Source organism: Streptomyces sp. NPDC002306, assembly GCF_053593435.1.
In genome coordinates this window covers 56,864-112,277 of record NZ_JBSFCK010000019.1, presented here as the reverse complement: position 1 = coordinate 112,277, position 55,414 = coordinate 56,864, and the positions used below count along the sequence as shown (strand labels likewise).

Sequence of the window (55,414 nt, the reverse complement as noted above, 5' to 3'; positions counted from 1 at the left end):
CATGGCGAACGCCTACACCACGCTCATCGCCGAGCGCCCCGAGCAACTGCTGATGCAGATGCAGATGTACGTCACGGTGGCCGCCGCCGAGCAGGCCGGCGATCACGAACTCGGTGAGTCCGTGCGGGCCGGCTGGATGCGCCTGTGGGACACGGTGCACCTGCCGCTCGGTGCGGAGGTCAACGAGACGACGACCTTCATGGCGTACGGCATGCTCGTCAACTGCCTGGTGGCCATGGGCTTTCCAGCCGGGCATCGCGTGTGGGACGGGCTCTATCCGTCGGCGCGCGTCAGTGGCCGGCTGGAGAAGTAGCGGCTGTGTGGAAGGGCCGGACCGCGGCCCTTTTTCTGAGCGCAAAACTTAGTCAGTAATAACTAACCTCGAATATCAGGCACGCCAGACGCTCTGGGGGAGCGATGTCACAGCAGAACGCGCACAGCGCACGTCGCGGGGGAACCGTGTGGGCCCTCGTCATCACCAGCGTCGCCGGATTCATGGCGGCCCTCGACAACCTCGTCGTCACCACGGCGCTGCCGTCGATCCGCGAGGATCTCGGCGGTGCGCTGGACGACCTGGAATGGACCGTGAGCGCCTACACGCTCACCTTCGCCGTGCTGCTGATGTTCGGTGCGGCGCTCGGTGACCGCTTCGGGCGGCGCCGGATGTTCCTGGCCGGCCTGACCGTCTTCACCGCCGCGTCCGCCGCCGCGGCCCTCTCACCCGGCATCGGCTCCCTCATCGCCGCCCGCGCGGTACAGGGCGTTGGCGCGGCGATCATGATGCCGCTGACGCTGACCCTGCTGACGGCGGCCGTGCCCGCCGCCAAGCGCGGGATGGCGTACGGGATCTGGGGTGCCGTCAACGGCCTCGCCGTCGCCTCCGGGCCCCTCATCGGCGGCAGCCTCACCGAACACATCTCCTGGCACTGGATCTTCTGGCTGAACGTCCCGCTGGGCGTGGTCCTGCTGCCGCTCGCCCGGCTGCGCCTCGCCGAGTCCCACGGCACCGGCGCGCCGCTCGACCTCCCCGGCACCCTGCTCGCCAGCGGCGGCCTCTTCGGCATCGTCTACGGTCTGGTCCGCGGCACCGCCGACGGCTGGACCAGCCCCCTCGTCCTGACCGGTCTGATCGCGGGCGGGGTGCTGCTGGCCGCGTTCGTCCTGCACGGCAGCCGCGCGGCGAACCCCATGCTCCCGATGCGGCTGTTCCGCTCCCGCGCCTTCGCCGGGATCAACGCGGCGAGCATGCTGATGTTCCTCGGGATGTTCGGTTCGATCTTCCTGCTCAGCCAGTACATGCAGGGCGTGCTCGGCTACTCGCCCACCGAGGCGGGCCTGCGGATGCTGCCGTGGACCGGTATGCCGATGATCGTCGCACCGATCGCGGGCATCCTCTCCGACCGCATCGGGGGCCGCCCGGTCGTCGCCACCGGCCTCTTCTTCCAGGCCGTCGGCCTCGGCTACATGGCCTCCGTGGTCACGACCGACGCCTCCTACGCGATCCAGCTGCCCGGCCTGATCGTCAGCGGCATCGGAATGGCCCTCTACTTCGCCCCGGCCGCCAACCTGGTGATGTCCAGCGTGCTCCCCAAGGAGCAGGGCATCGCCTCCGGCGCCAACAACGCCCTGCGCGAGGTGGGTGGCGCGCTCGGTATCGCCGTCATGGCGTCGATCTTCGCGGCCCAGGGTGGCTACGAGTCCGCCCAGTCCTTCGTCGACGGCCTGCGTCCCGCCCTGGTCACCGGCTCCGGGGTGGTGGCCCTCGCCGGTGTCGCGGCGCTGGTGATCCCGGCCGGACGGCGCGCGGTCCGGGCCACGGTGACGGACGCCGACCCGGGTGCGGGCGACGGCACGGTGGAGCGTCCCGTCGAGGTACTGGAGCCCGCGACCCGCTGAGACGCACGACAGCCCCGCCACAGCCCCGTCCACCGCGACGGGGCTGTACGCGTGCGTGCGTCCCCGGGCGCCGGGAGCGGCGGTACGCGCGGGTGCCGGGGCCCACCGTCCACAGGTGGGCCGGGGTGTCGGTGCCGTCTCGTAGTCTTGAGCGCGTGCAGGAACTCCACGACGCTCCCCTCGCCCCGCTGACCACCTTCCGGCTGGGCGGTCCCGCGACCCGGCTGGTCACCGCGACGACCGACGCCGAGGTGATCGCGGCCGTCCGCGAGGCCGACGCGAGCGGGACCCCGCTGCTGGTCGTCGGCGGCGGATCCAACCTGGTCATCGGCGACAAGGGCTTCGCCGGGACCGCCCTGCGCATCGCGACCACCGGGTTCGAGCTCGCCGGCACCAGCCTGGAGGTGGCCGCGGGCGAGGTGTGGACCGACGCCGTCGCCCGCACCGTCGAGGCCGGGCTGGCCGGCGTCGAATGCCTGGCCGGCATCCCCGGATCGGCGGGCGCGACCCCGATCCAGAACGTGGGGGCGTACGGCCAGGAGGTGTCCTCGACGATCACCGAGGTGATCGCCTACGACCGCCGGACCGGCGAGACGGTCACCCTCACGAACGCCGAGTGCGCGTTCTCCTACCGGCACAGCCGCTTCAAGGCCGACCCGGAGCGCTATGTCGTGCTGCGCGTCCGCTTCGAGCTGACGGACGCGGACGGGCTGTCGGCGCCCCTCAAGTACGCGGAGACGGCACGGGCGTTGGGGGTGGAGCCCGGCGACCGGGTGCCGCTGGCCCGGGCCCGCGAGACCGTGCTGAAGCTGCGCGCGGGCAAGGGCATGGTCCTGGATCCCGAGGACCACGACACCTGGTCCGCCGGATCGTTCTTCACCAACCCGATCCTCACCGACGCCGACTTCGCCGTCTTCCACGCGCGGGTGACGGAGCGTCTGGGCGACGGCGCGCAGCCGCCCGCCTATCCGGCGGGGCAGGGTCACACCAAGACCTCGGCCGCCTGGCTGATCGACAAGGCCGGCTTCACCAAGGGCTACGGCACCGGCCCCGCCCGGATCTCCACCAAGCACACGCTCGCCCTCACCAACCGCGGCGCGGCCACCACGGAGGACCTGCTCGCACTGGCCCGCGAGGTCGTCGGGGGCGTCCGGGAGGCGTTCGGGATCACGCTGGTCAACGAGCCGGTGATGGTGGGGACCGGCCTGTAGCCGGCCGCCGCGCCCCCACCCGCACAGGGCGGGCAGGCCGGACAGGTCGCAGTAGGCTCTCAGTAGGCCAGTCCCACGCCCTGTTTCACGGTTCCCGGGTCCCCGGTCATCGCCAGCATCGCGTGGGCCACGTCCGCGCGGGCGATGAAGCGGCCCCGGGGCGGGAAGCCGCCGATCACCGTCCGGTAGGTCCCGGTGAGCGGCCTGTCCTGGAGCCGAGGCGGCCGTACGACCGTCCAGTCCGTGGTGCTGCGGGCCAGCTCGGCCTCCATGGCGCGCAGGTCGGCGTACACGTCCTTGAGGGCGACCGAGACCAGAGCGCGCATACCGCGGTCGAGCAGGCCGTCGTCCGGCTCGGGTCCCACCGGCCCGGCGCTCACCACGAGCAGCCGCCGGACCCCCTCCGCCTCCATCGCGCCCAGCACCGTACGGGTCAGCCGGGCCGCCACCCCGGCGTCCTTGCGCCGACGGGCGCCGAGCCCGGACAGCACCGCGTCCCGGCCGGCCACCGCGGGCCGCAGCGCGGCCGGCTCGGCGAGGTCGGCGCGGAACACCTCCAGGCCCGCGCCGGTGACGGTCAGCCGGGCGGGATCCCGCACGACCGCCGTGACCTGGTGTCCCGCCGCCAGCGCCTGACGGACGACTTCCTGACCGATGCCTCCGGTGGCACCGAGAACGGTGAGGTTCATGACCTTCTCCCGTGCAGTCTCAGATGGGGTGGGTGAGTATTCACTCACCCATGTCTCCCCTAGGGTGAGTAAGCACTCACCCACCCGTCAAGCCCCGGTCGCGTCCGAGAGGGACACACCATGGAATCCTTGGGCCCCATGCAGCAGAGACAGGCCGCACCGGCCCGGGTCCGCATCCTCGACGCCGCGCACGAGCTGATGCTCACCGTCGGGCTGGCCCGCGCCACGACGAAGGAGATCGCCAGGGCGGCCGGCTGTTCCGAGGCGGCCCTGTACAAGTACTTCCCGAGCAAGGAGGAGCTGTTCATACGCGTACTCGCGGAACGGCTCCCGCGGCTGACCCCGCTGCTGAGCGGCCTCGCCGCCGATCCCGGCCCGCACAGCCTGGAGGAGAACCTCACCGAGATCGCCCGCCAGGCGGCCCTCTTCTACGAGCAGAGCTTCCCGATCGCGGCCTCCCTGTACGCCGAGACCGCGCTCAAGCGACGGCACGACGACGCGATGCGCGAGATGGGCACCGGCCCGCACCGGCCGATCGAGGGCCTCGGCGCCTATCTGCGCGCCGAGCAGGCCGCCGGACGCGTCGCACCCGACGCCGACACCTTCGCCGCCGCGTCCCTGCTCCTCGGCGCGTGCGCGCAGCGCGCCTTCGCCTACGACGCGACGCGGGACGGCACCCGTCCACCGGTCGACGACTTCGCCCGGCGCCTGGCCCGCACCCTCCTGCCCGGCATCACCGCGCGCGACTAGTTACGCCGTCAGCCAGTCGTCCACCCCGGACAGCAGTTTCGCCTTCACGCTCTCCGGTGCCGCCGAGCCGCGTACGGACTGGCGGGCGAGCTCCGCCAGCTCGGCGTCCGAGAAGCCGTGGTGCCGGCGGGCGATGTCGTACTGCGCCGCCAGCCGGGAGCCGAACAGCAGCGGATCGTCGGCGCCCAGGGCCAGCGGGACGCCCGCCTCGAACAGGGTCCGCAGCGGCACGTCCTCGGGCTTCTCGTAGACGCCGAGCGCCACGTTCGAGGCCGGGCACACCTCGCAGGTCACGCCACGGTCCGCGAGCCGCTTCAGCAGCCGCGGGTCCTCGGCCGCGCGCACTCCGTGGCCGATCCGCGCGGCGCCCAGGTCGTCCAGGCAGTCGCGCACCGAGGCCGGACCGGTCAGCTCGCCGCCGTGCGGCGCGGCGAGCAGGCCGCCCTCGCGCGCGATCGCGAACGCGCGGTCGAAGTCCCGGGCCATGCCCCGGCGTTCGTCGTTCGACAGCCCGAAACCGACGATCCCCCGGTCCGCGTACCGCACCGCCAGGCGGGCCAGCGTCCGGGCGTCCAGCGGGTGCTTCATCCGGTTCGCGGCCACCAGGAGCCGCATACCGAGCCCGGTCTCCCGCGAGGCCGCCTCCACCGCGTCCAGGATGATCTCCAGCGCCGGGATCAGCCCGCCCAGGCGAGGCGCGTACGACGTCGGGTCGACCTGGATCTCCAGCCAGCCCGAGCCGTCCCGTACGTCCTCCTCCGCGGCCTCCCGCACCAGCCGCTGGATGTCCTCCGGCTCTCTGAGGCACGAGCGCGCCGCGTCGTACAGCCGCTGGAAGCGGAACCAGCCCCGTTCGTCCGTGGCCCGCAGTTTCGGCGGTTCCCCGCTCGTCAGCGCCTCGGTCAGCGCGTCGGGCAGCCGCACCCCGTACTTGTCGGCCAGTTCCAGCACGGTGCCGGGCCGCATCGACCCGGTGAAGTGCAGATGCAGATGGGCTTTCGGCAGCTCAGAGACATCACGTACACGCTCCATTCAAGGATCCTGCCGTACGCCGCCGCCGTCCCGGTACCTCTTTCCCCGATCGTGGTCTTGCTCGCACAGACGAACGGGGCACCCGGGAACGACGTCCCGGGTGCCCCGTATCGCGAAGGAGCTCAGTCCCGCGCCTCCGCCAGCAGCTTCTGGATCCGGCTCACGCCCTCGACGAGATCCTCGTCACCGAGCGCGTACGACAGCCGCAGATAACCGGGTGTGCCGAAGGCCTCGCCCGGTACCACCGCGACCTCGGCCTCCTCCAGGATCAGGGCGGCCAGCTCGACCGAGTCCTTCGGGCGCTTGCCGCGGATCTCCTTGCCGAGCAGGCCCTTCACCGACGGGTACGCGTAGAACGCGCCCTCGGGCTCCGGGCAGAGCACGCCGTCGATCTCGTTCAGCATCCGCACGATGGTCCCGCGGCGCCGGTCGAAGGCCTCGCGCATCCGCGCGACGGCCGACAGGTCACCGGAGACCGCGGCCAGGGCGGCCACCTGGGCCACGTTGGAGACGTTGGACGTGGCGTGCGACTGGAGGTTCGTCGCCGCCTTGACGACGTCCTTCGGGCCGATGACCCAGCCCACGCGCCAGCCGGTCATGGCGTACGTCTTGGCGACGCCGTTGACCACGATGCACTTGTCGGCCAGCTCGGGCACGACCACCGGCAGGGAGTGGAACTCCGCGTCGCCGTAGACGAGGTGCTCGTAGATCTCGTCGGTGAGGACCCACAGGCCGTGGTCCGCGGCCCAGCGGCCGATCGCCTCGATCTCCGCGCGGGAGTAGACCGCGCCGGTCGGGTTGGAGGGGGAGACGAAGAGCAGCACCTTGGTGTTCTCGGTGCGGGCCGCCTCCAACTGCTCCACCGAGACCCGGTAGCCGGTCGTCTCGTCGGCGACGACGTCGACCGGGACGCCGCCGGCCAGCCGGATCGACTCCGGGTAGGTCGTCCAGTACGGCGCGGGGACGATGACCTCGTCGCCCGGGTCGAGGATCGAGGCGAACGCCTCGTAGATGGCCTGCTTGCCACCGTTGGTCACCAGGATCTGGGACGCCTCGACCTCGTAGCCGGAGTCGCGCAGCGTCTTCGCGGCGATGGCGGCCTTCAGCTCGGGCAGACCACCCGCCGGCGTGTAGCGGTGGTACTTCGGGTTCTTGCAGGCCTCGACGGCCGCCTCGACGATGTAGTCCGGGGTCGGGAAGTCGGGTTCGCCCGCGCCGAAGCCGATCACCGGACGCCCGGCGGCCTTGAGGGCCTTGGCCTTGGCGTCCACGGCGAGGGTGGCGGACTCGGAGATCGAGCCGATGCGGGCCGAGACCCGGCGCTCGGTGGGAGGGGTTGCAGCGCTCATGCGGCCCATCGTTCCAGACCGGAAACCCCCCCGGCACACGGGTTTCACAGACTGAACAGGTCCGGGCGCGGTCGTGAACAGAAGTCCGGATTCCGGCGATGGCCTGGGTGATCTTCCGCCACCCCCACGGGGAACCTCCGCCCCGAGTACCCCCACGGGCACTTTCTGTTCGACGACCGGCCGCGAAGCACGTACACTCTCACCTCGTTGGCCTTCAGCGGACCGCTCGCACCAGGTGCACACACCGAGCACCCGGTCGGATGCGGTAAGTTGGGGACAGACAAAGGGTCGTAGCTCAATTGGTAGAGCACTGGTCTCCAAAACCAGCGGTTGGGGGTTCAAGTCCCTCCGGCCCTGCAACACACACATTCGCCAATGATGTGTGCACATGCACGTAAAGAAATGTATCGCCGTGCGGCTCAGACCGGGCGCGGCACGGCCACGACCCGGAATCAGGTGAGGACGAATGGCGGACGCCGTGGGCTCCATCGACATGCCTGATGCCCAGGACGAGGCGCCAGAGTCCAGCAAGAAGTCCCGCAAGGGCGGCAAGCGCGCCAAGAAGGGCCCGCTGAAGCGACTCGCGCTCTTCTACCGTCAGGTCGTCGCGGAACTGCGCAAGGTCGTCTGGCCCACGCGTAACCAGCTGACGACGTACACGACGGTGGTCATCGTCTTCGTTGTCATCATGATCGGCCTGGTGACCGTGATTGACTATGGACTCAATCACGCCGCCAAGTACGTTTTCGGCTGAGCCGACCAGCGAAGGGCGCCGTGGTTACCGGCGCCCCTTTCGCGCGTTCCACCCCCATGTATCCAGGAAGAAGCAGCCACGTGTCTGACGCCAACCTGAACGACGACGCCATCGAGCCGGACGAGTCCGTGGAGTCCGTGGATTCCGTGGATGACGAGCTCGACATCGTCGAGGGCGCGGACGAGCAGGACGAGTTCGAGGTTGCTGAGGCCGAGGCGGGCGATCCGGCCGAGGAGGCCGCGGTCCACGCCGTGGACGAGGACGAGGCCACCGACGACGAGTCCGAAGAGGACCTGTCCGAGGAGTCCGACGAGGACGAGGCCGCCGAAGCCGACGAGGACGCTGCCGACGAGGACGAGGAAGAGGCCGCCGAAGAGCCGGCCGAGCCCGTCGACCCGGTCGAGGCCCTCCGTCAGGAGCTGCGCGCCCTGCCCGGCGAGTGGTACGTGATCCACACCTACGCCGGCTACGAGAACCGCGTGAAGACCAACCTCGAGCAGCGTGCCGTCTCGCTGAACGTCGAGGACTTCATCTTCCAGGCCGAGGTGCCGCAGGAAGAAGTCGCGCAGATCAAGAACGGCGAGCGCAAGACGATCAAGCAGAACAAGCTCCCGGGCTACGTCCTCGTCCGCATGGACCTGACGAACGAGTCCTGGGGCGTCGTCCGCAACACCCCCGGCGTCACCGGCTTCGTGGGCAACGCCTACGACCCGTACCCGCTGACCCTGGACGAGATCGTCAAGATGCTCGCCCCGGAGGCCGAGGAGAAGGCCGCCCGCGAGGCCGCCGAGGCCGAGGGCAAGCCGGCTCCGCAGCGCAAGGTCGAGGTCCAGGTGCTGGACTTCGAGGTCGGCGACTCGGTCACCGTCACCGACGGCCCGTTCGCCACGCTCCAGGCGACCATCAACGAGATCAACCCCGACTCGAAGAAGGTCAAGGGCCTCGTGGAGATCTTCGGCCGTGAGACGCCGGTCGAGCTCTCCTTCGACCAGATCCAGAAGAACTGATCCAGTCCTTCCGGACCACATGCCTCCGAACAGGTCAGACAGGCTCTCGCAGCCGGTCTGACCTGCTCGGTTTTTGGCCGCACGGGGATACCCGTTATCGTAGTGCGGTATGCCTCCATCCGGATTAACCGGGCGGAAGCTGAAAACTCTCACTAGGACCCGGAGAGAGCAATGCCTCCCAAGAAGAAGAAGGTCACGGGGCTTATCAAGCTCCAGATCAACGCCGGTGCGGCGAACCCGGCCCCGCCGGTCGGCCCCGCGCTCGGTCAGCACGGCGTCAACATCATGGAGTTCTGCAAGGCCTACAACGCCGCGACCGAGTCGCAGCGTGGCTGGGTGATCCCGGTGGAGATCACGGTCTACGAAGACCGTTCCTTCACCTTCGTCACCAAGACGCCGCCGGCCGCGAAGATGATCCTCAAGGCCGCGGGTGTCGAGAAGGGCTCCGGCGAGCCGCACAAGACCAAGGTCGCCAAGATCACCGAGGCGCAGGTCCGCGAGATCGCCACGACCAAGATGCCCGACCTCAACGCCAACGACCTGGACGCCGCGTCCAAGATCATCGCCGGCACCGCCCGTTCCATGGGCATCACGGTCGAGGGCTGAACCCCAGCCCCGTAGCACCTTCGTAGAACCGTGGCAGGGCCTGCTCGGCCCCAACCACGACTCCTCAGAACACACAGGAGCAGTAGTGAGCAAGCGCAGCAAGTCTCTCCGCGCTGCGGACGCCAAGGTCGACCGGGACAAGCTCTACGCCCCGCTCGAGGCCGTCCGTCTCGCCAAGGAGACCTCCACGACCAAGTTCGACGGCACCGTCGAGGTCGCCTTCCGCCTGGGTGTCGACCCGCGCAAGGCCGACCAGATGGTCCGTGGCACCGTGAACCTGCCGCACGGCACCGGCAAGACCGCCCGGGTCCTGGTCTTCGCGACCGGTGACCGTGCTGCGGCCGCGGAGGCCGCGGGCGCCGACATCGTCGGCTCCGACGAACTGATCGACGAGGTCGCGAAGGGCCGTCTGGACTTCGACGCCGTCGTCGCCACCCCTGACCTCATGGGCAAGGTCGGCCGCCTCGGCCGCGTGCTCGGTCCCCGTGGTCTCATGCCGAACCCCAAGACCGGCACCGTCACCCCGGACGTCGTCAAGGCTGTCAACGACATCAAGGGCGGCAAGATCGAGTTCCGCGTCGACAAGCACTCGAACCTGCACTTCATCATCGGCAAGGTGTCCTTCGACGACGAGAAGCTGGTGGAGAACTACGGCGCCGCGCTGGAGGAGATCCTCCGCCTGAAGCCCTCCGCCGCCAAGGGTCGCTACATCAAGAAGGCCGCCGTCAGCACCACGATCGGCCCGAGCATCCCGCTCGACTCGAACCGCACCCGCAACCTCCTCGTCGAGGAGGACCCGGCCGCGGTCTGAGCAGCCTGACGCTCACCTCAGTCGGTCACGGGCCCCGCACCTTTCCAGGTGCGGGGCCCGTACCCGTTTTCGCGCGCACCCGTGCCCTTTGCGCCGCGCCGGGTTAGCGTGAAGATCACGGGGACACGAGGGGGGTACGGATGAGGGACGGACTCGTCGGGCGCGGCATCCTCCCGTTCCTGCTGGCGGCCGCGCTGACGGCGGCCACGGGGTGCACCACGGCGTCGCGCGACGGGAGCCCGGGGCCCGCGATATCCGACGGCGCCCCGCACCGCCTCGACCCGCGCACCGCGGCCGCGCTGCGCGCCGTGCGGACGGCCACCGGCACGGCGGGCTCCGCTCGGATCAGCTCCGTCACGGTCATGGGCGCCATGCTCTCCACGAAGACCGAGGGCACCCTCGACTGGGCCGGCGACTCCACCGGCACCCTGCGCATCACGTACACCGGCGGCGAACTGGCCGAGACCATGCGCAGACTCGGCACCACCACGATGGAGGCCCGGCTGCTGCCCGACGCCTACTACGCCGAGGTCGGCGCCCGGTTCGCGCGGCAGATGGGCGGCAGGCACTGGATCAGGTACGACTACGACGACCTCGACGCGCTGCCCGGCGACTCCGGCACGTATCTGAAGGACCAGCTCCGCAACACCGCCCCCATCCCTCCGGTCAGGCTCCTGCTGGCCTCGGGTGACGTCCGCGCGGCGGGGGAGGAGACGGTGGACGGCGTGCGTACCCGGCACTACTCGGGCACGGTGGACGTCTCCGCCCTCACCGACGCGGCGCTGCGCGGGCAGCTCAGCGGGGCCGGGGTCACCGCGGAGACCGTGGACATCTGGGTCGACGACCGGGACCTGCTGGTCAAGAAGGTGGAGAAGGCGCGGATGTCGACAGGTCTGATGACCCAGACCGCCTACTACCGCGACTACGGCGTACGGTTCTCGGTCCAGCGCCCGCCGGCCGCCGACACCCAGGACTTCGAGGACCTGATGCGGCGGCAGGACGGGCACTGAGCCCCCGTACGGACGGATTTGCTTGCCGGCGTCCCGCTCACGTACTCTCTCCCAGAAGCCAAAGACCGCTGGTCGTTGCCGTGTGCTCGTACGAGGACGCGGTGGCCGAAGGATCCGCTGACTGCGGACGACCCGCGCAGGTGACCGTGGAATTGCTCCCGGAGTTCGTGGTTCACGCCATGAGCACCCGGTCGAGCTACGCCCCGTGCGCCTGCGCCGGGGCGTTTCGTTTTGCCCAGCCCCTTCTGAGCGGTCCTCATCACCCGGAAGGAGGCCGACGCTCTATGGCAAGGCCCGACAAGGCTGCCGCGGTAGCCGAGCTCGCGGACCAGTTCCGCAGCTCGAACGCCGCCGTGCTGACCGAGTACCGGGGTCTCACCGTGGCGCAGCTCAAGACGCTGCGTCGTTCGCTCGGTGACGACGCCCAGTACGCCGTGGTGAAGAACACGCTGACCAAGATTGCGGCCAACGAGGCCGGGATCGACACGCTTGACGACCTGTTCAACGGTCCGACGGCGGTCGCCTTCATCACCGGTGACCCGGTGACGTCGGCGAAGGGTCTTCGTGACTTCGCCAAGGACAACCCGAACCTCGTCATCAAGGGCGGTGTCCTTGACGGCAAGGCGTTGTCCGCCGACGAGATCAAGAAGCTCGCGGACCTCGAGTCCCGCGAGGTTCTGCTCGCCAAGCTGGCGGGTGCCTTCAAGGGCAAGCAGACCCAGACTGCGCAGCTCTTCCAGGCGCTTCCCTCGAAGCTCGTCCGCACCGTGGACGCGCTCCGTGCCAAGCAGGCCGAGCAGGGCGGTGCCGAGTAATTCGGCTCGCGCATTGACCGCCGCCTGAGGCGACGGTCGTAGCGGGCCGAACGTACGCCCGCCTCACCAGTACATACCGGCACCAGCCGAATTAGTGGAAGGATCGCCCATCATGGCGAAGCTCAGCCAGGACGACCTGCTCGCGCAGTTCGAGGAGATGACCCTCATCGAGCTCTCCGAGTTCGTGAAGGCCTTCGAGGAGAAGTTCGACGTCACCGCCGCCGCGGCCGTCGCCGCTGCCCCGGCCGGCCCCGCCGCCGCCGTCGAGGCCGCTGAGGAGCAGGACGAGTTCGACGTCATCCTCACGGGTGCCGGCGAGAAGAAGATCCAGGTCATCAAGGTCGTGCGTGAGCTGACCTCCCTGGGTCTGAAGGAGGCCAAGGACCTCGTGGACGGCGCCCCGAAGGCCGTTCTCGAGAAGGTCGCCAAGGACGCCGCCGAGAAGGCCGCCGAGTCCCTCAAGGGCGCCGGCGCCTCCGTCGAGGTCAAGTAACACCTCCGAGGTCCCGCGGACCTCGCCGCGCGGCGAAGACGGCCTCCTGAGGCTGTAACGCGAGCGCACCGAAGAGCGATCATCCATCCGGGTGGTCGCTCTTCGGCGTTCCGAGGGTCGGCGGCGGCTGCCTTGCACGGGGGACCCCGGAGAGTATGGTGATCTTCATCGTGCCTCCGGACCCCCCTGGTGACAGGCCGCACGTGACGAGCGCGGTACCCGGTTCGGGCAAGGGGGCCTTGACGAACCGCACGCAGCGCGCAATTCTCAGGACGCGTCGTCACAACGATCCGGATCCGAGGCATGGATCGACGACGAAGAGGGCAGTATCAACGTGCATTGAGGACGTGGGCTTGCGCAGGTGTCGAGAACAACGAGGGTCTCGAAAAACCCGCACTGGACATCAGTGTGCCAAGTGGCTACACTGACCCTTTGCGCTGCCTGTTAGCTGCCTCCTGCCCGTCACCAGGGGCATGCCCTCACTTGAGCATCGATGATCGGACCACTCCTGACCTGGCCTTTTAGCCAAATCGGGACAAGCCTGTCGTGATGCGTGAGAGAGGGACCGGTACGCGCGTAGTGAGTCCGAGCCCTCGGAAGGACCCCCTCTTGGCCGCCTCGCGCACTGCCTCGACCGCGAATACGAACAACGCTGCCAGCACCGCCCCGCTGCGCATCTCCTTTGCAAAGATCAAGGAGCCCCTCGAGGTTCCGAACCTTCTTGCGCTGCAAACCGAGAGCTTCGACTGGCTGCTCGGCAACGACGCGTGGAAGGCTCGTGTCGAGGCCGCTCTGGAGTCCGGTCAGGACGTCCCCACCAAGTCCGGTCTGGAGGAGATCTTCGAGGAGATCTCTCCGATCGAGGACTTCTCCGGGTCGATGTCGCTGACCTTCCGCGACCACCGTTTCGAGCCGCCGAAGAACAGCATCGACGAGTGCAAGGACCGCGACTTCACGTACGCGGCCCCGCTCTTCGTCACGGCTGAGTTCACCAACAACGAGACCGGCGAGATCAAGTCCCAGACGGTCTTCATGGGCGACTTCCCGCTCATGACGAACAAGGGCACCTTCGTCATCAACGGCACCGAGCGTGTCGTGGTGTCGCAGCTGGTCCGTTCGCCGGGTGTCTACTTCGACTCCTCCATCGACAAGACGTCCGACAAGGACATCTTCTCCGCCAAGATCATCCCGTCCCGGGGTGCCTGGCTGGAGATGGAGATCGACAAGCGCGACATGGTCGGTGTGCGCATCGACCGCAAGCGCAAGCAGTCCGTCACCGTCCTCCTGAAGGCTCTCGGCTGGACCACCGAGCAGATCCTCGAGGAGTTCGGCGAGTACGAGTCGATGCGGGCCACCCTGGAGAAGGACCACACCCAGGGCCAGGACGACGCGCTGCTCGACATCTACCGCAAGCTGCGTCCGGGCGAGCCGCCGACCCGTGAGGCCGCGCAGACGCTGCTCGAGAACCTCTACTTCAACCCGAAGCGTTACGACCTGGCCAAGGTCGGCCGCTACAAGGTCAACAAGAAGCTGGGTGCGGAGGCTCCGCTCGACGCGGGCGTCCTGACCGTCGAGGACGTCATCTCGACGATCAAGTACCTGGTCAAGCTGCACGCGGGCGAGACCGAGACGGTCGCCGACAGCGGCCAGTCGATCGTCGTCGAGACCGACGACATCGACCACTTCGGCAACCGTCGTCTGCGCAGCGTCGGCGAGCTCATCCAGAACCAGGTCCGCACGGGTCTGGCGCGTATGGAGCGCGTCGTGCGTGAGCGCATGACGACCCAGGACGTCGAGGCGATCACGCCGCAGACCCTGATCAACATCCGGCCGGTCGTCGCCTCCATCAAGGAGTTCTTCGGCACCAGCCAGCTGTCGCAGTTCATGGACCAGAACAACCCGCTGTCGGGTCTCACCCACAAGCGCCGTCTGTCGGCGCTCGGCCCGGGTGGTCTGTCCCGTGAGCGGGCCGGCTTCGAGGTCCGTGACGTGCACCCCTCGCACTACGGCCGCATGTGCCCGATCGAGACCCCTGAAGGCCCGAACATCGGTCTGATCGGTTCGCTCGCGTCCTACGGCCGGGTCAACGCGTTCGGTTTCGTCGAGACGCCGTACCGCAAGGTCGTCGACGGCCAGGTCACCGACGAGGTGGACTACCTGACGGCCGACGAAGAGGACCGATTCGTCATCGCCCAGGCCAACGCCGGCCTGAACGACGACATGCGTTTCTCCGAGAACCGCGTCCTGGTCCGCCGCCGTGGCGGCGAGGTCGACTACGTCGCCGGTGACGACGTGGACTACATGGACGTCTCGCCGCGCCAGATGGTGTCGGTCGCGACCGCCATGATCCCGTTCCTCGAGCACGACGACGCCAACCGTGCCCTCATGGGCGCGAACATGATGCGCCAGGCCGTGCCGCTCATCAAGTCCGAGTCCCCGCTCGTCGGCACCGGCATGGAGTACCGCTCCGCCGTCGACGCCGGCGACGTGGTCAAGGCCGAGAAGGCGGGTGTGGTCCAGGAGGTCTCCGCGGACTACATCACCACCACCAACGACGACGGCACGTACATCACGTACCGCCTGGCCAAGTTCGCCCGCTCCAACCAGGGCACCTCGGTCAACCAGAAGGTCATCGTCAACGAGGGCGACCGGATCATCGAGGGCCAGGTCCTGGCCGACGGTCCGGCCACCGAGAACGGCGAGATGGCGCTGGGCAAGAACCTGCTCGTGGCGTTCATGCCGTGGGAGGGTCACAACTACGAGGACGCGATCATCCTGTCGCAGCGCCTCGTGCAGGACGACGTCCTCTCCTCGATCCACATCGAGGAGCACGAGGTCGACGCCCGTGACACCAAGCTCGGCCCCGAGGAGATCACCCGGGACATCCCGAACGTCTCCGAGGAGGTCCTCGCCGACCTCGACGAGCGCGGCATCATCCGTATCGGTGCCGAGGTCGTCGCCGGCGACATCCTCGTCGGCAAGGTCACGCCCAAGGGTGAGACCGAGCTGACGCCGGAGGAGCGCCTGCTGCGCGCGATCTTCGGTGAGAAGGCCCGCGAGGTCCGTGACACCTCCCTGAAGGTCCCGCACGGCGAGATCGGCAAGGTCATCGGCGTCCGCGTCTTCGACCGCGAGGAGGGCGACGAGCTTCCCCCCGGTGTGAACCAGCTGGTGCGCGTGTACGTGGCGCAGAAGCGCAAGATCACCGACGGTGACAAGCTCGCCGGCCGTCACGGCAACAAGGGCGTCATCTCGAAGATCCTGCCGATCGAGGACATGCCGTTCCTGGAGGACGGCACCCCGGTCGACATCATCCTCAACCCGCTCGGTGTCCCGTCCCGAATGAACCCGGGACAGGTCCTGGAGATCCACCTCGGCTGGCTCGCCAGCCGCGGCTGGGACGTCTCCGGCCTCGCCGACGAGTGGGCGCAGCGTCTTCAGGTCATCGGTGCCGACCAGGTCGCCCCGGGCACCAACGTCGCCACCCCCGTCTTCGACGGTGCGCGTGAGGACGAGCTCGCCGGTCTGCTCGAGCACACGATCCCGAACCGCGACGGCGAGCGCATGGTGCTTCCGACCGGTAAGGCGCCGCTGTTCGACGGCCGCTCCGGTGAGCCGTTCCCCGAGCCGATCTCGGTCGGCTACATGTACATCCTGAAGCTCCACCACCTGGTCGACGACAAGCTGCACGCTCGGTCGACCGGTCCGTACTCGATGATCACCCAGCAGCCGCTGGGTGGTAAGGCCCAGTTCGGTGGCCAGCGCTTCGGAGAGATGGAGGTGTGGGCGCTGGAGGCTTATGGCGCCGCGTACGCCCTCCAGGAGCTGCTGACCATCAAGTCCGACGACGTCACCGGCCGCGTGAAGGTCTACGAGGCCATCGTCAAGGGCGAGAACATCCCCGAGCCCGGCATCCCCGAGTCCTTCAAGGTGCTCATCAAGGAGATGCAGTCCCTGTGCCTCAACGTGGAGGTGCTGTCCTCGGACGGCATGTCCATCGAGATGCGCGACACCGACGAGGACGTCTTCCGCGCAGCGGAGGAGCTTGGCATCGACCTGTCCCGGCGTGAGCCGAGCAGCGTCGAAGAGGTCTGACGGGAGTCCGGCCGGGCTCAGCATGAGCCCGGCCGGCCCCAGGACCCCCGTATCAGACCCCATGACTTACAACCCTGAGAGGGATTGACGCATAGTGCTCGACGTCAACTTCTTCGACGAGCTCCGGATCGGTCTGGCCACCGCTGACGACATCCGTCAGTGGAGCCACGGCGAGGTCAAGAAGCCCGAGACGATCAACTACCGCACGCTCAAGCCCGAGAAGGACGGACTCTTCTGCGAGAAGATCTTCGGTCCGACCCGGGACTGGGAGTGCTACTGCGGCAAGTACAAGCGCGTCCGCTTCAAGGGCATCATCTGTGAGCGCTGCGGCGTCGAGGTCACTCGCGCCAAGGTGCGTCGTGAGCGGATGGGCCACATCGAGCTGGCCGCGCCCGTCACGCACATCTGGTACTTCAAGGGTGTTCCGTCGCGCCTGGGCTACCTGCTCGACCTGGCGCCGAAGGACCTCGAGAAGGTCATCTACTTCGCCGCGTACATGATCACGTTCGTGGACGAGGAGCGTCGTACCCGCGACCTGCCCTCGCTGGAGGCGCATGTCTCCGTCGAGCGTCAGCAGGTCGAGAACCGTCGCGACGCGGACCTCGAGGCCCGCGCCAAGAAGCTCGAGACCGACCTGGCCGAGCTCGAGGCCGAGGGTGCCAAGGCCGACGTGCGCCGCAAGGTGCGCGAGGGTGCCGAGCGTGAGATGAAGCAGCTGCGCGACCGTTCGCAGCGCGAGATCGACCGTCTCGACGAGGTGTGGACCCGGTTCAAGAACCTCAAGGTCCAGGACCTCGAGGGCGACGAGCTGCTCTACCGCGAGCTGCGCGACCGCTTCGGCACGTACTTCGACGGTTCGATGGGTGCCGCGGCGCTGCAGAAGCGCCTGGAGTCCTTCGACCTCGACGAGGAGGCCGAGAAGCTCCGCGAGATCATCCGCACCGGCAAGGGCCAGAAGAAGACCCGTGCGCTGAAGCGGCTGAAGGTCGTGTCTGCCTTCCTGCAGACCTCCAACAGCCCCAAGGGCATGGTCCTCGACTGCGTCCCGGTCATCCCGCCGGACCTCCGCCCGATGGTGCAGCTGGACGGTGGCCGCTTCGCGACCTCCGACCTGAACGACCTGTACCGCCGCGTGATCAACCGCAACAACCGTCTGAAGCGGCTTCTCGACCTCGGCGCGCCCGAGATCATCGTGAACAACGAGAAGCGCATGCTCCAGGAGGCCGTCGACGCCCTGTTCGACAACGGTCGTCGTGGTCGCCCGGTCACCGGTCCCGGTAACCGCCCGCTGAAGTCCCTCAGCGACATGCTGAAGGGCAAGCAGGGTCGTTTCCGTCAGAACCTGCTCGGCAAGCGTGTGGACTACTCCGCGCGTTCCGTGATCGTCGTCGGTCCGCAGCTGAAGCTGCACCAGTGCGGTCTGCCGAAGGCGATGGCGCTGGAGCTCTTCAAGCCGTTCGTGATGAAGCGCCTGGTCGACCTGAACCACGCGCAGAACATCAAGAGCGCCAAGCGCATGGTGGAGCGCGGCCGCACGGTCGTGTACGACGTCCTCGAAGAGGTCATCGCCGAGCACCCGGTTCTGCTGAACCGTGCGCCCACCCTGCACCGTCTGGGCATCCAGGCCTTCGAGCCGCAGCTGGTCGAGGGCAAGGCCATCCAGATCCACCCGCTCGTCTGCACCGCGTTCAACGCGGACTTCGACGGTGACCAGATGGCCGTGCACCTGCCGCTGTCCGCGGAGGCGCAGGCCGAGGCCCGCATCCTGATGCTGTCCTCGAACAACATCCTCAAGCCCGCCGACGGCCGTCCGGTGACGATGCCGACCCAGGACATGGTCCTCGGTCTGTTCTTCCTGACGACCGACGGCGAGCTGCGCGACACCAAGGGCGAGGGCCGGTCCTTCGGCTCCACGGCCGAGGCGATCATGGCGTTCGACGCCGGTGAGCTCGCGCTCCAGTCGCCGGTCGACATCCGCTTCCCGGTGGGCACCATCCCGCCGCGGGGCTGGACGCCGCCGGTCGTCGAGGAGGGCGAGCCGGAGTACCAGACCGGTGACACCTTCCGGCTGCGCACCACCCTGGGCCGCGCGCTCTTCAACGAGCTGCTGCCCGAGGACTACCCGTTCGTCGACTACTCGGTGGGCAAGAAGCAGCTCTCCGAGATCGTCAACGACCTGGCCGAGCGCTACCCCAAGGTCATCGTGGCGGCGACGCTCGACAACCTGAAGGCGGCCGGCTTCTTCTGGGCGACCCGTTCCGGCGTCACCGTGGCCATCTCCGACGTCGTCGTTCCCGAGGCGAAGAAGGAGATCGTCAAGGGCTACGAGGCGCAGGACGAGAAGGTCCAGAAGCAGTACGAGCGCGGTCTGATCACCAAGGAAGAGCGCACGCAGGAGCTCATCGCGATCTGGACCAAGGCGACCAACGAGGTCGCCGAGGCGATGAACGCGAACTTCCCCAAGACGAACCCCATCTTCATGATGGTTGACTCGGGTGCCCGAGGAAACATGATGCAGATGCGGCAGATCGCCGGTATGCGTGGTCTGGTGTCGAACGCGAAGAACGAGACCATCCCGCGTCCGATCAAGGCGTCCTTCCGTGAGGGCCTGTCCGTGCTGGAGTACTTCATCTCCACGCACGGTGCCCGTAAGGGTCTGGCGGACACCGCCCTGCGTACCGCCGACTCGGGTTACCTGACCCGTCGTCTGGTGGACGTCTCGCAGGACGTGATCATCCGCGAGGAGGACTGCGGCACCGAGCGCGGCCTCAAGCTGGCCATCGCCGAGCGCGGCGCCGACGGCGTCCTGCGCAAGGCGGACAACGCCGAGACCAGCGTGTACGCGCGCTGCCTCGCCGAGGACATCGTCGTCGACGGCAAGGTGCTCGCCCCGGCGGGCGTCGACCTCGGTGACGTCCTCATCGACCAGCTGGTCGCCGCGGGCGTCGAGGAGGTCAAGACCCGCTCGGTCCTGACCTGCGAGTCCGCCGTCGGTACCTGCGCGATGTGCTACGGCCGTTCGCTGGCCACCGGCAAGCTGGTCGACATCGGTGAGGCGGTCGGCATCATCGCCGCCCAGTCCATCGGTGAGCCCGGTACCCAGCTGACGATGCGTACCTTCCACACCGGTGGTGTGGCCGGTGACGACATCACCCAGGGTCTGCCGCGTGTCGTCGAGCTCTTCGAGGCCCGTACCCCGAAGGGTGTCGCCCCGATCTCCGAGGCCTCCGGCCGCGTGCGGATCGAGGAGACCGAGAAGACCAAGAAGATCGTCATCACGCCGGACGACGGCAGCGACGAGACGGCGTTCCCGATCTCGAAGCGCGCCCGACTCCTGGTCAGCGAGGGCGAGCACGTCGAGGTGGGCCAGAAGCTCACCGTGGGTGCCACCAACCCGCACGACGTGCTGCGCATCCTGGGCCAGCGTGCCGTCCAGGTCCACCTGGTCGGCGAGGTCCAGAAGGTCTACAACTCGCAGGGTGTGTCGATCCACGACAAGCACATCGAGATCATCATCCGGCAGATGCTGCGCCGTGTGACGATCATCGAGTCGGGCGACGCCGAGCTGCTGCCCGGCGAGCTGGTCGAGCGCTCGAAGTTCGAGACCGAGAACCGTCGTGTGGTCCAGGAGGGCGGTCACCCGGCCTCCGGTCGTCCGCAGCTGATGGGTATCACCAAGGCCTCGCTGGCGACGGAATCCTGGCTGTCGGCCGCCTCCTTCCAGGAGACGACCCGAGTGCTGACGGACGCGGCGATCAACGCCAAGTCCGACAGCCTCATCGGCCTCAAGGAGAACGTCATCATCGGTAAGCTCATCCCGGCCGGTACGGGTCTGTCCCGCTACCGCAACATCCGGGTCGAGCCGACCGAGGAGGCCAAGGCCGCGATGTACTCGGCCGTCGGCTACGACGACATCGACTACTCGCCGTTCGGCACGGGCTCCGGCCAGGCCGTTCCGCTGGAGGACTACGACTACGGTCCGTACAACCAGTAAGGCGCGGTAGTGCCGATGCACCGCTGAAGCACTGAAGGGCGGTCACCCCGTGGGGTGGCCGCCCTTCGGCGTTCCCGCGGCTGCCGGTACGCGGCTGTCGAAGCGGGGAGTTCTCAGTACGGCCGCTGCGGCTGGAGGTAGGCCTGGAGGTGGTGCAGCCGGGTGTGGTAGTCGGGGTGGGAGGAGAGCAGCTTGCTCAGCGCGCTCTCCTGGACGGGCACACCGCCGTTCCGCGCGGTGAGCGCGGCCTGCGCCTGCTGCTCCTCGTGGTGCAGCTTGCCGAGCACGGCGGCCAGCATCGGGGCGAAGCCGAGGGCGGCGGCGTGCTCGTCGGCGCGCAGCTCGGCGCGGCGGCCGACGGCGGCGAGGGCGTACGGCACGCCCAGGATCAGCAGGGGCAGCCCGTAGAGCGTGCTGATGGTGGCCATGGCGATCCCGCCGATGAACAGGACGACGAAGACGACACCGAAGCAGCCGAAGGCGCGCGACACATGGAAGGCGACGGTGGAGAGCACCCTGAGGATCCGCCAGGCGACGCGTCCGGGCAGCGCGTACCAGTAGCCGAGCAGGCCGGACCAGGCGTGGCCGCCGACGTGGTGGCCGAGCTCGTGGGCCATGACGGCGGCGAGCTCGCCGTTGGGGAGCTGGTTCATGGCGAAGCGGGTGACACCGACGATGTGGCCGGCCGCGGCGACCGCGTTGAGGCCGTCGCTGTCCTCCACCCAGAGCTCGTAGGTGCGGCCCTCGACGCCGGCGCGGGCCGTGACCTCCCGCCAGACCGGTTCGATTTTGGCTCGTTCTTGCGGAGTGGGGTAGCGCAGGTGGAGCAAACGGCGCGCCAGGGCGCTTTCGGTGGGGCGGTGGAACACGAGTGCGCCGCTGGCGAGCCAGAGCAGGATCACCACGAACGCGAGATCGCCGAAGAAGGCGGAGACCAGGCCGACGACGCAGAGACTGCAGAGGAAGTTCGGCAGGTAGAGGAGCAGGTTGCCGATCGCGGTGGCGTCCGTACGGCGCTGGTGGTCGGAGATGTGGACGCGGCGGGCGTCGGTGTTGATGTGATGGGGATGGGCGGGGTCGGCCGAGGGCGGCGCGGCGGCGGCCGGTGACACGGGCTGCGCGGGGTGAGCCGGGGGAGCCCCCGGCGGGGCGTAGGGGTACTGCGGCGGGACCGGCGCCGAGGCCTGCGGATACGTGGGCGCGGCCTGCGGGTACGCGATCGGCTGCTGCGGATACGCGGGCTGTTGCTGGTACTGCTGCGGGTACTGCGGGGGCACGTGCGGCGGAGTCGCCTGCGTCGGGTACTGCGGGGGTACGTGCGGTGGGGCCGCCTGAGTCGGGTGCTGCGGGTACCGCGGAGGTACGTGCGGCTGGGCCGCCTGCGTGGGGTACTCCGGGTACTCCGGTGGTGGCTGGGTCATCGTGCTTCCTTCAGATGAGGCTCAGAGGCTCGGGCGGTGGGGACGGCTGGGGCCGGGCGGTCAGCCGAGCAGCAGCGAGGCGGGCAGCAGGACCGTGCCGGCGCAGAAGGCGATGAGCCCGGTACGGATCCACTGGTGCTTGCGGGCGGCGATCCGGCTCAGGTCGGCGAGGGCGCTGGTCAGACCGGCCGTGGGGTCACGCCGGGTGTCGCCGAGCGCGGTCTCCAACTGGCCCAGCCGGACGGCCTGGTGGATATCGGCGAAGTAGGCCAGGGGCCGGCCGGGCACCCAGGTGCCGGCGCCGTAGCGGGGCAGTACGGCCAGCAGGAGGGACAGCAGGGAGAGCCCCAGGGCTCCGGTCCCGGTCCACCACAGCGTCGTGCCCGTGGCGGACAGCGCGGCGGGGGTCCAGTCCCGCCCGGCGAGCAGACCGCTCGACACGCCCGCGGTCATGCCGAGCGCGGCGACCAGGACGGACGCCTTGCTGTCGGCGCGGGCGACCTCGCCGCGCAGCTCGGCGAGCAGCCGCTCACAGAGGGGGACGAGGTCGACCGCCGGGCCGCTGCCGCTGTCGCCGCCGTTGTCCGGGCCGGGTGCCGGTGCGGGCGCGGGCAGGGGCGCGGGGTCGAGTGTGGTCATGTGCCGCTGTCCTTCGTCCGGTCGGTCGCGCTCCTGTCCGTGGGGCCGTCCTGGGCGTCCGGGGAAGCGGGCGCGTCCGGCACGGCGTGGGCCGGCAGGGTCGGGGTCCTGCCGTAGCCGGGCGGGGGCTGCCAGCCGTCGGGCGCGGCCGTGGGCGGTCCGGCCGGCGCCGAGGCGTACGGACCCGGGGTGCCTGCCGGGGGCGGCGGCGCGTACGCCGGGGGCGGTGGAGCGTAGGGCGCGGGCGCCGGTGCTCCGGGGAAGCCGGCGGCCGGGGTGCCGGTGGGCGGGGGCGGGGGGAACGGCGTGACGCCTGGCGGGGCCGTCGGCATCGTCGGCGCGGGGGCCGCACCGGGGGAACCGGGCGGAACGGGTGCGCCGGGACCGCCGTACGGGCCGGGCGCGGCCGCCACCGGGCCCGCGTACGGCCCGGTCGCTCCCGGCTGCCCAGGCCCGTAGGGCGGTCCGGGTACGTACGGTCCCGGCGGTGGCGGGTAGGCACCCGGGGGCTGTGGGGCCGGGGCCGGGGCGCCGGCGCCGCTGCCGCCCGAGGGCCCCGGCTGCCCCGCCGCGTACGGGTGTCCGGACACCTGAGGCTGCCCGGCCGCGTACGGTCCGGCCGGTGTCGTGTATCCGGCCGGGGGCCGCGCGGGACCGCCGAGGCCGTCGTCGTCCGTGTCGCCGGGCCACCCCACCGGGCCCTGGTCCGGCGCGCCGCCGCCCTGCGTGATCGCGGCCCCCGGGTACGCGGGCCCGCCGCCTTGCGGCAGCTGCGGCGGGTTCTGCGGGACGCCCGGCAGGCGCTGGGTGAGGATGTCGTTGACCGTGCGCAGGGCCAGCTGCTTGGGGCCCTCCAACTCCCAGTTCTCGGCGCCGTCGCCGCTCAGGAGCTGCTTCACCAGTTCCATCTGGGACTGGATCATGCGGAGTTGGTCCTCGCGCATGCTGGTCATCACCAGCGCCGAGTCCTCCGGGTGCTGGGCCAGGTGCAGGGCCCAGGAGTGCACACCGCCCTGCTGGAGGTGGTACTGGTAGAAATCGATCTTCTGCGCCTCCAACTGCTGGAGTTCCAGCTGCTGGTGACCGGCCAGCAGTGCCTGCGCGTGCTGCCAGCGCTGCTGTTGCAGGAGCAGTTCCTGCTGCTGGTCGCCGTACTGGAGGGCCCGTTCGATCTGCAACGCGTCGCCCTGCCGGCCCCTGCGGTCGACCTCGACATCGATCTCCATGCCCCGCCGCGCCGCGCGGACCTGTTCGGCGGCGGAGTGGTCGATGGCCTGTTTGCGCAGCTCGTGCTCGATGTTGGCCTGGTCGCGCCGCAGCCGGAGGGTCCAGGTGACCTGGAGTCCGGCCGGCGCCCCGAGCGGCCCCAGCAGGTTCATCCGCTCCAGCAGCTCCACCTCGGTGGCGGCGCTGTCGGCGATGCCGAACCGGCGCGTGATCGGGCGGGCCGCCTGCTGGAGCTCGTTCAGGAGCAGGCCGGGCACGTCCCGGTGGCCGCTCGCGACGAACCGGACCGGGTCGAGGACCTGCCAGGAGAGGTCCACCACGGCCGTGAACTCGAACGCGTCGTTGTCGCTGGGCAGGGTGAGATCGGAGGTGTACGGGTGGACGCCCATGTCCACCTCGTACACGGCCGTGTAGTGGTTCGCCGCGATGTCGCCGCGGGTCGGCCGCCGCGGCGGGAGGTACGCCTCGTAGCCGCCCTTGGCGGTGGCGAAGACCAGGGCGTGGTCGATGCGGACGTACGACTTCAGGCTGAACTCGAAGCGCGACAGCTGCCGTACGGTGAGGACCGGATCGACGATCTGGGTGTGCCGGTCGGCCTGCTGCTGCCACTCGGGCTGGCGGAAGGTGGGCATGGGGCGTGTCTCCTCGGACGTACCACCCGGCGTGCGCGGGGCGTTGTGACGTGGGTCAGCGGTTCGGAAGCGTGGTCAGCAGGCGGGCCGCCACCTGGGGCGGGGGGTTTCCGTCCTCGCCGGACATGGTGCGCAGCAGGTGGCTCAGCCGCTGATGCTCGGCGGGCGTGGTGACCAGGGCCGGGAGCAGGGCGGCCAGCGCCCACTCGGTGACCGTGGAGCGTTGGGCGACGAGGACCCACTCGCGCAGCACCTCCAGCGCGGGGCGGGTGGCGCGCGGGTCGGCCAGCGCGGCCCGCCAGAGGGAGGGGATGCCCTGGGCCGCGGCACCGCCCTCGGCCACCGCCCGCGCGTACCAGGCGAGGACCAGCGGGGTGCCGTAGCGCTCGTCGCCCTCCCTGCGCAGCGCGGCGCTGACGAAACCGGCGAGCGTGAGGTCGTGCACGGCGCGGTCGTCGTCGAGGTGCCGGCGCAGCTCGGCGAGCACCTGTTCGCTGGCGGGGGAGAGCAGCAGCAGCTCCACGGCCTCGGCGAGTTCGCCGGCCACCCCGTCCAGGTCGTCCCGGTCGTCGAGGTCGTCGTAAAGCCGCCGTACGGCCTTGCGTAACGCGGCGAGGGCCTGCTCGGGGCGTTCCGGGCCGATCAGGCCGTACGACCGCACGGCCACCCAGCGCAGTCGCGCGTCGTCGCCCTCGCACCAGGCGTCGAGGATGCGCGGGATGTTGGGGGTGTCGATGACGTGGGCGAGGGTCAGCGCGTTGACGGCGACCAGCCGCTGCCGGAACCGCTTGGAGATCGCCCACGGCTCGATGACCAGCGCCATCGCCGAGGGCAGGTCGGTGCGCGCCAGGACCGCGACCGTGGACGCGGCGCGGGTGCGGACCAGGGGGCGGCCGTCGTCGGCGAGGTGGCGCAGCCAGCTGATGAGGGCGGGCCGGGCCGACGGATGGCCCGTCCACAGCTCGCGCAACAGCACCAGCGAGGCCCGCTCGTCGCGGAACGCGGCCTTGTGCTGGGTCACCGGGCCCCACTCGGTGTGCTCGTCCTCCTCGTACCTCCGTGCGCGGGCGAGCTGGAGGCGCTTGCCGACGTGGGTGCCGAAGACGGGGACCTCGGCGACGCGCGCCGGGTTCTCGGTCTGCTGGAGGAAGCGGTAGAGCAGGTCGCTGAGTTCGGCGGTGAGGGCGTACGGGCCGCCGTCGAAGGCGGCCAGGGCGACGAGGAACGCCTTGTCGCGCAGGTGGATCGCGCTCTCGTCCTCCTCGAACCACTCCCGCACCTGGTCCTCCAGGGAGACCAGCGAGAACTGGGCGACGGCGTCCTCGGTGACCTGGCCCGCCGCGTACGCGCCCAGCAGCCGGGCGAACCTGGCGACCTCGCGCAGCTGGTGGCCGCGGTCCAGGAACTCCGTCACGTCCGGCAGGCCGAGCAGCTTGGCGGCGGTCTCCTCGTCGGCGAGGGTGCGCAGGTGCGCGGCGAGGACGTCGGCCGTGACGGGCGCCCGCCACTCCACGACCGGCACGTCCTCCAGTACGGCGGTGGGGCCGACGGTGACGACCAGGTAGGCGTTCCGCTCGGCCAGCCGGTCCTTCGCCGCGAGCAGGTGCGGTTCGCGCAGGGGGCGGTCGCGGCGGGTGGCGAGGTCGCACAGGACATAGCCGCGGGCCTGGTCCTCGGCGGCGAACTGGTCGGCGAGGGACCCCGGGCTGGTGTCGCGCACCAGGGTGCGGACGGGGGCGGCGTCCAGGCGGCGCAGCAGCATCAGGGCGGCCGTCCGGCGGCCGGTGAACCGGGCGCCGGACAGGACCAGGACCCGGTCGCGGCGCAGCCGGTCGAGCAGGCCGGCCATCACCTCCTCGTCCGCGACGAAGGTGCCGGCCAGCCGGTCCAGGGTGATCCGCGGTACCTCGCCGGAGGCGGAGGCGGGCGCGGAGATCCCGGGTATCGCGTAGTGGATCTCCGTCTTGCTGCCCATGATGACGTCGCCGGTGACCCGGCCGCCGCTGACGCCGTGCTGGTCGGCGCCGACCAGGCTGCCGCCGAAGCGGGAGCGGTCGCCGACCCTCATGGTGCGGGGGCTGTGGTCGATCAGGTCGCGCCGGGCCGACCAGGCGGTCTGCGGCTGTTCGCGTTCCTCGCCGGCTTCGCCGGTCCGCCGGGCGTCGTCGTCGGCGGCCGGCTCGGCCTGTTTGGCATCCGACGGTCCGCCGTCGGCACCGCTGCCGCTGCCGCCGGTGGCCGCCGGTCCGGGCCGCTCCGGCTCGGCCGGGGCGCTCATGCGGCGTCTCCCCGTCCGCCGCCGCCGAGGTGCACGTCCCCGGTGACCTGGCCGCCGCTGACGCCGTGCTGGTCACCGGCGACCAGACCGCCGCCGAAGGACGGCGAGCCGCCGTTGAAGTTGAAGACGGCGCCCGGCGCCGGGGCTCCCCGTGTTCCGTCCGGCGCCGGGCGGTCCTCGCGGGTGCCCTGCGAGGGCACCCGCTGCTCCTGCGGGGTGCCTTGGGAGGGCACCCGCTCCTCCGCGGCTCCCTGGGACGGGACCCGTTCCTCGGTGTCGGTGGCGCCTTGGGACGGAATCCGCTCCTCCGTGGTGCTCGGGGAGGGGACCCGCTCCCGCGGGGGGTCCTGGGAGGGGAGGCGCGGCGCCGGGCGGTCCCCCGATCCGCCCGGCGCCTCCCCCGCCCCCGTGCCACCGTGGTCCTGGCTGGCCGCCCCCTCGGGCACCGGTCCGTGCAGCCACGCCTTCAGCGGGCCGTTCTTGCTCGCCACCGTCACCGGGTGGAAGTCGGCGGCCGGGATGCCGGGATGGTCGTGGCGTACGACCCCGGCGTGCAGCGCGTCCGAGACGCACAGGGCGAAGTCGGCGGGGCGCTCGCGCAGGGCGGCCCGCAGTACGTCCGCGTCCAGCAGCCGGCAGGCGTGGTTGAGGTCGGAGCCGACCCAGCCGTCGTGCCGGTCCACGGCGACGAAACCGGTGGCCAGGACACCGCGCAGCCGGATCTGCGCGGACCTCGACGCCATCCGGTTCACGGTCCGCAGCTGGGCCGGGACCTCGGTGAGCAGGGCTCGCAGCAGTGCCGTCACCGGGGCGCCCGCGTCGATCAGCTCCATCACCGAGTCCCCGCGGTCGGCCCGCAGCCGCCGGGTCTCGTCGACGCCCGCGCGCTCCAGCGCGCGGTCGGCGATGTCGTAGAGCATGCGCCGCAGGTAGGCCTGCTCCACGTCGTCCCGGTCGCTGAACCTCTCGATGTCCAGCAACAGGATCGTGCGGCTCACGGGGTCGGTCATGGTCGCCTCTCCAGGGGGTGTGCGCGTGCAGAGCAGCAGCGTGGTGGCGAGGCGGCCTCGGCGGTGAGGGCGGATGACGCACTCGGAGTGTGACCGTGTGCACAGAAGGGTTCTTGGGACGCGCGAGGAAGGAGGTCGACTCGTTCGGTCGTCCGGACGCTGCGCTCGGTCGTCCGGTCGCTCTGTTCAGTCGTCCCGTCGGCCCGCTCGGTCGTCCGGTCGCTCCGCTCAGTCGTCCGCCGGCCCGGGCGGGGACGGGATCCCCGTCGCGGGACCGGTGGCGGCGATGCGGCGCAGGATGTCCGGCCGCATGATCAGCATCGTGCGGCGGCCCGTGGCGACGGCCTCCTTGTCGCGCAGCTCCCGCAGCAGGCGCTGCACCATCTCCCGGGACGCCCCGACCGAACCCGCCAGCTCCTGCTTGCTGAGCGGTACGGCCAGTTCGATGCCGCGCGGGGTGCGGCGGCCGTGGGTGCGGGCCAGGTCCAGGAGCAGGATGGCGAAGCGCTCCCGCACGCTCATCGACGCGAACTCCAGGCGGCGCCGGTCGGCCGCACGGGTGCGGTCCGCGGTCAGACCGAGCAGGGCGAAGGAGACGGCGGGGGAGCGGCCGAGGAAGTCCTTGAAACGGTCGCGCTCCACCGCCACCGCCCGGACCGGCTCCAGCGCGGTCACCGTCGCCGACCGCAGGCGTCCGGTCAGCGCGGCCGACTCGCCGACGATGTCGCCGGGGCCGCGCAGCGCCAGCAGGGCCTCGTAGCCGTTGGCGGCCGAGGCGGTGACCTTGGTCCAGCCGTGGGCGAGGAAGAGCACGTGCGAGGAGGGTTCGTGCTGGCGGACCAGGACCATGCGGGGCGTGAAGTCCAGCGAGCGGCCCAGGGCCAGCAGCGCCGAGCGGTCCTCGCCCTCCAGCCGGGCCAGGAACGGGACCCGGTCGTCCAGGCCGCCGTCGTCCGGCGAGTACCCGGTCGTCCTGATTGTCATGCCCGTCCCCCGATTCCCCGCAGCGGATCGATCAACGTACTGAAAGCGCAAGATCGCGGAGCGTGAAAGGGCGCAAACCGGCCAATGATGGAGGAGATCTCTGGAAAGGTTCGGTCCGCCGGCGTTCCGGGGTCCTGAAACGCCCGGTTCGCGGCGCCCCGCCCGGTCGCCCCGCGGTGTCCGCGCCGACGATCGACGGGCGGCGGCCGGCCGCGTCGGCGTCGCCTCGGTCGGCCGGAATTCGACGTTTGGCCATCCGGGCTTCGCCGCCTGGTGTGCCGGGGTCACCATCGGGGTCACCAAAGGGCGATATGCGGGCGTTCGGGTCACGGCGCGGGCGGGAACCGCGGATTCGAAGATCGCGGAGGGCGCGCGGCTTCGTCTTGTCCGGTGCGGGTCGACCGGCCCTACCCATTTGTTTTGACCGCAGCGAATGAGGTAGGTACCCTCGGACCTTGTGCCTGGGGTGTGCCCTGGCCCTCGTGCGTGCCTTGAACCGCACGCGGGGTTCTGGACCGGCCACCGCAATCTGCGCCCTCTCCGCCTCGCGGCGAAGGTCTGCTGGATTCGACACACCCGACCGCGTGGGTCGGCGAATGTTCCAGGTTAGCTTCACCATTCGGCACACAGAAACCGGAGAAGTAGTGCCTACGATCCAGCAGCTGGTCCGGAAGGGCCGGCAGGACAAGGTCGAGAAGAACAAGACGCCCGCGCTTGAGGGTTCGCCCCAGCGTCGTGGCGTCTGCACGCGTGTGTTCACGACCACCCCGAAGAAGCCGAACTCGGCCCTGCGTAAGGTCGCGCGTGTGCGTCTGACCAGCGGGATCGAGGTCACCGCTTACATTCCGGGTGAGGGACACAACCTGCAGGAGCACTCCATCGTGCTCGTGCGCGGCGGCCGTGTGAAGGACCTGCCGGGTGTTCGCTACAAGATCATCCGTGGTTCCCTGGACACCCAGGGCGTCAAGAACCGCAAGCAGGCCCGCAGCCGCTACGGCGCCAAGAAGGAGAAGTAAGAATGCCTCGTAAGGGCCCCGCCCCGAAGCGCCCGGTCATCATCGACCCGGTCTACGGTTCTCCTCTTGTCACGTCGCTGATCAACAAGGTGCTGCTGAACGGCAAGCGCTCCACCGCCGAGCGCATCGTGTACGGCGCCATGGAGGGCCTGCGCGAGAAGACCAGCAACGACCCGGTCATCACGCTGAAGCGCGCGCTGGAGAACATCAAGCCCACCCTTGAGGTCAAGTCCCGCCGTGTCGGTGGCGCGACCTACCAGGTTCCGATCGAGGTCAAGCCCGGTCGCGCCAACACCCTCGCGCTGCGCTGGCTCGTCGGTTACTCGCGCGCCCGTCGCGAGAAGACCATGACCGAGCGCCTCCTCAACGAACTTCTCGACGCGTCCAACGGCCTCGGTGCCGCTGTGAAGAAGCGCGAGGACACCCACAAGATGGCCGAGTCCAACAAGGCCTTCGCGCACTACCGCTGGTAGTCGCAGACCCCATCGAGACCGAGAGAAGACCGAAGCCTTATGGCTACCACTTCACTTGACCTGGCCAAGGTCCGCAACATCGGGATCATGGCCCACATCGACGCGGGCAAGACGACCACCACTGAGCGGATCCTCTTCTACACCGGCGTCAGCTACAAGATCGGTGAGGTCCACGACGGCGCCGCCACCATGGACTGGATGGAGCAGGAGCAGGAGCGTGGCATCACGATCACCTCTGCTGCCACCACCTGTCACTGGCCGCTCGAGGACAACGACTACACGATCAACATCATCGACACCCCGGGACACGTCGACTTCACCGTCGAGGTGGAGCGTTCGCTTCGCGTCCTCGACGGTGCCGTCACGGTGTTCGACGGTGTCGCCGGTGTCGAGCCGCAGTCCGAGACGGTGTGGCGTCAGGCCGACCGTTACGGTGTGCCGCGCATCTGCTTCGTGAACAAGCTGGACCGCACCGGTGCCGAGTTCCACCGCTGTGTGGACATGATCAAGGACCGGCTCGGTGCCGTTCCGCTCATCATGCAGCTGCCGATCGGCGCCGAGATGGACTTCAAGGGCGTTGTGGACCTGGTCCGCATGAAGGCGCTCGTGTGGTCCGCCGAGGCGGCGAAGGGCGAGATGTACGACGTCGTCGACATCCCGGCCACGCACACCGAGGCTGCCGAGGAGTACCGCGGCAAGCTGGTCGAGGCCGTCGCGGAGAACGACGACGAGATCATGGAGCTGTTCCTGGAGGGCCAGGAGCCCACCGAGGAGCAGCTGTACGCCGCGATCCGTCGTATCACCATCGCGTCCGGCAAGTCCGACGGCGTCACGGTCACCCCCGTGTTCTGTGGCACCGCGTTCAAGAACAAGGGCGTCCAGCCCCTGCTCGACGCGGTCGTGCGCTACCTGCCGACCCCGCTCGACGTGGAGGCCATCGAGGGCCACGACGTCAAGGACGCCGAGGTCGTCGTCAAGCGCAAGCCGTCCGAGGACGAGCCGCTGTCGGCGCTGGCGTTCAAGATCATGAGCGACCCGCACCTCGGCAAGCTCACCTTCGTCCGGGTTTACTCGGGCCGCCTGGAGACCGGCACTGCCGTGCTGAACTCCGTCAAGGGCAAGAAGGAGCGCATCGGCAAGATCTACCGCATGCACGCGAACAAGCGTGAGGAGATCGACGCGGTGGGCGCCGGCGACATCGTCGCCGTGATGGGTCTGAAGCAGACCACGACCGGTGAGACGCTCTGCGATGACAAGAACCCGGTGATCCTGGAGTCCATGGACTTCCCGGCGCCGGTCATCCAGGTCGCCATCGAGCCCAAGTCCAAGGGTGACCAGGAGAAGCTGGGTGTCGCCATCCAGCGTCTCGCGGAGGAGGACCCCTCCTTCCACGTTCACTCGGACGAGGAGACGGGCCAGACCATCCTCGGCGGTATGGGCGAGCTGCACCTCGAGGTGCTGGTCGACCGTATGAAGCGCGAGTTCAGGGTCGAGGCCAACGTCGGCAAGCCGCAGGTCGCGTACCGCGAGACGATCCGCAAGGCCGTCGAGCGTCACGACTACACCCACAAGAAGCAGACCGGTGGTACCGGTCAGTTCGCCAAGGTGCAGATCGCGATCGAGCCCATCACCGAGACCGACGGTCCGGCGTACGAGTTCGTGAACAAGGTGACCGGTGGCCGTATCCCGCGGGAGTACATCCCGTCGGTGGACGCCGGTGCGCAGGAGGCCATGCAGTTCGGCATCCTGGCCGGCTACGAGATGACGGGCGTCCGCGTCACTCTTCTCGACGGTGGCTACCACGAGGTCGACTCCTCCGAGCTCGCGTTCAAGATCGCCGGTTCGCAGGCCTTCAAGGAGGCCGCGCGCAAGGCTTCTCCCGTGCTCCTCGAGCCGATGATGGCCGTCGAGGTCACCACGCCCGAGGAGTCGATGGGTGATGTCATCGGCGACCTCAACTCCCGCCGTGGCCAGATCCAGGCCATGGAGGAGCGCAGCGGCGCCCGCGTCGTGAAGGGCCTCGTGCCCCTCTCGGAGATGTTCGGCTACGTCGGCGACCTCCGCAGCAAGACGTCGGGTCGCGCAAGCTACTCGATGCAGTTCGACTCCTACGCCGAGGTTCCGCGGAACGTCGCCGAGGAGATCATCGCGAAGGCCAAGGGCGAGTAACGCACCGCGTTCGCACGCTTTAGGCTTGACTCCGGAGCCGGCAGGGGCATTCACCCGCATTCATGGGGGAATGCCCTCGGCCCCGGGCTTCCCAGCAAAGATCACCTGGCGCCGATGAAGCAAGGCGTTCAGAACCACTCCACAGGAGGACCCCGTGGCGAAGGCGAAGTTCGAGCGGACTAAGCCCCACGTCAACATCGGCACCATCGGTCACATCGACCACGGTAAGACGACCCTCACGGCCGCCATTACCAAGGTGCTGCACGACAAGTACCCGGACCTGAACGAGGCCTCGGCCTTCGACCAGATCGACAAGGCTCCTGAGGAGCGTCAGCGCGGTATCACCATCTCCATCGCGCACGTCGAGTACCAGACTGAGGCGCGTCACTACGCCCACGTCGACTGCCCGGGTCACGCGGACTACATCAAGAACATGATCACCGGTGCCGCGCAGATGGACGGCGCGATCCTCGTGGTCGCCGCCACCGACGGCCCGATGCCGCAGACCAAGGAGCACGTGCTCCTGGCCCGCCAGGTCGGCGTGCCGTACATCGTTGTCGCCCTGAACAAGGCCGACATGGTGGACGACGAGGAGATCCTGGAGCTCGTCGAGCTCGAGGTCCGTGAGCTCCTCTCCGAGTACGAGTTCCCGGGCGACGACCTTCCGGTCGTCAAGGTCTCCGCGCTCAAGGCCCTCGAGGGCGACGCGGAGTGGGGCAAGACGGTCCTGGAGCTCATGGACGCCGTCGACTCCGCCATCCCGGAGCCCGAGCGTGACGTCGACAAGCCGTTCCTCATGCCCATCGAGGACGTCTTCACGATCACCGGTCGCGGTACGGTCGTCACCGGCCGTATCGAGCGTGGTGTCCTGAAGGTCAACGAGACCGTCGACATCATCGGCATCAAGACCGAGAAGACCACCACCACGGTCACCGGTATCGAGATGTTCCGCAAGCTGCTCGACGAGGGCCAGGCCGGTGAGAACGTCGGTCTGCTCCTCCGTGGCATCAAGCGCGAGGACGTCGAGCGCGGCCAGGTCATCATCAAGCCGGGCTCGGTCACCCCGCACACCGAGTTCGAGGCGCAGGCGTACATCCTGTCCAAGGACGAGGGTGGCCGCCACACGCCGTTCTTCAACAACTACCGTCCGCAGTTCTACTTCCGTACGACGGACGTGACGGGCGTTGTGACCCTCCCCGAGGGCACCGAGATGGTCATGCCGGGTGACAACACCGAGATGTCGGTGCAGCTCATCCAGCCCATCGCGATGGAAGAGGGCCTGAAGTTCGCCATCCGTGAGGGTGGCCGGACGGTCGGCGCCGGCCAGGTCATCAAGATCACGAAGTGATCTTGTGCCTGACCCGGTAGCTTCAGCCTGAGCTGAGCTCCAGAAAGGGCCCGTACGACTTCGGTCGTACGGGCCCTTTCGTCGTACCCGGGCTGCCGCGCCTCGTCGTACCGGGCTGCCGCGGTCGCCTCAGGCGTTCGGGTAGAGCGGCAGGTTCGCCGTGGAGATCGTCCAGTCGGCGATGGTCACGTCCTCGCCGTGGACGAAGTCCTTGCGGCTGGCGTACCGGGGTCCGTCGGGAGTGGAGTGGATGTCGGTGAGGACGGCGCCCGTGCCGGTGCGGGGGTCGAAGACGGCGCAGACGGGGATGCCGATCAGGGCATAGTCACGCATCTCCCCGACCCAGTCGCACCATGTCGTGGACGATCCCATCCTTGGTGATCTCGAATTTGCCCGGAAGGGTGTCGTCCATCGACCGGACAAAGTCCCTCATGGCCGGTACAGGGGAGAGGCGCTCTGCTTCGCGCCGTCCGGGGCGATGGTCATGGCGCTCGCTCCTCGTCTGCGCCTGGGGGCAAGGATCGTCACGTTCATGCTAGGCGGCCTCCGGGGGAACGGATCGGCAGTCGCGGCAGCGGCCCGCGGCGGGAGAGCGGAAGGCCCGTTCGCAGGTGTCGCAGGTCTGGAACGGGTGCCGTACGTCCGGGGCCCGGACCGGGGCCCGGAACGGTGGTGGGGGCGGGAGCTGGGCGGCCAGGCGGTGGGCGAGGAGGGCGGCCGGGCGGCGCACGGGTTCCCGGGGGAGGCCGTCGGTCAGCGCGTCGCGTACGGCGGTGGGCGTGACCTCGCGCTCCAGCCAGGCGGCGACGCCGGGGGCGAGGTGCTCGGCGTCGGTGGCCGAGAGCAGGAGACGGGGGTCGTGGCGGCGGAGCCCCGCGAGGAGCTCGACGGCGGCCTGGAGCAGGGTGGGGGAGGAGCCGGAGGGCTGGGGGACCGCCGGGAGTTTCCTGCGAGGTGCGGGGCTGTCCGGGGCGGGGCGCCGGGCGGGCGTCCGGGGAGGTTCCGGCGCGCCACGGTGTCCGGGCCGGTTGCAGGAGACCGTGCGGGTGACGATGCGGCCGCTGGGGACGCGCTCGCGGACGCGGCGGAGATAGCCGTGGGCTTCGAGCTCGCGCAGGGCGGCGGCGATGCGGGCGGAACCCTCGGGGAAGCGCGCGGTGAGCGTCTTGATGTCGACGCGGGCGCCGGCCGGGAGGGACTGGATGTGGACGGCCAGGCCGATCGCGAGCAGCGACAGCTGCGTGTGCTGGGCGAGGTGATTGCCGATCACCGTGAAACGGGTGGTGTGGCGGGCGTTGTCGTGGACGACGCCGGAGTGCGGGTGCCGTTGGTCCGGGTGGTTCTTGCCCGCAGTGCGGGACTGGGCGCGCGGGGGCGCGCTAGGGTTCTGTGCATCCATCGGGAAGCTCCTACTTCCTCGGTGGTCAGGCCCTCGCATCGGGATGGCAGTCCCGGCGGGGGCCGTCGCATGTCTGCGGTGTCGCGCTGAGCGTAGAGCAGGCAAGGGGCCCGGAATCCAGCCGAGTTGGTGATGTTCACTCGGGGGAGTGAGAGTGCGCGGGCGGGCGGGAGGGGTGGGGCTTGGCCAGGGTTCTTTCGCCTCGGGGTGCTTACGGGAGAGCGCCTCTCGCGCCGTGACGCGGGGGCCCGGGTTCCGGTGACCGCCAGTGGCCGCGGGGACTGGACGCGAAGGCGGCCGGCCGTGCCGCGGAGTCGTCGAGCGGCGCGCCCGCGCCGACCCGGGGGGCCTGAAGAATGCCCATCGGCGAGGCGAAGTGGACATCCACGCAACCGACTTGACGCGCCGCGACGGTGAGGCTCCACCTGCCGGCCGGGCGCGATGACCCGTGCGGCCGGGTGCGCGCGATCGGGCGTCCACGGGGCCGGGGGCACCCGGAGGCCGGGGGCCGGTCGGTGCGGCCGGCGGGGCTCCGGCCGGACCGCGGCCTCGTCCGGATCCGTCCGCCGCCTCGCGTCGGTGGTCCCGGCGCACGGGGTCCGGGGCCGCCCCGCGTTTGACCTACGTCACCTTGGGGGTATTGTCTCCGGCTCGATTGGCGGAGGGCCTGCCCCATATGGCAGACTGTCGGAGTTGCTCGGTCGAGTGTTGATGCTGCACGCCTCCCGCCGGGAGGACCGGAAGCGAGTCCCACAGTACTCGTCGTCCTAACTGCCCCTGGGCAGCGCTGGGACGGACGTACGGGAATCTTCCGGGAAGTGTCAGTGCAGCACCGGCCAGGCGCCCGGTGGGCCTTTCGGCCCCCGACCTGCGGTTCCGAAAGGGCCGCGTTCCCCAGCAAGGGATGTCTCAGGTGGGACATCTGTGTGAGTGGGAACGCGACACGCCCGACCGCGTGGGTCGGAGGAAGTGCACGGAATACCGGGTTCCAGAGCGTACGAAGAGACAGGACTACTGAGTAGCCATGGCGGGACAGAAGATCCGCATCCGGCTCAAGGCCTACGACCACGAGGTCATCGATTCCTCGGCGAAGAAGATCGTCGAGACGGTGACCAGGACTGGTGCGTCGGTCGCGGGCCCGGTGCCGCTCCCCACCGAGAAGAACGTGTACTGCGTCATCAAGTCGCCGCACAAGTACAAGGACTCGCGCGAGCACTTCGAGATGCGCACGCACAAGCGCCTGATCGACATCCTCGACCCGACCCCGAAGACCGTTGACTCTCTGATGCGACTCGACCTCCCGGCCGGTGTCGACATCGAGATCAAGCTCTGAAGGCCGGTGATCTGAGAATGGCTAAGCAGATCAAGGGCATCCTGGGCGAGAAGCTCGGCATGACGCAGGTGTGGGACGAGAACAACCGTGTTGTTCCGGTCACCGTCGTCAAGGCCGGCCCCAACGTCGTCACCCAGGTCCGTACGAACGACGCCGACGGCTACGAGTCGGTCCAGATCGCCTTCGGCGAGATCGACCCGCGCAAGGTGAACAAGCCCCTCAAGGGCCACTTCGCCAAGGCCGACGTCACTCCCCGCCGCCACCTCGTCGAGATCCGTACCGCTGACGCCAGCGAGTACACCCTCGGCCAGGAGATCACCGCTGAGGTGTTCGAGGCCGGCATCAAGGTCGACGTGACCGGCAAGAGCAAGGGCAAGGGCTTCGCCGGTGTCATGAAGCGTCACAACTTCAAGGGCCTCGGCGCCGGACACGGCACCCAGCGCAAGCACCGCTCCCCCGGTTCCATCGGTGGCTGCGCCACCCCGGGTCGCGTGTTCAAGGGCCTCCGCATGGCGGGTCGCATGGGCAACGAGCGGGTCACCACCCAGAACCTGACCGTCCACGCCGTTGACGCGGAGAAGGGTCTGCTGCTCATCAAGGGCGCGGTTCCCGGTCCGAACGGCGGCCTCGTCCTGGTCCGCACCGCGGCCAAGGGGGCCTGAGGTAACCGATGAGCACTGTTGACATCCTTTCGCCTGCCGGCGAGAAGACCGGTAGCGTCGAGCTCCCCGCGGAGATCTTCGGCGTGGAGAAGATCAGCATCCCGCTGATCCACCAGGTCGTCGTCGCGCAGAACGCCGCTGCCCGTCAGGGCACGCACAAGACCAAGCGTCGCGGCGAGGTCCGTGGTGGCGGCAAGAAGCCGTACCGCCAGAAGGGCACCGGTCGCGCCCGTCAGGGTTCGACCCGCGCGCCGCAGTTCGCCGGTGGTGGCGTCGTCCACGGCCCGCAGCCGCGTGACTACTCGCAGCGGACCCCGAAGAAGATGAAGGCCGCGGCCCTGCGCCACGCCCTCACCGACCGGGCCCGCCACAACCGCATCCACGTCGTCACCGGCGTGGTCGAGGGCGACATCTCGACCAAGGCCGCGAAGACGCTGTTCGGCAAGATCTCGGAGCGCAAGAACCTGCTCCTGGTCGTCGAGCGCAGCGACGAGACCGCGTGGCTGTCCGCCCGCAACCTGCCCCAGGTCCACATCCTGGAGCCGGGCCAGCTGAACACGTACGACGTTCTCGTCTCGGACGACGTGGTCTTCACCCAGTCCGCGTTCGAGTCCTTCGTGTCCGGCCCGAAGGCCAATGACACCGAAGGGAGCGAGGCCTGATGGCTACGCGTCACCCGAGCATCGCCTCGAAGGCGGCCAAGGCCGCCAAGGCCGCGCGCGTCGCCAAGGCGAAGCGCCACGCCACCGAAGGCAAGAACACCGTCGAGACGCCGCTGAGCAAGTCCTTCACGGACCCCCGTGACGTGCTCCTCAAGCCGGTCGTCTCGGAGAAGAGCTACGCGCTGCTCGACGAGGGCAAGTACACCTTCGTCGTGGCGCCCGGTTCCAACAAGACCCAGATCAAGGATGCCGTCCAGGCGGTCTTCTCGGTCAAGGTCACCGGGGTCAACACGATCAACCGCCAGGGCAAGCGCAAGCGCACCAAGAGTGGTTTCGGTAAGCGCGCTGACACCAAGCGCGCGATCGTGACCCTCGCCGAGGGCGACCGTATCGACATCTTCGGCGGTCCGACCGCGTAAGCGGGTCGGATCGTCCGATATCGGACGAGGACTGAGAAATGGGAATCCGCAAGTACAAGCCGACTACGCCGGGCCGTCGTGGCTCCAGCGTCGCCGACTTCGTCGAGGTCACGCGGTCCACGCCGGAGAAGTCGCTGGTCCGCCCGCTGCACAGCAAGGGCGGCCGTAACAACGCCGGTCGTGTGACCGTTCGCCACCAGGGTGGCGGACACAAGCGCGCCTACCGCGTGATCGACTTCCGTCGTCACGACAAGGACGGCGTGCCGGCGAAGGTCGCGCACATCGAGTACGACCCCAACCGCACCGCGCGCATCGCGCTGCTGCACTACGCGGACGGCGAGAAGCGCTACATCCTCGCCCCCCGCAACCTGTCGCAGGGTGACCGCGTCGAGAACGGTCCTGGGGCCGACATCAAGCCGGGCAACAACCTGGCCCTCCGCAACATCCCGGTCGGTACCACGATCCACGCGATCGAGCTCCGTCCCGGTGGCGGTGCCAAGTTCGCCCGCTCCGCCGGCGCCTCGGTGCAGCTGCTCGCGAAGGAGGGCTCGATGGCCCACCTCCGCATGCCCTCCGGTGAGATCCGCCTGGTCGACCAGCGCTGCCGCGCCACGGTCGGCGAGGTCGGCAACGCCGAGCAGAGCAACATCAACTGGGGCAAGGCCGGGCGTAAGCGCTGGCTGGGCGTCCGCCCGACCGTTCGCGGTGTGGCGATGAACCCGGTTGACCACCCGCACGGTGGTGGTGAAGGCAAGACCTCCGGTGGTCGTCACCCGGTCTCGCCGTGGGGTCAGAAGGAGGGTCGTACTCGTTCGCCGAAGAAGGCTTCGAACAAGTACATCGTCCGCCGCCGCAAGACGAACAAGAAGCGCTAGGAGCGGGTTTAGATGCCGCGCAGTCTCAAGAAGGGGCCCTTCGTCGACGACCACCTGATCAAGAAGGTGGACGTACAGAACGAAGCCGGCACCAAGAACGTCATCAAGACCTGGTCCCGTCGCTCGATGATCATCCCGGCCATGCTGGGCCACACGATCGCGGTGCACAACGGCAAGACCCACATTCCGGTGTTTGTCACCGAGTCGATGGTCGGCCACAAGCTCGGCGAGTTCTCGCCGACGCGCACCTTCCGGGGTCACGTCAAGGACGACCGGAAGTCGAAGCGCCGCTAGTAGCGGGGTGGAATGACCATGACAGACACTGGAAGGACAACCATGGAAGCCAGGGCCCAGGCGCGGTACATCCGCGTCACGCCCATGAAGGCCCGCCGGGTGGTGGACCTTATCCGTGGCATGGACGCCACGGAGGCTCAGGCGGTCCTGCGTTTCGCCCCGCAGGCCGCGAGCGTGCCGGTCGGCAAGGTGCTGGACAGCGCCATTGCCAACGCCGCGCACAACTACGACCACACTGACGCCGACAGCCTCTTCATCTCCGAGGCGTACGTCGACGAGGGTCCGACCCTGAAGCGGTTCCGTCCGCGTGCCCAGGGCCGTGCCTACCGGATCCGCAAGCGGACCAGCCACATCACCGTGGTCGTCAGCAGCAAGGAAGGAACCCGGTAATGGGCCAGAAGGTAAACCCGCATGGGTTCCGGCTCGGTATCACGACCGACTTCAAGTCGCGTTGGTATGCCGACAAGCTGTACAAGGACTACGTCAAGGAAGACGTCGCCATCCGTCGGATGATGACGTCCGGCATGGAGCGCGCCGGCATCTCGAAGGTGGAGATCGAGCGCACCCGTGACCGTGTCCGTGTGGACATCCACACCGCGCGTCCGGGCATCGTCATCGGCCGTCGTGGCGCCGAGGCCGACCGCATCCGCGGTGACCTCGAGAAGCTGACGGGCAAGCAGGTCCAGCTGAACATCCTCGAGGTCAAGAACCCCGAGACCGATGCCCAGCTGGTCGCCCAGGCCGTCGCCGAGCAGCTCTCCTCCCGCGTCTCCTTCCGTCGGGCCATGCGTAAGAGCATGCAGTCCGCCATGAAGGCCGGCGCCAAGGGCATCAAGATCCAGTGCGGTGGCCGCCTCGGTGGCGCCGAGATGTCCCGCTCGGAGTTCTACCGCGAGGGCCGCGTGCCCCTGCACACGCTCCGCGCGAACGTGGACTACGGCTTCTTCGAGGCCAAGACGACCTTCGGCCGTATCGGCGTGAAGGTCTGGATCTACAAGGGCGATGTCAAGAACATCGCCGAGGTCCGCGCCGAGAACGCCGCTGCCCGCGCCGGCAACCGCCCGGCCCGTGGTGGCGGCGGCGCCGACCGCCCGGCCCGTGGTGGCCGCGGTGGCGAGCGTGGCGGTCGCGGCCGTAAGCCGCAGCAGGCTCCCGCTGCCGAGGCCCCCAAGGCCGAGGCTCCGGCGGCCGCTCCGGCTGAGAGCACCGGAACGGAGGCCTGACCGACATGCTGATCCCCCGTAGGGTCAAGCACCGCAAGCAGCACCACCCGAAGCGCCGTGGTCAGGCCAAGGGCGGTACGACGGTCGCGTTCGGCGAGTACGGCATTCAGGCCCTCACGCCGGCGTACGTGACCAACCGCCAGATCGAGGCGGCCCGTATCGCGATGACCCGCCACATCAAGCGTGGCGGCAAGGTCTGGATCAACATCTACCCGGACCGCCCGCTGACGAAGAAGCCTGCCGAGACCCGCATGGGTTCCGGTAAGGGTTCTCCCGAGTGGTGGATCGCGAACGTGCACCCGGGCCGGGTCATGTTCGAGCTGTCCTACCCCAACGAGAAGATCGCCCGTGAGGCCCTCACTCGCGCAGCCCACAAGCTGCCGATGAAGTGCCGGATCGTCAAGCGCGAGGCAGGTGAAGCGTGATGTCGGCCGGTACCAAGGCGTCCGAGCTGCGCGAACTGGGTGACGAGGAGCTTCTGGCGAAGCTCCGCGAAGCCAAGGAAGAGCTGTTCAACCTCCGCTTCCAGGCGGCGACGGGTCAGCTCGAGAACCACGGTCGGCTGAAGGCCGTCCGCAAGGACATCGCGCGGATCTACACCCTGATGCGTGAGCGCGAGCTGGGCATCGAGACGGTGGAGAGCGCCTGATGAGCGAGAGCAACGTGACTGAGACCAACGAGCAGCGCGGTTTCCGCAAGACCCGTGAGGGTCTGGTCGTCAGCGACAAGATGGACAAGACCGTCGTCGTCGCCGTCGAGGACCGCGTCAAGCACGCTCTGTACGGCAAGGTCATCCGCCGTACGAACAAGCTCAAGGCCCACGACGAGCAGAACGCCGCGGGCGTCGGCGACCGTGTCCTCCTCGCGGAGACCCGGCCGCTGTCTGCGACGAAGCGCTGGCGCATCGTCGAGATCCTCGAGAAGGCCAAGTAATCCCTCCTAGGGGGACCCCCTAGGCATCGTTCCGCCAGGCTCGGGGCGGTGCGCCGTCGTGCGCACCGCCCCGGGAACCGGCAGACAACCAGGAGATAGACGTGATCCAGCAGGAGTCGCGACTGCGTGTCGCCGACAACACTGGTGCGAAGGAGATCCTTTGCATCCGTGTGCTCGGTGGCTCCGGTCGCCGCTACGCGGGCATCGGTGACGTCATCGTCGCCACCGTCAAGGACGCGATCCCCGGTGGCAACGTGAAGAAGGGTGACGTCGTCAAGGCCGTCATCGTTCGCACCGTCAAGGAGCGCCGCCGTCCGGACGGCTCGTACATCCGCTTCGACGAGAACGCCGCCGTCATTCTGAAGAACGACGGCGACCCTCGCGGCACCCGTATCTTCGGCCCCGTCGGCCGTGAGCTGCGCGAGAAGAAGTTCATGAAGATCATCTCGCTCGCGCCGGAGGTGCTGTAAGCATGAAGATCAAGAAGGGCGACCTGGTCCAGGTCATCACCGGTAAGGACAAGGGCAAGCAGGGCAAGGTCATCGCGGCCTTCCCCCGTGAGGACCGTGTCCTGGTCGAGGGGGTCAACCGGGTCAAGAAGCACACGAAGGCCGGCCCGACCGCCAGCGGTTCCCAGGCCGGCGGCATCGTGACCACCGAGGCCCCGATCCACGTTTCCAACGTTCAGCTGGTCGTGGAGAAGGACGGCAACAAGGTCGTCACGCGTGTCGGTTACCGCTTCGACGACGAGGGCAACAAGGTTCGCGTTGCCAAGCGGACGGGTGAGGACATCTGATGGCTACCACCACTGCCCCGCGTCTGAAGCAGAAGTACCGCGAGGAGATCGCGGGCAAGCTGCGTGACGAGTTCAAGTACGAGAACGTCATGCAGATCCCCGGTCTCGTCAAGATCGTGGTCAACATGGGTGTGGGCGACGCCGCCCGCGACTCCAAGTTGATCGACGGCGCCATCCGCGACCTCACCACGATCACCGGTCAGAAGCCGGCCGTGACCAAGGCTCGCAAGTCCATCGCGCAGTTCAAGCTGCGTGAGGGCCAGCCGATCGGTGCCCACGTCACGCTCCGTGGCGACCGCATGTGGGAGTTCCTGGACCGCACCCTGTCGCTCGCGCTGCCGCGCATCCGCGACTTCCGCGGCCTGTCCCCCAAGCAGTTCGACGGCCGTGGCAACTACACCTTCGGTCTCACGGAGCAGGTCATGTTCCACGAGATCGACCAGGACAAGATCGACCGCGTCCGGGGTATGGACATCACCGTGGTCACCACGGCGACCAACGACGCTGAGGGCCGCGCGCTCCTTCGTCACCTCGGCTTCCCCTTCAAGGAGGCGTGAGCGAGATGGCGAAGAAGGCTCTGATCGCGAAGGCTGCTCGCAAGCCCAAGTTCGGCGTGCGTGGCTACACGCGCTGCCAGCGCTGCGGCCGTCCCCACTCCGTGTACCGCAAGTTCGGCCTGTGCCGCGTGTGCCTTCGTGAGATGGCTCACCGTGGCGAGCTGCCGGGCGTGACCAAGAGCTCCTGGTAATCCCCTACTTAGGGATTCCAAGGGCTCTCGGTAAGCACTGGGCGTGTCAGGTGCCCGCCTCTCCATGGCTTAGGCTTGGAGGGTTGGGCGCCTGACTGCCGCCCGTACGACTTACTACGCCGTAGGTCCACCGCGCCGCACCCGTCCCGTCCCGGATCGGGGAGAGGGATGGCGCACCAGGAAACCCCGGCGAGAGAGGCCGAAGGCCAATTCATGACCATGACTGATCCGATCGCAGACATGCTTACGCGTCTGCGAAACGCGAACTCGGCATACCACGACTCCGTGACGATGCCGGCATCGAAGATCAAGTCTCACATCGCGGAGATCCTCCAGCAGGAGGGCTTCATCACGGGCTGGAAGGTCGAGGACGCCGAAGTCGGCAAGAACCTCGTCCTGGAGCTGAAGTTCGGCCCCAACCGTGAGCGCTCCATCGCGGGCATCAAGCGGATTTCCAAGCCCGGTCTCCGGGTCTACGCGAAGTCCACCAACCTGCCGAAGGTGCTCGGCGGCCTCGGCGTGGCGATCATCTCCACGTCGCACGGTCTCCTCACCGACAAGCAGGCCGGCAAGAAGGGCGTAGGCGGAGAAGTCCTCGCCTACGTCTGGTAGCGGAAGGGAACGGAGGAAACAGCTATGTCGCGTATTGGCAAGCTCCCCATCACGGTTCCCGCCGGCGTGGACGTCACCATCGATGGCCGCACGGTCTCGGTCAAGGGCCCCAAGGGCTCGCTGACCCACACCGTCGTCGCGCCGATCGACATCGTCAAGGGTGAGGACGGCGTTCTGAACGTCACCCGTCCGAACGACGAGCGTCAGAACAAGGCCCTGCACGGCCTGTCCCGCACGCTGGTGGCGAACATGATCACCGGCGTGACCCAGGGTTACGTGAAGAAGCTCGAGATCAGCGGTGTCGGTTACCGCGTTACGGCCAAGGGTTCGAACCTCGAGTTCGCGCTCGGCTACAGCCACCCGATCACCGTCGAGGCGCCCGAGGGCATCACCTTCAAGGTGGAGACCCCGACCCGCTTCCAGGTCGAGGGCATCGACAAGCAGAAGGTCGGCGAGGTTGCGGCCAACATCCGCAAGCTGCGCAAGCCCGACCCGTACAAGGCCAAGGGCGTCAAGTACGAGGGCGAAGTCATCCGCCGCAAGGTCGGAAAGGCGGGTAAGTAAGCCATGGCATACGGACAGAAGATCCTGAAGGGCGACGCCTACAAGCGCGCCGCGATCAAGCGCCGTCACATCCGGATCCGCAAGCGGATCGGTGGTACGGCCGAGCGTCCCCGCCTGGTCGTTACCCGTTCCAACCGCCACATCGTGGCCCAGGTGATCGACGACCTCAAGGGGCACACCCTTGCGTCGGCGTCCACCCTGGACACCTCGATCCGCGGTGGCGAGGGTGACAAGTCGGCCCAGGCCAAGCAGGTCGGCGCGCTTGTCGCCGAGCGTGCGAAGGCCGCGGGCGTCGAGGCTGTCGTATTCGACCGTGGTGGCAACCAGTACGCCGGGCGCATCGCCGCCCTGGCGGACGCCGCCCGCGAAGCCGGTCTGAAGTTCTGAGCCGGTTCCGTAGCTAGCGGAAACAGAGAGAGGTAATTCCAATGGCTGGACCCCAGCGCCGTGGAAGCGGTGCCGGTGGCGGCGAGCGGCGGGACCGGAAGGGCCGTGACGGCGGCGCAGCTGCCGCCGAGAAGACCGCTTACGTCGAGCGTGTCGTCGCGATCAACCGCGTCGCCAAGGTTGTGAAGGGTGGTCGTCGCTTCAGCTTCACCGCGCTGGTCGTGGTGGGCGACGGTGACGGCACCGTGGGTGTCGGTTACGGCAAGGCCAAGGAGGTGCCGGCCGCCATCGCCAAGGGTGTTGAGGAGGCCAAGAAGCACTTCTTCAAGGTCCCCCGTATCCAGGGCACCATCCCGCACCCGATCACGGGCGAGAAGGCCGCGGGCGTCGTCCTGCTCAAGCCTGCTTCCCCCGGTACCGGCGTCATCGCCGGTGGCCCGGTGCGTGCCGTGCTCGAGTGCGCCGGCGTGCACGACATCCTGTCGAAGTCGCTCGGCTCGTCCAACGCGATCAACATCGTGCACGCGACCGTGGAGGCCCTGAAGGGTCTGCAGCGTCCCGAGGAGATCGCGGCCCGCCGTGGTCTGCCCCTCGAGGACGTCGCTCCCGCGGCTCTTCTCCGTGCGCGTGCCGGGGCTGGTGCGTAATGGCGCAGCTCAAGATCACGCAGGTGAAGTCGTACATCGGCAGCAAGCAGAACCACCGTGACACCCTGCGTTCCCTTGGTCTCAAGGGCATCAACACGCAGGTCGTCAAGGAGGACCGCCCCGAGTTCCGCGGAATGGTGCACACCGTCCGCCACCTCGTGACGGTCGAGGAGGTCGACTGATCATGGCGGAGAACAACCCGCTCAAGATCCACAACCTCCGTCCTGCCCCGGGCGCCAAGACCGCCAAGACCCGTGTGGGTCGTGGTGAGGCGTCGAAGGGTAAGACGGCCGGTCGTGGTACCAAGGGCACGAAGGCCCGTTACCAGGTTCCGGAGCGCTTCGAGGGTGGCCAGATGCCCCTCCACATGCGTCTTCCGAAGCTGAAGGGCTTCAAGAACCCGTTCAAGACCGAGTTCCAGGTCGTGAACCTCGACAAGCTGGCCCTGCTCTACCCCGAGGGTGGCGAGGTCACCGTCGAGGGTCTGGTGGCCAAGGGTGCCGTTCGCAAGAACAGCCTCGTCAAGGTCCTCGGCCAGGGCGAGCTCTCCGTGGCGCTGCAGGTGACGGTCGACGCCGTCTCCGGCTCCGCCAAGGAGAAGATCACCGCCGCCGGCGGTACCGTCACCGAGCTCGTCTGAGTTACTCAGGCGTTTCGATGACCTGAACGATCCCGACCGGGGATACCCCACAAATGGGGTATCCCCGGTTGGTCGTTCCAAGGGGGGCAGTCTCGCCGGTAAGGTGGCCTGCACTGCCCACTTTCCTGGGTGCTTCGTATGGGGCACCCTGAGCGGCAGTTGACCGTTCTCAAGTCGTCATCCCCATTGGATTCTCAAGACCGTCACCCTTGACGCAGTTGCGCGGGGGTCGCAGGAGGCACCGTGCTCACCGCGTTCGCCCGGGCGTTCAGGACGCCCGACCTGCGCAAGAAGCTGCTCTTCACGCTCGCGATCATCGTGGTCTACCGGGTCGGTACCCACATCCCGATCCCGGGCGTCAACTACAAGTCCGTGCAGCAGTGCGTGGACGAGGCGTCCGGAAACCAGGGCCTCTTCGGTCTGGTGAACATGTTCAGCGGCGGCGCACTGCTCCAGATCACGATCTTCGCGCTCGGGATCATGCCGTACATCACGGCGAGCATCATTCTCCAGTTGCTGACCGTGGTGATCCCGCGTCTGGAGGCCCTCAAGAAGGAGGGCCAGGCCGGCACCGCGAAGATCACGCAGTACACCCGTTACCTGACGGTGGCGCTCGCCATCCTCCAGGGCACCGGCCTGGTGGCCACCGCTCGCAGCGGCGCCCTGTTCTCCGGCTGCACGGTCGCCTCGAGCATCGTCCCGGACCGCGCCATCTTCACCACCATCACGATGGTCATCTGCATGACGGCCGGTACGGCCGTGGTCATGTGGCTGGGCGAGCTGATCACCGACCGCGGTATCGGCAACGGCATGTCGATCCTCATGTTCATCTCGATCGCCGCGACCTTCCCGTCGGCGCTGTGGGCCATCAAGACGTCGGGCACGCTGGCCGACGGCTGGATCGAGTTCAGCACCGTCATCCTGGTCGGCCTGGTCATGGTCGCCCTGGTGGTCTTCGTCGAGCAGGCTCAGCGCCGTATCCCCGTTCAGTACGCGAAGCGCATGATCGGCCGCCGCTCGTACGGCGGCACGTCGACGTACATCCCGCTGAAGGTGAACCAGGCGGGTGTGATCCCCGTCATCTTCGCCTCGTCGCTGCTGTACATCCCGGCACTCGTCGCGCAGTTCTCCGGTGGCGATTCCGCCTGGAAGACCTGGATCCAGCAGAACCTGGTCAAGGGTGACCACCCGATTTACATCACCATGTACTTCTTGCTCATCGTTTTCTTCGCGTTCTTCTACGTGGCGATCTCCTTCAACCCCGAGGAAGTCGCCGACAACATGAAGAAGTATGGTGGCTTCATCCCGGGCATCCGGGCTGGCCGACCGACCGCTGAGTACCTGAGCTACGTACTCAACCGGATCACCTGGCCGGGTTCGCTGTATCTGGGACTGATCGCTCTTGTACCGACGATGGCGTTGGTCGGCTTCGGGGCAAGCCAGAACTTCCCGTTCGGCGGGACCAGCATCCTCATCATCGTGGGTGTGGGTCTCGAGACGGTGAAGCAGATCGAGAGCCAGCTCCAGCAGCGCAATTACGAAGGGTTCCTCCGCTGATGCGAATCGTCCTCGTCGGGCCGCCTGGTGCCGGTAAGGGAACGCAGGCCACTCGGCTGGCAGAGAAGCTGCGCGTTCCCCACATCTCCACGGGCGACCTGTTCCGCGCCAACATCAGCCAGCAGACGGAGCTCGGGAAGCTCGCGAAGTCCTACATGGACGCCGGCAACCTCGTCCCCGACGAGGTCACCATCGCGATGGCCAAGGACCGCATGGAGCAGCCGGACGCCGCGAACGGCTTCCTGCTCGACGGTTTCCCGCGCAATGTCTCGCAGGCCGAGGCGCTGGACGAGCTCCTCACAGGCGAGGGCATCACGCTGGACGCGGTACTGGACCTGGAGGCCCCCGAGGAGGAGGTCGTCAAGCGGATCGCCGGCCGGCGCATCTGCCGCAACGACTCCTCGCACGTCTTCCACGTGACGTACAAGCCCGCGGCCAAGGAAGGCGTCTGTGACGTCTGCGGCGGCGAGCTGTACCAGCGGGACGACGACTCCGAGGGCACCGTGCGCAAGCGGCTCGAGGTCTACCACACGCAGACCGAGCCGATCATCGACTACTACAAGACGCAGGGCCTGGTCGTCACGATCTCGGCGCTGGGTCCGGTGGACGAGGTCACGAAGCGATCGCTCGAAGCACTCAAGCGCGAGGACGGCGACAACTAGCCGTTCGTACGTCGCCGTAGCCGCGGTTCCCTCCGGAGGGGACCGCGGCTGCTGTGTGGGGGGCGCGTGTGCTCCCACGTATCGTTGAGGTATCCGGAAGCCCGCAGTCCGTAGTCGATCCGCAGTCCGCAGTCCCTCCGGTCCGGAGGACAGAAAGGCCGTAGACCCCATGGTGCAGATCAAGACCCCGGAGCAGATCGCCAAGATGCGTGCGGCGGGACTGGTCGTCGCCGCCATCCACGCGGCGACGCGGGAGGCGGCCGTGCCCGGGGCGACGACCAGGGACCTGGACGAGGTGGCGCGCAAGGTGCTCGCGGAGCACGGCGCGAAGTCGAACTTCCTCGGCTACGGCGGTTTCCCCGCGACGATCTGCACCTCCGTGAACGACGTCGTGGTCCACGGCATCCCCTCCGAGAACGTCGTCCTCAAGGACGGCGACATCATCTCCATCGACTGCGGCGCGATCGTCGACGGCTGGCACGGTGACGCCGCCTACACCGCCTTCGTGGGCTCCGGTCACGCACCGGAGCTGATCGAGCTCTCCCGGGTGACGGAGGAGTCGATGTGGGCCGGTATCGCGGCGATGAAGCAGGGCAACCGTCTCATCGACGTCTCCCGCGCGATCGAGACCTACATCCGCCGCCAGCCGAAGCCCGGCGGCGGCCGGTACGGGATCATCGAGGACTACGGCGGCCACGGCATCGGCACCGAGATGCACATGGACCCGCACCTGCTGAACTACGTCGACCGCCGGCGCGGCAAGGGCGCCAAGCTGATCCCCGGCTTCTGCCTCGCCATCGAGCCGATGGTCTCCCTCGGGACCCCGAGGACCGAGGTCCTCGAGGACGACTGGACGGTCATCACCACGGACGGCACCTGGTCCTCGCACTGGGAGCACTCCGTCGCCCTCACGGAGGCGGGGCCGCTGGTCCTGACCGCGCCGGACGGCGGCCGGGCGAAGCTGGCGGAGCACGGCGTCACGGCCGCTCCGGACCCCCTGGCATGATGATCTTGCCCATGGGGCAGACTTCCTCGATTCGTGTTTCCGGGTGCGCTGACGTAGACTGACTCGTCGGCTCTCGTGCACCCGCATGCCTGCATGCGCTCGTACAGAGTCGATCAAGGTAGTCGATTCGAAGGGCGAAGCGTGGCCAAGAAGCAAGGTGCCATCGAGATCGAGGGCACTGTCGTCGAGTCTCTTCCGAACGCCATGTTCAAGGTTGAGCTCCAGAACGGCCACCAGGTTCTGGCACACATCAGCGGCAAGATGCGTATGCACTACATCCGTATCCTCCCTGACGACCGGGTCGTGGTGGAGCTGTCTCCGTACGACCTGACGCGTGGCCGGATCGTCTACCGGTACAAGTAGATCTTGCCCGCGCCCCGGGCCTCCCGTGGCGATGGCACTGACCCGGAGAACCTCACCAATGAAGGTCAAGCCGAGCGTCAAGAAGATCTGCGACAAGTGCAGGGTGATCCGCCGTCACGGCCGGGTCATGGTCATCTGCGAGAACCCGCGCCACAAGCAGCGCCAGGGCTGACGCAGGACCGCACCTCTGCATTTCGCAGAAATTCGCGCGACGCAAGCTGAATGTGTTCATACGCAGCACCCAGGCCTGAGTACATCAGGTCTGATACCCCCGGCTCGGAGGCCGGGGACCCAGTTCGTACCTAGTACGGCGACTGGGAATCGGTTCTGCGGAAGACCTCCGAAAATTCAACTGGAGCCATTGAATGGCACGCGTTTCCGGTGTTGACATCCCGCGCGAAAAGCGCGTGGAGGTCGCCCTCACCTACGTGTTCGGCGTCGGCCGGACCCTCTCGAAGGAGACGCTGGCAGCGACCGGCGTCGACCCGAACACCCGCGTTCGCGACCTCTCCGAGGAGCAGCTCGTCGCGATCCGCGAGTACGTCGACAACAACATCAAGACCGAGGGTGACCTCCGTCGCGAGATCCAGGCCGACATCCGCCGCAAGGTCGAGATCGGCTGCTACCAGGGTCTGCGGCACCGCCGCGGTCTGCCCGTCCGCGGTCAGCGCACCAGCACCAACGCTCGCACCCGCAAGGGCCCGCGTCGCGCCATCGCCGGCAAGAAGAAGCCGGGCAAGAAGTAGTCCGCAGCGGACCTCTGTCCACGGTCTTCGCTGTAGGACCGACCACCTCCCGTAGGAGTTATAGATGCCCCCCAAGGGTCGTCAGGGCGCTGCCAAGAAGGTGCGCCGCAAGGAAAAGAAGAACGTCGCTCACGGGCACGCTCACATCAAGAGCACGTTCAACAACACGATCGTCTCGATCACGGACCCCTCGGGCAACGTGATCTCCTGGGCCTCCGCCGGCCACGTCGGCTTCAAGGGCTCGCGCAAGTCGACGCCGTTCGCCGCGCAGATGGCCGCCGAGTCGGCCGCCCGCCGCGCGCAGGAGCACGGCATGCGCAAGGTCGACGTCTTCGTGAAGGGCCCGGGCTCCGGTCGCGAGACCGCGATCCGCTCCCTCCAGGCCACGGGCCTCGAGGTCGGCTCCATCCAGGACGTCACCCCCACCCCGCACAACGGCTGCCGTCCGCCGAAGCGTCGTCGCGTCTGACGCACGGCCGCCTGGCGGTCTGAGGTTTCCGGGCGGTACGGCTCCGTAAAAGGGCTGTATCGCCCGTACCCTTGCACGTAGCACCATCGGGCCACCGCCCGGTGACTCAGGGCATCAAATAGTGGGTGCCCCTGACTGAAGGAACGCAACATGCTGATTGCTCAGCGTCCCTCGTTGACCGAAGAGGTCGTCGACGAGTTCCGCTCCCGGTTCGTGATCGAGCCGCTGGAGCCGGGCTTCGGCTACACCCTCGGCAACTCCCTGCGTCGCACCCTCCTGTCGTCGATCCCCGGCGCCGCTGTCACCAGCATCCGGGTCGACGGTGTCCTGCACGAGTTCACCACCGTGCCGGGCGTCAAGGAGGACGTGACCGACCTGATCCTCAACATCAAGCAGCTGGTCGTCTCCTCGGAGCACGACGAGCCGGTCGTGATGTACCTGCGCAAGCAGGGTCCGGGTCTGGTCACCGCCGCCGACATCGCGCCCCCGGCCGGTGTCGAGGTGCACAACCCCGACCTCGTCCTCGCCACGCTCAACGGCAAGGGCAAGCTGGAGATGGAGCTCACGGTCGAGCGCGGCCGTGGTTACGTCTCCGCCGTGCAGAACAAGCAGGTGGGCCAGGAGATCGGCCGTATCCCGGTCGACTCCATCTACAGCCCCGTGCTCAAGGTCACGTACAAGGTCGAGGCGACGCGTGTCGAGCAGCGCACCGACTTCGACAAGCTGATCGTCGACGTCGAGACCAAGCAGGCCATGCGTCCCCGTGACGCCATGGCGTCGGCCGGCAAGACCCTGGTCGAGCTGTTCGGTCTGGCCCGCGAGCTCAACATCGACGCCGAGGGCATCGACATGGGCCCCTCGCCCACGGACGCCGCCCTGGCCGCCGATCTGGCGCTGCCGATCGAGGAGCTGGAGCTCACCGTTCGGTCGTACAACTGCCTCAAGCGTGAGGGCATCCACTCCGTGGGTGAGCTCGTCGCCCGCTCCGAGGCCGACCTGCTGGACATCCGCAACTTCGGCGCGAAGTCCATCGACGAGGTCAAGGCGAAGCTGGCCGGCATGGGCCTGGCCCTCAAGGACAGCCCGCCCGGATTCGACCCGACCGCCGCCGCCGACGCCTTCGGCGCCGACGACGACGCGGACGCCGGTTTCGTCGAGACCGAGCAGTACTAAGAGCTCGGGACCGACTGCCGGTTCCTGGGTGCGGGTGCGCTGTGGCTTGTCGCGCCCCCGCGACGGAGTCGCACATGGACACCGCCCCGCGCCCCTTCCGGCTCGCCCCTTCGAGGCTTGCCGGATCTTCGACGGGCGTTCGCCCGCTCGGACACTGACCTCGGTACCTGATACGGCCGGGGCAGACACCTAGGAGAGACACCATGCCGAAGCCCACCAAGGGTGCCCGTCTGGGCGGCAGCGCCGCGCACGAGAAGCTTCTCCTCGCGAACCTCGCGAAGTCGCTCTTCGAGCACGGCCGCATCACCACCACCGAGGCCAAGGCCCGTCGCCTGCGTCCCTACGCGGAGCGTCTGGTCACCAAGGCGAAGAAGGGTGACCTTCACAACCGCCGTCAGGTGCTCTCGGTGATCACGGACAAGAGCATCGTGCACACGCTCTTCACCGAGATCGGCCCGCGTTACGAGAACCGCCCGGGTGGCTACACCCGTATCACCAAGATCGGTAACCGCCGTGGCGACAACGCGCCCATGGCTGTCATCGAGCTGGTGGAGGCCCTGACCGTGGCCCAGCAGGCCACCGGTGAGGCCGAGGCGGCGACCAAGCGTGCCGTCAAGGAGGCCGAGGAGACCAAGGTCGAGGAGACCAAGGCCGACGAGGTCGTCGAGGACGCGGCCGCGGCCGAGGAGTCGAAGGACGCCTGAGGCTCTGCCTTGCTGTGAGGCGGGTCCGTCCCTTCGGGGGCGGGCCCGCTTCCGCGTTCTCGGAGGGTTTCCGGTGCTGAGAGGATCTGAAGGTGAGTGACGAAGCAGAGCCCGGTCACGTGCGCGTGCGGCTGGACCTTTCCTACGACGGGACCGAGTTCTCCGGGTGGGCCAAGCAGGCCGGGGGACAACGGACCGTGCAGGGCGAGATCGAGGACGCCCTGCGGACCGTGACCCGGTCCCGGGACACGACGTACGACCTGACCGTGGCCGGGCGCACCGACGCCGGGGTGCACGCGCGCGGACAGGTGGCCCATGTGGACCTGCCGGGGGAGCTGTGGGCCGAGCACCGGGAGAAGCTGCTGAAGCGGCTCGCCGGGCGGCTGCCGAAGGACGTGCGGGTGTGGTCCCTCACCGAGGCGCCCGACGGGTTCAACGCGCGGTTCTCGGCGGTCTGGCGGCGGTACGCGTATCGCGTGACCGACGCCCCCGGGGGAGTGGACCCGCTGTTGCGCCATCACGTCCTCTGGCACGACTGGCCGCTGGACATCGACGCCATGAACGAAGCCGCCGGGCGGCTTGTCGGCGAGCACGACTTCGCCGCCTACTGCAAGCGGCGCGAAGGGGCGACCACCATTCGTACGCTGCAGGAGCTGAGCCTCGTGCGCGGTGACGACGGGATCATCACCGCCACGGTCCGCGCCGACGCCTTCTGCCACAACATGGTGCGCTCGCTGATCGGGGCACTGCTGTTCGTCGGGGACGGGCACCGTGAGCCGGACTGGCCGGGCAAGGTGCTGGCGGCCGGCGTGCGGGACTCGGCCGTGCACGTGGTACGGCCGCACGGGCTGACGCTGGAAGAGGTGGGATACCCCGCTGACGAGTTGCTGGCCGCGCGGAACAAGGAGGCGCGGAACAGGCGGACGCTGCCCGGGGGCGGCTGCTGCTGAACGGCTGAACGGCGGCGGCCGGGCTTGGGAGCCCGGCCGCCTGCGCTCAATTCTTCAGGGCCGCGGTCAGTTCCTTCTCCAGCCACGGTGTGACATAGCCCATGCCGTCCTTGGTGAGGTGCACGCCGTCACCGTCGGGGTAGAGGCGCTTGCCCTTGGCGTTGTACTGGACGCACTCGCCGTTCGGGCAGAGGAAGGCATCGAGGTTCAGCAGGGAGACCTCGGCCGGGGCCGACTTCACGTACGTGGAGACCACCTCGTTGAAGCAGTCGCCCCACTTCTCGATGATGGCGCCGTTGGCGCGCCTCTCGTTCATCAGCAGGATCTTGGTCTTCGGCGCCTGCTTCTGGACCACTGCGACGGCCGCGTTCAGCTGCTTCAGGTAGCGGGTGCGGTAGGTGGAGTCGCAGGAGGTCAGCCACTTGCCGTCGATCTTCTGCTCGGCGGCGTCCCAGCCGACGTGCAGGACGACGGCGTCGGGCTGGGCGTTCTCCAACTGGTCGGTCCAGTAGCCCTTCCAGCCGATGCAGGCGTTCCAGTTCGTCAGGACCTTGCCGACGCGGTCGCGCACCGCCTGCGGGGACATCACGCCGCAGCCGCCCTGGCCGCCGTCGATGACCGCGTAGGCGTTGCCGTGCTGGGCCAGCGAGGTCGCGAAGTCCTCCGCCATCGAGTCGCCCAGGGTCAGCACGAGCGGCTTGCCGTCCGGGCGCATCGAGTCGGCCACGTAGGAGGGCAGGTAGTGCGAACCGAGGCCGATGACCAGGGTCGCCACGGTGAAGATCGGTACGGCTCGCACCGGGCGCCAGTCGCGCACCCGGTACTGCTCGATCGAGTAGTGCATCACCATCGACAGCAGCCAGGTGAGCCCGGTGCCGAGCAGGAACAGGGCATACGGCTTCATGTCCGAGTAGGCCATGAGCAGCACCCAGTACACGGGCAGGTGCAGCAGATACATGCTGTACGAGATCTGGCCGATCTCCATCAGCGGCTTCAGACGCAGGACCCGGGCCAGAGGGCCGCGGTCCGTGCTCAGGCAGGCGGCGGTCAAGGCGATCAGGAGGGCGACGACGGCCAGTCCGCCCTGGTAGAGCCAGGGGTCGTGGTACGTGCTCACCTTGATGCTGAGGTAGACCACCGCGACCAGAGAGACGATCGCCGTCAGCGAGGCGAGGTGGTACGCGAAGCCGCCGCCGGAATCGCGTTGCTTCCCGGCCGCCCCGCGCTGCACCAGGTAGACGATGAACGCGGCCGCCGCGCCCGCCATGAAGGCGACGGCACGGGTGTGGGTGGCCAGGTACAGGAAGTCGGTGTCGTGGTTGCCGCCGCGCCACAGCACGGGTGCGACCAGGGCCGACGCGGCGAAGAGCAGCACCGCGAGGACGGCGACGGGCAGCACCCGGCGGCGGAAGACCGCGAACGCGGCGACGAGGACCAGCGGCCACAGCACGTAGAACTGCTCGGTGATGCTCAGCGACCACATGGCCGACAGCGGCTGGATGGCTCCGAAGTGGTCCCAGTAGGCGTCGCCGCGGGCGATCTGGGCCCAGTTGCCGACCTGGAAGAGCGCACCGAGCGCCTGCTGGGAGACCGCGCGGGACTCCTTCAGCGGGCTCGTGAGATAGGAGAGGGCCACCACCAGGGCCAGGGCCACCATCAGGCCCGGCAGCAGGCGCTTGAACCGGCGGCGGTAGAACCGGCCGATGCGGATACGGCCGGTGCGCTGCACCTCGCGGATCAGTACGAGCGTGGTGAGGAACCCGGAGAGCACGAAGAAGGCGTCCACGCCGAACAGACCGTTGCTGAACCAGTTGGTGTGGTACAGCAGCACGGAGAGGATGGCGATGCCGCGCAGACCGTCCACGGCCTCGAAGCGGGACC

General features: G+C 68.6%; 59 protein-coding genes, 1 tRNA gene and 1 pseudogene (2 of these 61 cut by a window edge). 49 read left to right on the top strand and 12 right to left on the bottom strand.

Features of this window, described 5'->3' with window-relative positions; all coding sequences use genetic code 11:
• From ACWCQK_RS29150 to ACWCQK_RS29140, 3 genes are all read left to right on the top strand, one after another.
• Window positions 1-313: the 3' portion of a TetR/AcrR family transcriptional regulator gene (locus ACWCQK_RS29150; RefSeq protein ID WP_451159894.1), read on the top strand. It extends 257 nt beyond the left edge of the window; 313 of the gene's 570 nt are visible here — the last part of the coding sequence; its start codon lies off the left edge, out of view; its stop codon occupies window positions 311-313.
• Window positions 314-417: 104 nt separating this feature from the next.
• Entirely contained in the window at window positions 418-1,896 is a 1,479-nt protein-coding gene (locus ACWCQK_RS29145) for an MFS transporter (RefSeq protein WP_451159892.1), read from the top strand.
• A 155-nt stretch (window positions 1,897-2,051) separates the two neighbouring features.
• Complete coding sequence (locus tag ACWCQK_RS29140; protein WP_451159890.1) at window positions 2,052-3,107, top strand: UDP-N-acetylmuramate dehydrogenase; 1,056 nt, start codon at window positions 2,052-2,054, stop codon at window positions 3,105-3,107.
• 59 nt (window positions 3,108-3,166) lie between these two features.
• Here the strand turns inward: ACWCQK_RS29140 and ACWCQK_RS29135 are convergent, their stop codons facing one another.
• Entirely contained in the window at window positions 3,167-3,796 is a 630-nt protein-coding gene (locus tag ACWCQK_RS29135) for an NAD(P)-dependent oxidoreductase (RefSeq protein ID WP_451159888.1), read from the bottom strand.
• A 138-nt stretch (window positions 3,797-3,934) separates the two neighbouring features.
• On the opposite strand from ACWCQK_RS29135, the gene ACWCQK_RS29130 reads away from it, so the two are divergent.
• Window positions 3,935-4,546, top strand: coding sequence for a TetR/AcrR family transcriptional regulator (locus tag ACWCQK_RS29130; RefSeq protein ID WP_451159886.1), 612 nt, complete (start codon window positions 3,935-3,937; stop codon window positions 4,544-4,546).
• Here ACWCQK_RS29130 and ACWCQK_RS29125 read toward each other — a convergent pair whose 3' ends face one another.
• Together ACWCQK_RS29125 and ACWCQK_RS29120 are read right to left on the bottom strand one after the other, a co-directional pair.
• Window positions 4,547-5,578: an adenosine deaminase gene (locus ACWCQK_RS29125; RefSeq protein WP_451159885.1), complete on the bottom strand. Its 1,032-nt coding sequence runs from the start codon at window positions 5,576-5,578 to the stop codon at window positions 4,547-4,549. It lies immediately after the preceding gene.
• Window positions 5,579-5,700: 122 nt separating this feature from the next.
• Complete coding sequence (locus tag ACWCQK_RS29120) at window positions 5,701-6,927, bottom strand: pyridoxal phosphate-dependent aminotransferase (protein ID WP_451159883.1); 1,227 nt, start codon at window positions 6,925-6,927, stop codon at window positions 5,701-5,703.
• A gap of 284 nt (window positions 6,928-7,211) precedes the next feature.
• Between ACWCQK_RS29120 and ACWCQK_RS29115 the strand changes: the two genes are divergently transcribed.
• From ACWCQK_RS29115 to ACWCQK_RS29070, 10 genes are all read left to right on the top strand, one after another.
• Window positions 7,212-7,284 (top strand) — tRNA-Trp (locus ACWCQK_RS29115).
• 109 nt (window positions 7,285-7,393) lie between these two features.
• Window positions 7,394-7,681, top strand: a complete 288-nt coding sequence (gene secE / locus ACWCQK_RS29110) for a preprotein translocase subunit SecE (RefSeq protein ID WP_451159881.1) — start codon at window positions 7,394-7,396, stop codon at window positions 7,679-7,681.
• 80 nt (window positions 7,682-7,761) lie between these two features.
• Window positions 7,762-8,688, top strand: coding sequence for a transcription termination/antitermination protein NusG (nusG, locus tag ACWCQK_RS29105; RefSeq protein WP_451159879.1), 927 nt, complete (start codon window positions 7,762-7,764; stop codon window positions 8,686-8,688).
• 171 nt (window positions 8,689-8,859) lie between these two features.
• Window positions 8,860-9,294, top strand: coding sequence for a 50S ribosomal protein L11 (gene rplK, locus ACWCQK_RS29100; RefSeq protein ID WP_018543896.1), 435 nt, complete (start codon window positions 8,860-8,862; stop codon window positions 9,292-9,294).
• Between the two features lie 85 nt (window positions 9,295-9,379).
• Complete coding sequence (gene rplA / locus ACWCQK_RS29095) at window positions 9,380-10,105, top strand: 50S ribosomal protein L1 (RefSeq protein ID WP_451159877.1); 726 nt, start codon at window positions 9,380-9,382, stop codon at window positions 10,103-10,105.
• 140 nt (window positions 10,106-10,245) lie between these two features.
• Window positions 10,246-11,115, top strand: coding sequence for a hypothetical protein (locus ACWCQK_RS29090; protein WP_451159875.1), 870 nt, complete (start codon window positions 10,246-10,248; stop codon window positions 11,113-11,115).
• A 284-nt stretch (window positions 11,116-11,399) separates the two neighbouring features.
• Complete coding sequence (rplJ, locus tag ACWCQK_RS29085; protein ID WP_451159873.1) at window positions 11,400-11,930, top strand: 50S ribosomal protein L10; 531 nt, start codon at window positions 11,400-11,402, stop codon at window positions 11,928-11,930.
• A gap of 112 nt (window positions 11,931-12,042) precedes the next feature.
• Window positions 12,043-12,423 carry a 50S ribosomal protein L7/L12 gene (gene rplL, locus ACWCQK_RS29080; RefSeq protein ID WP_451159871.1) on the top strand — a complete coding sequence of 127 codons (381 nt, stop codon included), beginning with the start codon at window positions 12,043-12,045 and terminating at the stop codon, window positions 12,421-12,423.
• Between the two features lie 609 nt (window positions 12,424-13,032).
• Window positions 13,033-16,518 (top strand): DNA-directed RNA polymerase subunit beta, encoded by a 3,486-nt coding sequence (rpoB, locus tag ACWCQK_RS29075; RefSeq protein WP_385788953.1) that lies wholly within the window; start codon window positions 13,033-13,035, stop codon window positions 16,516-16,518.
• A gap of 94 nt (window positions 16,519-16,612) precedes the next feature.
• Window positions 16,613-20,512, top strand: coding sequence for a DNA-directed RNA polymerase subunit beta' (locus tag ACWCQK_RS29070; RefSeq protein ID WP_451159869.1), 3,900 nt, complete (start codon window positions 16,613-16,615; stop codon window positions 20,510-20,512).
• Between the two features lie 113 nt (window positions 20,513-20,625).
• On the opposite strand, the gene ACWCQK_RS29065 is transcribed toward ACWCQK_RS29070, so the two are convergent.
• The 6 genes from ACWCQK_RS29065 to ACWCQK_RS29040 all read right to left on the bottom strand — a co-directional run bounded on the left by ACWCQK_RS29065 (window position 20,626) and on the right by ACWCQK_RS29040 (window position 28,703).
• A complete protein-coding gene (locus ACWCQK_RS29065; protein ID WP_451159867.1) occupies window positions 20,626-21,933 on the bottom strand; it encodes a M48 family metalloprotease in 1,308 nt (435 codons plus the stop codon).
• 60 nt (window positions 21,934-21,993) lie between these two features.
• Window positions 21,994-22,572, bottom strand: coding sequence for a Pycsar system effector family protein (locus tag ACWCQK_RS29060; protein ID WP_451159865.1), 579 nt, complete (start codon window positions 22,570-22,572; stop codon window positions 21,994-21,996).
• Window positions 22,569-24,431 (bottom strand): hypothetical protein, encoded by a 1,863-nt coding sequence (locus ACWCQK_RS29055; protein WP_451159863.1) that lies wholly within the window; start codon window positions 24,429-24,431, stop codon window positions 22,569-22,571. Before ACWCQK_RS29055 ends, ACWCQK_RS29060 begins: the two co-directional genes overlap by 4 nt.
• 55 nt (window positions 24,432-24,486) lie before the next feature.
• Window positions 24,487-26,709 carry a hypothetical protein gene (locus ACWCQK_RS29050; RefSeq protein WP_451159861.1) on the bottom strand — a complete coding sequence of 741 codons (2,223 nt, stop codon included), beginning with the start codon at window positions 26,707-26,709 and terminating at the stop codon, window positions 24,487-24,489.
• A complete protein-coding gene (locus ACWCQK_RS29045; protein ID WP_451159859.1) occupies window positions 26,706-27,719 on the bottom strand; it encodes a hypothetical protein in 1,014 nt (337 codons plus the stop codon). The genes ACWCQK_RS29050 and ACWCQK_RS29045 overlap by 4 nt, the downstream gene beginning before the upstream one ends.
• Window positions 27,720-27,947: 228 nt before the next feature.
• Window positions 27,948-28,703 (bottom strand): Crp/Fnr family transcriptional regulator, encoded by a 756-nt coding sequence (locus ACWCQK_RS29040; RefSeq protein WP_451159857.1) that lies wholly within the window; start codon window positions 28,701-28,703, stop codon window positions 27,948-27,950.
• A gap of 644 nt (window positions 28,704-29,347) precedes the next feature.
• On the opposite strand from ACWCQK_RS29040, the gene rpsL reads away from it, so the two are divergent.
• From rpsL to tuf, 4 genes are all read left to right on the top strand, one after another.
• A complete protein-coding gene (gene rpsL / locus ACWCQK_RS29035) occupies window positions 29,348-29,719 on the top strand; it encodes a 30S ribosomal protein S12 (protein ID WP_003948652.1) in 372 nt (123 codons plus the stop codon).
• 2 nt (window positions 29,720-29,721) lie between these two features.
• Window positions 29,722-30,192, top strand: a complete 471-nt coding sequence (gene rpsG, locus ACWCQK_RS29030; protein ID WP_005481264.1) for a 30S ribosomal protein S7 — start codon at window positions 29,722-29,724, stop codon at window positions 30,190-30,192.
• 39 nt (window positions 30,193-30,231) lie between these two features.
• Window positions 30,232-32,361 (top strand): elongation factor G, encoded by a 2,130-nt coding sequence (fusA, locus tag ACWCQK_RS29025; RefSeq protein ID WP_451159855.1) that lies wholly within the window; start codon window positions 30,232-30,234, stop codon window positions 32,359-32,361.
• Between the two features lie 154 nt (window positions 32,362-32,515).
• Window positions 32,516-33,709, top strand: coding sequence for an elongation factor Tu (gene tuf, locus ACWCQK_RS29020; RefSeq protein WP_451159853.1), 1,194 nt, complete (start codon window positions 32,516-32,518; stop codon window positions 33,707-33,709).
• 129 nt (window positions 33,710-33,838) lie between these two features.
• Here tuf and ACWCQK_RS29015 read toward each other — a convergent pair.
• Window positions 33,839-34,195, bottom strand: a pseudogene (locus ACWCQK_RS29015) (hypothetical protein).
• A gap of 49 nt (window positions 34,196-34,244) precedes the next feature.
• Entirely contained in the window at window positions 34,245-35,108 is an 864-nt protein-coding gene (locus tag ACWCQK_RS29010; RefSeq protein ID WP_451159851.1) for a helix-turn-helix domain-containing protein, read from the bottom strand.
• 1,024 nt (window positions 35,109-36,132) lie between these two features.
• On the opposite strand from ACWCQK_RS29010, the gene rpsJ reads away from it, so the two are divergent.
• The 31 genes from rpsJ (at window position 36,133) to truA (ending at window position 53,533) form a co-directional block, all read left to right on the top strand.
• A complete protein-coding gene (rpsJ, locus tag ACWCQK_RS29005; RefSeq protein WP_003948644.1) occupies window positions 36,133-36,441 on the top strand; it encodes a 30S ribosomal protein S10 in 309 nt (102 codons plus the stop codon).
• A gap of 17 nt (window positions 36,442-36,458) precedes the next feature.
• Entirely contained in the window at window positions 36,459-37,103 is a 645-nt protein-coding gene (rplC, locus tag ACWCQK_RS29000; RefSeq protein ID WP_007384065.1) for a 50S ribosomal protein L3, read from the top strand.
• A gap of 8 nt (window positions 37,104-37,111) precedes the next feature.
• Window positions 37,112-37,765 carry a 50S ribosomal protein L4 gene (gene rplD / locus ACWCQK_RS28995; RefSeq protein WP_385776346.1) on the top strand — a complete coding sequence of 218 codons (654 nt, stop codon included), beginning with the start codon at window positions 37,112-37,114 and terminating at the stop codon, window positions 37,763-37,765.
• Window positions 37,765-38,184, top strand: a complete 420-nt coding sequence (gene rplW, locus ACWCQK_RS28990; protein WP_451159849.1) for a 50S ribosomal protein L23 — start codon at window positions 37,765-37,767, stop codon at window positions 38,182-38,184. Before rplD ends, rplW begins: the two co-directional genes overlap by 1 nt.
• A gap of 38 nt (window positions 38,185-38,222) precedes the next feature.
• A complete protein-coding gene (gene rplB, locus ACWCQK_RS28985; protein ID WP_093824855.1) occupies window positions 38,223-39,059 on the top strand; it encodes a 50S ribosomal protein L2 in 837 nt (278 codons plus the stop codon).
• A gap of 12 nt (window positions 39,060-39,071) precedes the next feature.
• Window positions 39,072-39,353 (top strand): 30S ribosomal protein S19, encoded by a 282-nt coding sequence (rpsS, locus tag ACWCQK_RS28980; RefSeq protein WP_005481224.1) that lies wholly within the window; start codon window positions 39,072-39,074, stop codon window positions 39,351-39,353.
• Between the two features lie 42 nt (window positions 39,354-39,395).
• On the top strand, window positions 39,396-39,743 hold the full coding sequence (gene rplV / locus ACWCQK_RS28975) for a 50S ribosomal protein L22 (protein WP_003974262.1): 348 nt from the start codon (window positions 39,396-39,398) through the stop codon (window positions 39,741-39,743).
• Window positions 39,743-40,576: a 30S ribosomal protein S3 gene (gene rpsC / locus ACWCQK_RS28970; protein WP_451159846.1), complete on the top strand. Its 834-nt coding sequence runs from the start codon at window positions 39,743-39,745 to the stop codon at window positions 40,574-40,576. The genes rplV and rpsC overlap by 1 nt, the downstream gene beginning before the upstream one ends.
• A gap of 5 nt (window positions 40,577-40,581) precedes the next feature.
• Entirely contained in the window at window positions 40,582-41,001 is a 420-nt protein-coding gene (gene rplP / locus ACWCQK_RS28965) for a 50S ribosomal protein L16 (protein WP_004927269.1), read from the top strand.
• Window positions 41,001-41,225 carry a 50S ribosomal protein L29 gene (rpmC, locus tag ACWCQK_RS28960; protein ID WP_003998824.1) on the top strand — a complete coding sequence of 75 codons (225 nt, stop codon included), beginning with the start codon at window positions 41,001-41,003 and terminating at the stop codon, window positions 41,223-41,225. Before rplP ends, rpmC begins: the two co-directional genes overlap by 1 nt.
• Window positions 41,225-41,509, top strand: coding sequence for a 30S ribosomal protein S17 (gene rpsQ / locus ACWCQK_RS28955; protein WP_385776350.1), 285 nt, complete (start codon window positions 41,225-41,227; stop codon window positions 41,507-41,509). The genes rpmC and rpsQ overlap by 1 nt, the downstream gene beginning before the upstream one ends.
• 101 nt (window positions 41,510-41,610) lie before the next feature.
• Window positions 41,611-41,979, top strand: a complete 369-nt coding sequence (rplN, locus tag ACWCQK_RS28950; protein WP_003998823.1) for a 50S ribosomal protein L14 — start codon at window positions 41,611-41,613, stop codon at window positions 41,977-41,979.
• A 2-nt stretch (window positions 41,980-41,981) separates the two neighbouring features.
• Complete coding sequence (gene rplX / locus ACWCQK_RS28945; RefSeq protein WP_266519679.1) at window positions 41,982-42,305, top strand: 50S ribosomal protein L24; 324 nt, start codon at window positions 41,982-41,984, stop codon at window positions 42,303-42,305.
• Complete coding sequence (gene rplE / locus ACWCQK_RS28940) at window positions 42,305-42,862, top strand: 50S ribosomal protein L5 (protein WP_362155154.1); 558 nt, start codon at window positions 42,305-42,307, stop codon at window positions 42,860-42,862. The genes rplX and rplE overlap by 1 nt, the downstream gene beginning before the upstream one ends.
• A gap of 5 nt (window positions 42,863-42,867) precedes the next feature.
• Window positions 42,868-43,053, top strand: a complete 186-nt coding sequence (locus tag ACWCQK_RS28935; protein ID WP_003948630.1) for a type Z 30S ribosomal protein S14 — start codon at window positions 42,868-42,870, stop codon at window positions 43,051-43,053.
• A 213-nt stretch (window positions 43,054-43,266) separates the two neighbouring features.
• A complete protein-coding gene (rpsH, locus tag ACWCQK_RS28930; protein ID WP_007384075.1) occupies window positions 43,267-43,665 on the top strand; it encodes a 30S ribosomal protein S8 in 399 nt (132 codons plus the stop codon).
• A gap of 24 nt (window positions 43,666-43,689) precedes the next feature.
• Entirely contained in the window at window positions 43,690-44,229 is a 540-nt protein-coding gene (gene rplF / locus ACWCQK_RS28925) for a 50S ribosomal protein L6 (RefSeq protein WP_317444886.1), read from the top strand.
• A gap of 3 nt (window positions 44,230-44,232) precedes the next feature.
• The gene (gene rplR, locus ACWCQK_RS28920; RefSeq protein ID WP_152888011.1) at window positions 44,233-44,616 is read left to right on the top strand and encodes a 50S ribosomal protein L18; all 384 of its coding nucleotides are present in this window, start codon (window positions 44,233-44,235) and stop codon (window positions 44,614-44,616) included.
• 41 nt (window positions 44,617-44,657) lie between these two features.
• Window positions 44,658-45,263: a 30S ribosomal protein S5 gene (gene rpsE / locus ACWCQK_RS28915; protein ID WP_020132624.1), complete on the top strand. Its 606-nt coding sequence runs from the start codon at window positions 44,658-44,660 to the stop codon at window positions 45,261-45,263.
• Entirely contained in the window at window positions 45,263-45,445 is a 183-nt protein-coding gene (gene rpmD, locus ACWCQK_RS28910; protein ID WP_003974250.1) for a 50S ribosomal protein L30, read from the top strand. Before rpsE ends, rpmD begins: the two co-directional genes overlap by 1 nt.
• 2 nt (window positions 45,446-45,447) lie before the next feature.
• The gene (rplO, locus tag ACWCQK_RS28905; protein WP_451159842.1) at window positions 45,448-45,903 is read left to right on the top strand and encodes a 50S ribosomal protein L15; all 456 of its coding nucleotides are present in this window, start codon (window positions 45,448-45,450) and stop codon (window positions 45,901-45,903) included.
• A gap of 243 nt (window positions 45,904-46,146) precedes the next feature.
• The gene (gene secY / locus ACWCQK_RS28900) at window positions 46,147-47,460 is read left to right on the top strand and encodes a preprotein translocase subunit SecY (protein ID WP_385776356.1); all 1,314 of its coding nucleotides are present in this window, start codon (window positions 46,147-46,149) and stop codon (window positions 47,458-47,460) included.
• Window positions 47,460-48,122: an adenylate kinase gene (locus ACWCQK_RS28895; protein ID WP_451159840.1), complete on the top strand. Its 663-nt coding sequence runs from the start codon at window positions 47,460-47,462 to the stop codon at window positions 48,120-48,122. The genes secY and ACWCQK_RS28895 overlap by 1 nt, the downstream gene beginning before the upstream one ends.
• A gap of 169 nt (window positions 48,123-48,291) precedes the next feature.
• Window positions 48,292-49,128: a type I methionyl aminopeptidase gene (gene map / locus ACWCQK_RS28890; protein ID WP_451159838.1), complete on the top strand. Its 837-nt coding sequence runs from the start codon at window positions 48,292-48,294 to the stop codon at window positions 49,126-49,128.
• A 141-nt stretch (window positions 49,129-49,269) separates the two neighbouring features.
• Window positions 49,270-49,491 carry a translation initiation factor IF-1 gene (infA, locus tag ACWCQK_RS28885; protein WP_003948620.1) on the top strand — a complete coding sequence of 74 codons (222 nt, stop codon included), beginning with the start codon at window positions 49,270-49,272 and terminating at the stop codon, window positions 49,489-49,491.
• Window positions 49,492-49,549: 58 nt separating this feature from the next.
• Window positions 49,550-49,663, top strand: coding sequence for a 50S ribosomal protein L36 (rpmJ, locus tag ACWCQK_RS28880; RefSeq protein ID WP_003998809.1), 114 nt, complete (start codon window positions 49,550-49,552; stop codon window positions 49,661-49,663).
• Between the two features lie 193 nt (window positions 49,664-49,856).
• Window positions 49,857-50,237, top strand: a complete 381-nt coding sequence (gene rpsM / locus ACWCQK_RS28875) for a 30S ribosomal protein S13 (protein WP_451159836.1) — start codon at window positions 49,857-49,859, stop codon at window positions 50,235-50,237.
• 64 nt (window positions 50,238-50,301) lie between these two features.
• Window positions 50,302-50,706, top strand: coding sequence for a 30S ribosomal protein S11 (rpsK, locus tag ACWCQK_RS28870; RefSeq protein ID WP_003956432.1), 405 nt, complete (start codon window positions 50,302-50,304; stop codon window positions 50,704-50,706).
• Window positions 50,707-50,856: 150 nt separating this feature from the next.
• Window positions 50,857-51,879 carry a DNA-directed RNA polymerase subunit alpha gene (locus ACWCQK_RS28865; RefSeq protein WP_053661878.1) on the top strand — a complete coding sequence of 341 codons (1,023 nt, stop codon included), beginning with the start codon at window positions 50,857-50,859 and terminating at the stop codon, window positions 51,877-51,879.
• A gap of 203 nt (window positions 51,880-52,082) precedes the next feature.
• The gene (gene rplQ / locus ACWCQK_RS28860) at window positions 52,083-52,583 is read left to right on the top strand and encodes a 50S ribosomal protein L17 (RefSeq protein ID WP_451159834.1); all 501 of its coding nucleotides are present in this window, start codon (window positions 52,083-52,085) and stop codon (window positions 52,581-52,583) included.
• Between the two features lie 92 nt (window positions 52,584-52,675).
• Window positions 52,676-53,533, top strand: coding sequence for a tRNA pseudouridine(38-40) synthase TruA (gene truA, locus ACWCQK_RS28855; RefSeq protein WP_451159832.1), 858 nt, complete (start codon window positions 52,676-52,678; stop codon window positions 53,531-53,533).
• Window positions 53,534-53,579: 46 nt separating this feature from the next.
• On the opposite strand, the gene ACWCQK_RS28850 is transcribed toward truA, so the two are convergent.
• Window positions 53,580-55,414, bottom strand: partial view of a DUF459 domain-containing protein gene (locus ACWCQK_RS28850; protein ID WP_451159830.1) — the 3' portion only. Its footprint extends 367 nt past the window's final position; the window shows 1,835 of its 2,202 coding nt (coding positions 368-2,202); the start codon falls outside the window, past its right edge — the gene reads right to left on this strand; it ends in the stop codon at window positions 53,580-53,582.

Excerpts from the sequence above, each read along its gene's own strand:
- rplL (WP_451159871.1), top strand. The coding sequence starts at position 12,043 with ATGGCGAAGCTCAGCCAGGACGACCTGCTCGCGCAGTTCGAGGAGATG.
- ACWCQK_RS29060 (WP_451159865.1), bottom strand. The coding sequence starts at position 22,572 with ATGACCACACTCGACCCCGCGCCCCTGCCCGCGCCCGCACCGGCACCC.
- fusA (WP_451159855.1), top strand. The coding sequence starts at position 30,232 with ATGGCTACCACTTCACTTGACCTGGCCAAGGTCCGCAACATCGGGATC.
- ACWCQK_RS29055 (WP_451159863.1), bottom strand. The coding sequence starts at position 24,431 with ATGCCCACCTTCCGCCAGCCCGAGTGGCAGCAGCAGGCCGACCGGCAC.
- rplP (WP_004927269.1), top strand. The coding sequence starts at position 40,582 with ATGCTGATCCCCCGTAGGGTCAAGCACCGCAAGCAGCACCACCCGAAG.
- rpsQ (WP_385776350.1), top strand. The coding sequence starts at position 41,225 with ATGAGCGAGAGCAACGTGACTGAGACCAACGAGCAGCGCGGTTTCCGC.
- rpmC (WP_003998824.1), top strand. The coding sequence starts at position 41,001 with ATGTCGGCCGGTACCAAGGCGTCCGAGCTGCGCGAACTGGGTGACGAG.
- rplD (WP_385776346.1), top strand. The coding sequence starts at position 37,112 with ATGAGCACTGTTGACATCCTTTCGCCTGCCGGCGAGAAGACCGGTAGC.
- rplF (WP_317444886.1), top strand. The coding sequence starts at position 43,690 with ATGTCGCGTATTGGCAAGCTCCCCATCACGGTTCCCGCCGGCGTGGAC.
- rplB (WP_093824855.1), top strand. The coding sequence starts at position 38,223 with ATGGGAATCCGCAAGTACAAGCCGACTACGCCGGGCCGTCGTGGCTCC.
- ACWCQK_RS29125 (WP_451159885.1), bottom strand. The coding sequence starts at position 5,578 with ATGGAGCGTGTACGTGATGTCTCTGAGCTGCCGAAAGCCCATCTGCAT.
- rpsC (WP_451159846.1), top strand. The coding sequence starts at position 39,743 with ATGGGCCAGAAGGTAAACCCGCATGGGTTCCGGCTCGGTATCACGACC.
- rpmD (WP_003974250.1), top strand. The coding sequence starts at position 45,263 with ATGGCGCAGCTCAAGATCACGCAGGTGAAGTCGTACATCGGCAGCAAG.
- rplX (WP_266519679.1), top strand. The coding sequence starts at position 41,982 with ATGAAGATCAAGAAGGGCGACCTGGTCCAGGTCATCACCGGTAAGGAC.
- rplW (WP_451159849.1), top strand. The coding sequence starts at position 37,765 with ATGGCTACGCGTCACCCGAGCATCGCCTCGAAGGCGGCCAAGGCCGCC.
- secE (WP_451159881.1), top strand. The coding sequence starts at position 7,394 with ATGGCGGACGCCGTGGGCTCCATCGACATGCCTGATGCCCAGGACGAG.
- rplV (WP_003974262.1), top strand. The coding sequence starts at position 39,396 with ATGGAAGCCAGGGCCCAGGCGCGGTACATCCGCGTCACGCCCATGAAG.
- ACWCQK_RS29065 (WP_451159867.1), bottom strand. The coding sequence starts at position 21,933 with ATGACCCAGCCACCACCGGAGTACCCGGAGTACCCCACGCAGGCGGCC.
- rplJ (WP_451159873.1), top strand. The coding sequence starts at position 11,400 with ATGGCAAGGCCCGACAAGGCTGCCGCGGTAGCCGAGCTCGCGGACCAG.
- ACWCQK_RS28895 (WP_451159840.1), top strand. The coding sequence starts at position 47,460 with ATGCGAATCGTCCTCGTCGGGCCGCCTGGTGCCGGTAAGGGAACGCAG.
- ACWCQK_RS29120 (WP_451159883.1), bottom strand. The coding sequence starts at position 6,927 with ATGAGCGCTGCAACCCCTCCCACCGAGCGCCGGGTCTCGGCCCGCATC.
- rpsE (WP_020132624.1), top strand. The coding sequence starts at position 44,658 with ATGGCTGGACCCCAGCGCCGTGGAAGCGGTGCCGGTGGCGGCGAGCGG.
- rpsG (WP_005481264.1), top strand. The coding sequence starts at position 29,722 with ATGCCTCGTAAGGGCCCCGCCCCGAAGCGCCCGGTCATCATCGACCCG.
- ACWCQK_RS28865 (WP_053661878.1), top strand. The coding sequence starts at position 50,857 with ATGCTGATTGCTCAGCGTCCCTCGTTGACCGAAGAGGTCGTCGACGAG.
- ACWCQK_RS29090 (WP_451159875.1), top strand. The coding sequence starts at position 10,246 with ATGAGGGACGGACTCGTCGGGCGCGGCATCCTCCCGTTCCTGCTGGCG.
- rpsS (WP_005481224.1), top strand. The coding sequence starts at position 39,072 with ATGCCGCGCAGTCTCAAGAAGGGGCCCTTCGTCGACGACCACCTGATC.
- rplR (WP_152888011.1), top strand. The coding sequence starts at position 44,233 with ATGGCATACGGACAGAAGATCCTGAAGGGCGACGCCTACAAGCGCGCC.
- ACWCQK_RS29010 (WP_451159851.1), bottom strand. The coding sequence starts at position 35,108 with ATGGATGCACAGAACCCTAGCGCGCCCCCGCGCGCCCAGTCCCGCACT.
- ACWCQK_RS29135 (WP_451159888.1), bottom strand. The coding sequence starts at position 3,796 with ATGAACCTCACCGTTCTCGGTGCCACCGGAGGCATCGGTCAGGAAGTC.
- rpsK (WP_003956432.1), top strand. The coding sequence starts at position 50,302 with ATGCCCCCCAAGGGTCGTCAGGGCGCTGCCAAGAAGGTGCGCCGCAAG.
- rplE (WP_362155154.1), top strand. The coding sequence starts at position 42,305 with ATGGCTACCACCACTGCCCCGCGTCTGAAGCAGAAGTACCGCGAGGAG.
- rpmJ (WP_003998809.1), top strand. The coding sequence starts at position 49,550 with ATGAAGGTCAAGCCGAGCGTCAAGAAGATCTGCGACAAGTGCAGGGTG.
- map (WP_451159838.1), top strand. The coding sequence starts at position 48,292 with ATGGTGCAGATCAAGACCCCGGAGCAGATCGCCAAGATGCGTGCGGCG.
- rplK (WP_018543896.1), top strand. The coding sequence starts at position 8,860 with ATGCCTCCCAAGAAGAAGAAGGTCACGGGGCTTATCAAGCTCCAGATC.
- rpsJ (WP_003948644.1), top strand. The coding sequence starts at position 36,133 with ATGGCGGGACAGAAGATCCGCATCCGGCTCAAGGCCTACGACCACGAG.
- rpsM (WP_451159836.1), top strand. The coding sequence starts at position 49,857 with ATGGCACGCGTTTCCGGTGTTGACATCCCGCGCGAAAAGCGCGTGGAG.
- ACWCQK_RS29045 (WP_451159859.1), bottom strand. The coding sequence starts at position 27,719 with ATGACCGACCCCGTGAGCCGCACGATCCTGTTGCTGGACATCGAGAGG.
- rplO (WP_451159842.1), top strand. The coding sequence starts at position 45,448 with ATGGCGGAGAACAACCCGCTCAAGATCCACAACCTCCGTCCTGCCCCG.
- ACWCQK_RS29130 (WP_451159886.1), top strand. The coding sequence starts at position 3,935 with ATGCAGCAGAGACAGGCCGCACCGGCCCGGGTCCGCATCCTCGACGCC.
- ACWCQK_RS29040 (WP_451159857.1), bottom strand. The coding sequence starts at position 28,703 with ATGACAATCAGGACGACCGGGTACTCGCCGGACGACGGCGGCCTGGAC.
- rplQ (WP_451159834.1), top strand. The coding sequence starts at position 52,083 with ATGCCGAAGCCCACCAAGGGTGCCCGTCTGGGCGGCAGCGCCGCGCAC.
- rplC (WP_007384065.1), top strand. The coding sequence starts at position 36,459 with ATGGCTAAGCAGATCAAGGGCATCCTGGGCGAGAAGCTCGGCATGACG.
- ACWCQK_RS28935 (WP_003948630.1), top strand. The coding sequence starts at position 42,868 with ATGGCGAAGAAGGCTCTGATCGCGAAGGCTGCTCGCAAGCCCAAGTTC.
- ACWCQK_RS29050 (WP_451159861.1), bottom strand. The coding sequence starts at position 26,709 with ATGAGCGCCCCGGCCGAGCCGGAGCGGCCCGGACCGGCGGCCACCGGC.
- rpsH (WP_007384075.1), top strand. The coding sequence starts at position 43,267 with ATGACCATGACTGATCCGATCGCAGACATGCTTACGCGTCTGCGAAAC.
- ACWCQK_RS29145 (WP_451159892.1), top strand. The coding sequence starts at position 418 with ATGTCACAGCAGAACGCGCACAGCGCACGTCGCGGGGGAACCGTGTGG.